Source organism: Amycolatopsis ruanii (genome assembly GCF_003385175.1).
GTDB classification, from domain to species: Bacteria; Actinomycetota; Actinomycetes; order Mycobacteriales; family Pseudonocardiaceae; genus Amycolatopsis_E; species Amycolatopsis_E thermalba.
The window spans coordinates 1-55,221 of sequence record NZ_PQHY01000035.1; the positions used below are offsets into that span (position 1 = coordinate 1).

Here is a 55,221-nt window from a genome sequence, read left to right on the forward strand (position 1 = left end):
ACCCCGGCCGCCCCCGCCCCGACCGCCCCGCCTGCTCCGCTGGCCGCGGAGGTCAAGGCGGCCCAGACGATCGTGTTCGAGGCGTGCGTCGTGGACGACGAGCCGGCCGAGCCGCTGATCGTGCCGGTCGACGAGGACGCCGACGCGCGGCCGGCGAAGGAGCGGCGGAACCGGCCGCTGATCCTGGCCACCGCGAGCGCCGGGCTGACCCTGGCCGGCGCGATGCTCGTCGGCGGCTGGATCGCCGGGCCGGGTGGCGAGCCCGAGCCGGTCAGCCTGTCCGGTGGGCACGCCGCGCCGCAGGAGCCGACCGTGGCCAACCAGGGCGAGCGCCCCGGCGCCGTCCCGCCGGAGGGCCGGTTCACCGGCATCCTGCCGGTCGCCGCGACGAAGCAGGCGGCGCCGAAGACGACCACGCCGAAGGCCGCCGCGCCGACCACGAAGAAGCCGACCCGGCAGGCGGCGCCGAAGCAGACCCAGCAGGCGCCGAAACCGCAGTTCTCCGTCCCGCAGTACCAGATCCCGCGTTTCGACCGGGACTGGAGCGAGTACGAGCGCGAGTTCGACTACGACTACGGGCACCACTACGACTACGACCGGGACCGCTACGACGACCGGCACGGCCACCGGCACCGCTGAGCTGTTGACGCCCCCACCGGCGGCGGCGGATCATCGCCGGTGATGAGCGTCTACGACGACAGGCTCTGGCTGGCGCGGTACGCGCCGGGGCAGCCCGCGGGGATCACCGTGGAGCACGACAGCGCGCTGGCGATGTTCCGCGCCGCGGTGGCCCGCGATCCCGGCGGCGACATCCTGCGGTACTTCGGCGGCCGGATCACCCTGCGCGAGCTGGACGAGCTGACCGACGCCTTCGCCGCGGGCATCACCGACGCCGGGTTCCGGCCCGGTGAGCGGGTCGCGATCTACGCGCAGAACGTGCCGCAGTTCGTGATCGCGCAGGTCGGCACGTGGAAGGCGGGCGGGATCGCGGTGCCGGTCAACCCGATGAACCGGGAACGCGAACTGGGCCAGCTGCTGGCCGACTCCGGCGCGACGGTGCTCGTGACGCTGCAGTCGCTGTGGCAGGAGGTGGCGGCGGAGGTCGTGCCCGGGACCGCGGTGCGGACAGTGCTGACGACGTCCGAACTGGAGTACCGGGCGGAGCCCGCCTCGCCGGTGGAGTGCCCGGGGACCGTGGACCTGGCGGACATGCTCGCGCGGTTTCGCGGGGTGGTGCCGCCGGAGGTGACGCTCGGGCCGGACGACATCGCGTTCCTGACCTACACGTCGGGCACGACGGGCCCGCCGAAGGGCGCGATGACGACACACCGGAACGTCGTCTTCAACGCCCAGACGTACCGGGACTGGGTGGGGTTGAGCGGCGACGACGTGATCCTCGGCGTGGCGCCGCTGTTCCACATCACCGGGCTGATCGGGCACATCGCGGTGGCGCTGCTGGTGGGCGCGCCGCTGGTGCTGATGGGCCGGTTCGATGCGGCGCGGACGATCGAGACGGTGCGTGCGGAGCGCGCGACGTTCACCGTCGGGTCGATCACGGTGTTCATCGCGTTGATGAACGCAGCCGGCGCCGACCGGGAGGCGCTGGCTTCGCTGACGAAGATCTATTCCGGCGGAGCGCCGATCCCGCCGAGCACGGTGAAGGCTTTTCAAGCGGCGTTCGGGGCCTATATCCACAATTGCTACGGCCTGACCGAGACGACATCGCCGTCGCACGCGGTCCCGTTCGGCGCGGAGGCACCGGTGGACCCGGCTTCGGGCGCGCTGTCGGTCGGGGTGCCGGTGTACGACACGGTGGTGCGCGTCGTCGACGAGGAGGGCCGCGAGGTACCGGTCGGCGAGGTGGGCGAACTGGTGACGTCCGGTCCGCAGGTGGTGGCCGGGTACTGGGAAAAGCCGGCGGAAACGGAGAAAGCGCTTCCCGGCGGGCAGTTGCACACGGGCGATGTGGGTTACATGGACGCCCAGGGCTGGTTCTACGTGGTGGACCGGAAGAAGGACCAGATCAACGCGGGCGGGTACAAGGTGTGGCCCCGCGAAGTCGAGGACGTGCTGTACGAACACGAAGCCGTCCGGGAAGCTGCGGTGGTCGGTGTCCCGGACGAGTACCGCGGGGAGACGGTGAAGGCGTTCGTCAGCCTGCGGCCGGGGTTTTCGGTCACGGCGGAGGAATTGATCGCTTTTTGCCGCGAGCGCATGGCGGCGTACAAATACCCGCGCCAGGTGGAATTCCGGGAGGAGCTACCGAAGACGGCGACGGGCAAGCTACTGCGCCGAGCGCTGCGCGGAGATTGATCTTTTCTGGCCTTCGGCCAAAGCGCCTCACGGCGCCGGAAGGTCGCCTTGGGTGCCGACCTCCCCCGCCCCCGATTCCGGATTCTGTGTACCTTGACACGCCTGGTCGGCGACCAAAGATCGGCTGTGGATCGGGGGCGGGGGAGGTCTGGGGCGTGGTCGGTCCGCTTGCGTTGCCGGCCGCCGGTTTGCCGGGCTGCCGCGCGGTCAGGCTGATTACCGGCCCGCTTGCGTTGCCGACCGCCGGTTGTGCTCCCGCCGCCCGGCCCTACTCCCGCTCGTCGGCGTTTGCTCGGCGCGCTGCTTCTCGCATCTCGAACAAATCCGTCAGCCAGTCGCCCGTCTCCCGGGCTATGTCCCGCACCGCGCCGGTGATGATCGTCGCTATGTTGCCGATGTGCGTGGCCGCGGATTCGGTGAGCACCTGGACCGTGTCCTTGCCGCTTTCGATCGGGTCGACCATCACACGTCCTTACGCCGCCGCGGAAACCCTGTCGGACGTCAGCTTATCCGGCGTCGGCTCCTCCCGCCGGGGGCGTGGCGGCAGCGCGAACTTCACGATCTTCTTCGCCACCGACCACAGCTGCTTGTGCAGCGGCCCGGTGTTGTAGGGCAGCCCGTACTTCTCACACACCGCCCGCACCTCCGCGGCGATCTCCGGGTACCGCCGCGCCGGGATGTCCGGGAACAGGTGGTGCTCGATCTGGTGCGACAGGTTCCCGCTCAGGATGTGGAACAGCGGGCCGCCCGTGATGTTCGCCGAGCCGAGGATCTGCCGAAGGTACCACTGGCCGCGCGTCTCGTTCTCGGTCTCCTCCTCGGTGAAGCTCTCCACGTCCGACGGGAAGTGGCCGCAGAAGATGATCGCGAACGCCCACAGGTTGCGGGTCAGGTTCGCCGTCGCGTTGCCGAGGAACGTCAGCGGCGCGAGCGGGCCGGTGAGCAGCGGGAACAGCACGTAGTCCTTGCCGACCTGCTTCACCGCCTTCTGCGCCATCCGCGCCCGCATCTCCTTGAGCTCGGGGTCCGACCACTTCCGCTCACCGCGCACGATCCGGTCGAACTCCAGGTCGTGCAGCATCACGCCCCACTGGAAGATGAACGCCAGCACCGTCGCGTACACCGGGTTGCCCAGGTAGTACGGGTGCCACTTCTGCGCCGGGTCGATGCGCAGGATGCCGTACCCGATGTCGCGGTCCTTGTCGAGCACGTTGGTGAACGTGTGGTGGATGTAGTTGTGCGAGTGCCGCCAGTTCTCGGCTGGCGCCATCGTGTCCCACTCGAACTTCTGCGAGCTCAGCTCGGGGATGCGCGTCCAGTCGTACTGGCCGTGCATCACGTTGTGGCCGATCTCCATGTTGTCCAGGATCTTCGCCAGCGACAGCGCGCCCACCCCGGCGAGCCAGGCCGGCGGGAAGAACCCGCCGAACAGCAGCGCCCGCCCGGCGACCTCCAGCCCGCGCTGGGTCCGGATGATCTTCATGATGTAGTCGACGTCGTCCTGGCCGAGGTCGGCGACGATCCGCTGCCGGATCGCGTCCATCTCGCGGCCGAACTCCTCGATCTGCTCCGGCGTGAGCCGGTCCTGCAAGCCGGTCATGGGAAGCTCCTCTACGCGTTGATCTCCACGTCCCCGGCGGGGACGGAGATGCACAGCTGGATCTCTTCGTTGTCTTCGCCGGACACCTCGCCCGACTTCGCGTTGCGCACCCGGCCGCGGGCCTTGACCTTCGTGCAGGAGAAGCAGATGCCCATGCGGCACCCGTGCTCCGGGCTGAGCCCGGCCTCCTCGGCCTGTTCCAGCAGCGGGCGGCCCGAGTTGGGGACCTCGACACCGCTGTGCGCGAACCGCACCGTCCCCTCGGCCGCCGACTCGTCGATCACCAGCTCCGGCGGCGTGAACTCTTCGGTGATCAGTTGTTCACCCAATTGTTCGCTGTCGTACACGGCGCGCACCGAGTCCATCAGCGGCGCCGGGCCGCACAGGTACGTCAGCGCGCCGGCGTACCAGGGCGCGGCCTCGACCAGGTGGTCCCGCGAGAAGAACCCGCTCAGCTCGCCGCCCTCGGCGTGCGTGCAGGCCAGCACGACCCGCACGTTCGGCGCCTGCCGCGCCAGTTCACCGGCGTAGAGCACGTCGCCGGGGGTGTTCGCGTAGTGCAGGAACACCACCTCGCCGGTGTGCCCCTCGTCGGCGAGGGTGCGCAGCATCGACATCAGCGGGGTGATCCCGCTGCCGCCGCTGATCAGCAGCAGCTTCTCCGGCCGCGGCTCGGGCAGGGTGAACGCGCCCTCGGCCTGGGACAGGCCCAGCACCCAGCCCGGCCGGGCCCGGTTGAGGTGCCGCGACACCAGGCCCTGCGCCTTGATCGTCAGCTCCAGCCGCCCGTCGCGGTGCTGCGAGCCGGCCGGTGAGTAGCAGCGGGTGCGCCGCACCCCGTCGATGTCCACCGAAACCCGCACGTACTGGCCGGCCCGGAAGCCGCGCCAGGCCGCGCTGGGCTTCAGGGTCAGCGTGACGGTGTCCGCGGTCTGGTGCTCGACCGCCGTGACCTCGCCGCGGATCTCGCGGCGCACCAGCATCGGGTCGATGAGCTCCAGGTAGCGGTCGATGCCGTGCGGGGTGAGCAGCGCCTCGGCGATCGCGGCGAGCCGCATGATTCCTCCCCGGGATCATTTTCGGAGAACACTTGTACACTCAATGGTGGCGTACCCGCCGGGGGCGCTGTCAACCGAGGGAGGTGCGGGCGTGACGCAGGTCGCACCCGGAGCCGGACGTAAGATCGGCGATGTGTCGGCCGAGTCCGTCAAGCCCGTGAGCCGGCAGGAACGCAAGCAGCGCACCCGCCAGGCGTTGCTGGACGCGGCGCTCGCCCAGCTCGCGGACCGCCCGTTCGCCGTGCTGAGCCTGCGCGAGGTGACCAAGCAGGCCGACATCGTGCCGACCGCCTTCTACCGGCACTTCACCTCGATGGACGAGCTGGGCCTGGTGCTGCTCGGCGAGTCGATGGACGTCCTGCACCGGATGCTCGACGCGGCGCGCGACACCGGCACCGACTTCGACCGGGTCGTCCACACCGTCGTGCGGACGCTGTACGAGTACACGCGTGCGCACGAGGCCCACATCCGCTTCCTGACCCGCGAGCGGCACGGCGGCGGGGGCGCGGTGCCGCAGGCCGCGCGCACCGAGCTGCGCATGTTCGCCGGCGACCTGGCCGTCGACCTCGCCCGGTTCGACTGCCTGCGTCGCTGGCGCACCGACGACCTGCGGATGCTCGCCGACATGATCGTCACCACGCTGTTGTCCACCGCGATGGAACTCATCGAAACCGTGCCGCGCACCGCGGAATCCGACGAACGCATTCTCGCCACCGCGGAGAACCGGCTGAAGCTGATCGCCCGCGGCGCCGCGCACTGGACGTGACCCTCATTCGAGGGACACCGGCGGTTTGCGCACTCCGACGGCGCTTGCGAACGTCGAATTCATGCGAACGATCGCCGCACTGACCGCAGCCGCGTTCCTGCTGACCACGACGCCCGCCGCCGCCGAGCCGGCGTTTCTCACGTCCTACTACGGAAACGGGTGGAGCCTGCAGGTCGCGGGCACCGTGACGAAGGACGGCGACCAGGCGTACTCGATCGAGCTGAGCGTGTCCGGCGCGTGCCCCGCGGCGCACCTGCTGAGCACGCCGAAAATGGGTGTGCGATACCGATCGCCGCGCGAGGACTGGCACACGGAAATGTTCCCGTGCGGCACGACTCCGCAACCCATCAAGGGATCCGGCTACCTCTTCCCCGGCGACAGCGTGTCGATCCAAGCCGTCGGCGAAGCCGGTTTCCCGCCCTCGCCCGGCTACGGTTTCGAGGTCCGGGTGCAGCCACGCGAACCTGAGACGGCTCCCACCCCGAGCTTGTGATCATCGAACACCTGTTCTAGCGTCGTGCACGGAGGGTGAGGAGTGCACGATGAACCGGCAGGACGAGGAAGACCGCCTGGAGCGGAAACGGATCGCCGAGCTGGCGGACCAGTGGCGCTCGCTCGCGGGTGCGCTGCCGTTCTGGACGGAGGCGCGCGAAGGCGAGGAAATCGTGCTGCGCAACCAGTTCGGCGACGAGCTGCTGGTGACCCTGCACGGCCGCTGGGCTCAGCATTTCGCGCAGTACCTGGGCTCGCTGCAGAAGACGGCGGGCTGCGCACTGGCCGAGTTGCTGTGGACCATCGGCGGTCACGGCGACTCGGTGCAGATCCGCCGACAGGCCCGCGAACTCCTGCGCGCCATGCTACTCGAGGAACCCCGGCCACCCGGCCGGCAACGGTGACGGTGCGTGACCGTCCACTCGCGACGATTCAGCGGCCGGGCAGGAAGCGCAGCGTCCGCTCGGTGACCTCGTCCGCCGGCATGGCGTGGGTGGCGTCCGGCCACAGCTCGGCCTCGCCGTGCCGGAGGAGTTCTCGGGCCCGGGCCACCGCGCGGCGCGGGTCGTGCACCACGCTGCGACCGCCGATGAGCGCCAGGACCGGCGCACCGATCCCGCGCAACTGCTCGCCGGGGAACGGGACGGGCCGGGGCAGCGCGATCCGGAAGTGCTGGAAACCGGCGCTGACCAGGCGCCCTTCGACGGCGTCCGCCGGGTCCGCGCCGGTGACCCAGGCCAGGAACCGCGGGCGGGCCCAGCTGGACACGTAGGGCAGGCCGACCGGGATGGCCCGCAGCACCAGTGCGGGCGGCAGCGGCGCGAACGTGGCGACCGGATCGACGAGCGTCGCCGACGCGACCCGCGCGGGCCGCCGGATCGCGAGGTTGGCGGCCAGCCAGCCACCGAAGGAGACGCCGAGCAGGTGCGCCTCGCCGAGGCCGAGCCCGGCCAGGGTCTCGTCGAGCCAGCGCGCCTGGTCCCCGGCGTCGCGGATGGGCGCGGTCTGCTCGCTGCGGCCCGGTTCGCCGAGCAGGTCGACGGTGTGGACGCGGTGCCGGCGGGCCAGCCGCGGGATGCTCGTGCGGAACATGACGCTCGTGCCGCAGCGCCCGGGCAGCAGGACGAGTGGGTCGCCGTCGGCGCCGAAGCGGTAGACGCGGACCGTGCCGAAGGCGGTCGGCACGTCGTGCCGCGCGGCCGGCTCGGGCAGGGCGCGCAGGCCTTCGTCGTAGACGGCGTCGTAGCGCGCCCGGCTGCCCGGCGACCGGAACCCGCCGATCCGTCTCATTCCCGCCTCGTCATCGTGAAGTTCCGCACCTGTAACGGAAGCCGTCGGTGACGCCGCGCTGACACCGCGTCCCGGCCGCGAGGAAACGGCCATGTCGATCGTCGCCGCCCCGGTCCACAAGGTCGAATCCGGGGGTTACCGTGGGAGGCATGTTCGGTTTGGCCGCGGTCTGGGCGGAACGGTCGTCCCGCCGGACGCTGAATCATCTGCACAGCCAGCTGGGTGCCGCGGGGCTCGTCGCCGCCGTGGCCACCGCGCCCGGCCTGGCCGCGGTGGTGGACCAGCACGCGGCCGCGGTGCGCGACATCCTGGCCGCGGGCGTCGAGGGTTCCGCGGCCGTCGCGGGTGTCGTGCTGCTCGCCGGCTACGCGCGCGGCCTGCTCGACCACGCCCGCGAAGCCGGGTGGCGGCTGAGCGTGCCGCACGGCCCCGAGTCCGGGCCGATGGACTGGCTCACCTTCCGCCTGCTCGCCGTCTGCGCGCTGGCGACCTCGATGGACGACCCCCGGTACCGGCAGGGTTTCGAGCTGGAACTGCGCTAGACGCACGAGAACGGCCGGTCCGTCGCCGGACCGGCCGTTGCTCCCCGCGTTACCGGAAGCTCTCCGGCGGCCGCGTGGTCGCGCCGCTGTCCGACGCGGTGGAACCGGTCGGCTGGCGCATCTCCTGCGTGGCCGCCTCCGCGGTCGGCGTGGTGGCGCGGGTGGCGTCCTCACGGCCCCGCTGGTAGGCCTCGGCGTGTGCCTTGGCGGCCGGGATCTGCTCCTCGGCGCGGCCCAGCCAGCGCTCCCAGCGCTGCTGCATCGGCTTCACCAGGCCACCACCGGCGCCGACGACGACCACACCGGCGACCGTCGCGAGCACGGTGATCAGCACCGGCGTGGTGACCGTGGTGGCCACGCCGATCTGGTTCAGCGCGGCGATGATGCCCAGCGCCCAGATGAACACCGCGGCGATCGTGCCCAGGGTCTTGCCGTAGGACAGGCCGCTGAGGGCGCTGCCGATCAGGTCCTTGACGGCACGGGCGATGGCGCCGGCGATGACCACGATGATGATCGCGACCGCGGCCTTCGGCAGCCACGCGACGATGCCCGCGAGCAGGCCGCTCACCGGGTTCGGGCCCCACACCCCGAAGGCGATCTGCAGGGCGATCAGCAGGACCGCGTAGTACACCAGCTTGGCGATGATGTCCGAGGCGTCGTACTTGCTCTTGGCGAGCATCTGTTTGATGCCGCCGCGCTCGACGACGCGGTCAAAACCGACCTTCTCGAGCACCTTGTTCACGATCTTGCCCAGCGCTTTCGCGACGAACCACCCGATCGCGAGGATCACCAGGAACGCGACGAACTTCGGCACGAAGGTCGCCACCGCGCTCCAGGCGTTGGACACACCCTGGCCGAAGTCGACGGCCGCCAGGTTGGACGTTGCCACTGGCCTCTCTCCCTTCCGTTGCAGGAGCAACCTGCGCCCCGTTTCTGAAGCGCTTCCGGTGGAGTGGCTACCCAGCCCCGGGAGGGCCACACCTGAGTGACCTGCGGTTATCCCCCACACGTGTGACGTAGGCCGCTCGGGAGGAGGGGGTGCGGGATGGTGCTCAACCGGCGGCTTCCGGCCACGTCGCGGGCCGCGATCAGCCCGCCACCGACTCCGGCCGCCGCGCCGGCACCGCGACCCGGCTGACGTCCGAGGCCACCACGACCTCCCCGCCGAAGAACTCCCCCGCCTCCGCGCGGAACGCCTCCGGGTCCGCGTACCGCTGCGAGAAGTGCGACAGCACCAGCTTCCGCACCCCGCACTCCGCCGCCACGCGCCCGGCCTGCGCGGCCGTCAGGTGGCCGTACTCGGCGGCCAGCGCGGCGTCCGCGGACAGGAACGTCGACTCGATCACCAGCAGGTCCGCCCGGTCGGCCAGCTCGAACACGCCGTCGCACAGCCGGGTGTCCATCACGAACGCGAACCGCTGGCCCCGGCGCGGCTCGCTCGCCTCCGCCAGCTCGACCCGCCGGCCGTCGACCTCGATCGAGCCCTCCCGTTGCAGCCGCCCGACCGCCGGGCCGCGCACGCCGAGCCCCGCCAGCCGCTCCGGCAGCATCCGGCGGCTGTCCGGCTCGACCAGCTGGTACCCGAACGACTCGACCGGGTGCGACAGCCGCCGCGCCACCAACCGGCCGAACGCCCCACGCGCGATCACGCCCGGCTCCGCCACCGGCGACTCCACCAGCTCCGCCGTCTCGTGGAAGACGCTCGCGTGCCGCAGCCGCGCGAAGTACTCCGCGCCGGACGCCGGGTAGTGCGCGACGACCGGGTGCCGCACCCCGTCCAGCGACAGCCGCTGCACGATGCCCGGCACGCCCAGGCAGTGGTCTCCGTGGAAGTGGCTCAGGCAGATCCGCGTGATCGAACTGGCCGCCACCCCGGCGAACAGCATTTGCCGCTGCGTGCCCTCGCCGGGGTCGAACAGCAGGCCCTCGCCGTCCCAGCGCAGCAGGTAGCCGTTGTGGTTGCGGGTGCGGGTCGGCACCTGGCTCCCGGTCCCCAGCACCACCAGTTCACGCACGGACACTCCCCGACCCTAGGCCGCGCAGCCGCAGCGCCATCCACAGCTCCGCCCGCACGTCGGGGTCGTCGAGGTCCCGGCCGGTCAGCTCGGCCACCTTGGCGATGCGGTTGCGCAAGGTGTGCCGGTGCACGCCGAGCCGCGCCGCCGCCGGGTCCCACTGCCCGTGCCGCCGCAGCCACTCCGCCAGCGACGCCACCAGATCACCCCGCCCGCCCTCGTCGTGGCGCACCAACGGCTCCAGCACCGCGGTGGCAAACGCTTGCGCCTCTTCCGCGGGAAGCAGCGAGACCAGGTCACCGCGGAACCGCACCAGCTCGGTCGCCGAGGCCACGCCCACCGCCCGCCGGTGCGCCGAAGCCAGCTCGGCGTACCCGGCCGCCGGTGCCACCCCACCCGTCAGCTCCGGGGCCGGCCAGCCCGGCGGCGCGATCGCCACGACGAATCCCTCCACCTCCGCGGGAAACACCGGGCTCCCCTCGAGCGCGTCGAGCACCCGTTCGGGTGGCCCGGTGAACGCGAAGACCTCGACCGGCTCCGGCGGCAGATCGACGATCCCCGCGACCAGCTCGTGCTGCCCGGCCAGCAGCAAAGACATACATGCGGTATGCATCTTGCGTCGCACCGTTTCCACGCCGTCCGCCCGCGTCAACGCCAGGGTGAGCAGCGAGGCGGCCGCGCTCAGCACGTGCCGGCTGGTGCGGTCGAACGGCTGCGGCCGTCCGGCGACGAGGAACCCGTGGTTGCGCAGCACCTGGACGACCACGTGCTGCCCGTCCACCTCGAAAGTCGCGCTCGCCGGACCACCGCGCAGCCGCGCCAGTTCGCCCGCGACGGAAGCCAGCCGTTCCGCGGCCGCCGCCGGCGCGGCGCGCACCAGCTCACCGCCGCGGCCGACCAGCAGCACGAACCCGTCGAGCAGCCGCGCCAGCCGCCGCACCGCCGCGTCCGGGCCGCGCAACGCCGCCCGCGTCAGCTCCTGCTGTGCCGCGTTGGTCGCGGTGACCTCGGCGTACGAGTCCGCCGCCAGCGCCGCCGACACGGCCTTGCTGATCGCGATGAACGGCGTCCGCCGCGGCACCTCGATCAGCGGCAGCCCGGCCGCGGCGGCGGCGCGCACCAGGCCGGCGGGCACTTCGTCGTGGCTGAGCCCGATGCCGAAGCCCAGCCCGGCCAGCCCGCGCGCGGTCAGCCGGTCCACGTACTCGGTCTCGCCCGACAGGCGCAATCCCGTGGTGAGCAGCAGCTCGCCGCCTTCGAGGAACGGCGTCGGGTCGTCCAGCTCGCTGACGTGCACCCAGCCCACCGGACGGTCCACATCGGACTCCCCGGCCAGCGCACGCAGACCGAGCGTCGGATCGGCGAGCAGCCGCCGCAGGGTCACCGGCATGTCCACCACTCTGCCACTTCGTCCAGTTTCCGGGTATCCAACTGGCCAGTCCGGCCATTTCCGTCCGGTCCGGGCGAGCCGATGCTGGACGCATGACCTTCCCCTACTGGGTCGCCGGCCGCCCGGCGTCGAGCGACGACCTCGTCGAAGTCCGCAGCCCCCGCGACGGCGCCCTCGCCGGGACCACCAGCAACGCGACCGCCGAGGACGTCGAAAACGCCGTCGCTGCCGCGCACGACGTACGGCACGAGGTCGCCCAGCTGCCCGCGTACGTGCGCGCGGACGCCCTCGACCACGTCTCGCGGCGGCTGGCCGAGCGCGCCGACGAGATCGCGAACCTGATCCACGCCGAGTCCGGCAAGCCGCTGAAGTGGGCGCGCGCCGAGGTCGGCCGTGGCGTGTCCACCTTCCGCTGGGCAGCCGAGGAGGCCCGCCGCTTCTCCGGTGAGCTGCAGCGGCTCGACACCGACGCCGCCTCGGCCGGGCGGCTGGCCCTGGTCCGCCGCGCGCCGCGCGGGCCGGTCCTGGGCATCACGCCGTTCAACTTCCCGCTCAACCTCGTCGCTCACAAGGTCGCCCCGGCGATCGCCGCCGGCTGCCCGATCGTGCTCAAGCCCGCGCCCGCGACGCCGCTGACCGCGCTGGTGCTCGGCGAACTCCTCGCCGAGACCAGCCTGCCCGCGGGCTCCTGGTCGGTGCTGCCGATGCCGAACGAGGCGGCGAGCGAACTCGTGGCCGATCCGCGGCTGCCGGTCGTGTCGTTCACCGGGTCCGGGCCGGTGGGCTGGTCGATCCAGGACCGGGTGCCGCGCAAGCACGTCACGCTGGAGCTGGGCGGGAACGCGGCGGCGATCGTCTGCCCGGACTGGACGGACCTGGAGTTCGCCGCGCAGCGGATCGCGACGTTCGGCACCTACCAGGGCGGCCAGTCGTGCATCTCGGTCCAGCGGGTCTACGCGCACCGCGACGTCTACGCCGAGCTGGCCGACCGGGTGGTCGCGCACGTGCGCAAGCTGGACGTGGACGGCGAGGTCGGCCCGCTGATCAACGAGGCGGCGGCGGTGCGGGTGCAGTCGTGGGTCGACGACGCGGTCGCCGCGGGTGCCGAGTTGCTGGCCGGCGGGACGCGGCAGGGCGCGACGGTGGCGCCGACCGTGCTCGCCGACGCGCCCGAGGACTGCGCGGTCAACGCCGAGGAGATCTTCGGCCCGGTGCTCTCGCTCGCGCCGGTCGACTCGGTCGACGAGGCCTTCGCCCGCGTCAACGCGTCGCGGTTCGGTCTGCAGGCCGGGGTGTTCACGCACGATCTGCGGATCGCGTTCGAGGCGTCGGCGCGGCTGGAGGTCGGCGGGGTGGTCGTCGGCGACGTGCCGAGCTACCGCGCGGACCAGATGCCCTACGGCGGGGTGAAGGAGTCCGGCACCGGCCGGGAGGGCCTCCGCGCGGCGATGGAAGACCTCACTGAGCAGCGGGTTCTCGTGCTGACCGGGGTCCGCTGAGATTTCCGAAAGAAAATTGTCCGGCCTTGTCGATTCGCCCGGTGCTCGATCGATGTCATCGTGACGGTCCCGCGGGGACACCACGAGAGCAGGGAGAAGACGATGAAGTTCATGGTCCTGGTCAAGGCCGACGAGAGCACCGAGGCCGGCGCGATGCCGACCGAGCAGGAGCTGGCCGAGATGGGCAAGTTCAACGAGGAGCTGGTCAAGGCGGGCGTGATGCTGGCCGGTGAGGGCCTGCACCCCAGCTCGAAGGGCGCGCGCGTGCGGTACTCCAGCGAGGGCACGACGGTGATCGACGGGCCGTTCGCCGAGTCGAAGGAGCTGATCGCGGGCTTCTGGATCCTCGACGTGAAGTCGAAGGAGGAGGCCGTCGAGTGGCTCAAGCGGGCGCCGTTCCAGAACACCGAGATCGAGATCCGGCAGGTGTTCGAGGCCGAGGACTTCGGTGAGGCGTACACGCCGGAGCTGCGTGAGGCCGAGGACCGGATGCGTCAGCGGATCGAGGAGCAGCACGGGCAGTAGGAGCTTGCCCTCGCCGCGGTGAGGTGGTGTGCTCGGTGACCGTGACGGTCACCGAGGCACACCGCACCATCGACGCTGTCTGGCGCATGGAGTCGGCGAAGCTGATCGCGGCGCTGACGCGCATGGTCCGTGATGTGGGGCTGGCCGAGGAGCTGGCGCAGGACGCGCTGGTCGCGGCGCTGGAGCAGTGGCCGTCGTCCGGAGTGCCGTCCAACCCGGGCGCGTGGCTGATGACGATCGCCAAGCGCCGCGCGATCGACCACTTCCGGCACCTGAAGATGGCCGAGCGCAAGCACGAGGAGATCGGGCTCGACCTGGAGACGACGCAGCAGGCGATCGCGGTCGAGCCGGACGAGGTGCCCGACGACCTGCTGCGGTTGATCTTCACGGCGTGCCACCCGGTGCTGAAGACGGAGGCGCGGGTGGCGCTGACGTTGCGGCTGCTGGGCGGGCTGACGACCGAGGAGATCGCGCGCGCGTTCCTGGTGCCGGAGGCGACGGTGGCGCAGCGGATCGTGCGGGCGAAGCGGACGCTGGCGCAGAAGAAGGTGCCGTTCGAGGTGCCGGCCGGGCCGGAGCTGGCGGAGCGGTTGGGGTCCGTGCTGGAGGTCGTGTACCTGATCTTCAACGAGGGCTACTCCGCGACGGCCGGTGACGACTGGATGAGGCCGCAGTTGTGCGCCGACGCGATGCGGCTGGGGCGGATCCTGGCCGGGCTGGCGCCGCAGGAGCCCGAGGTGTTCGGGTTGGTGGCGCTGATGGAGTTGCAGGCTTCGCGGTCCCGGGCGCGGGTGACGGCGGACGGTGAGCCGATCCTGTTGCTGGACCAGAACCGCGCGAGGTGGGACCGGTTGCTGATCGGGCACGGGTTGGCTGCCCTGGAGCGGGCCGAGAAGTTGTCGGAGGTGCGCGGGCCGTACGTGCTGCAGGCGGCGATCGCGGCGTGCCACGCCCGGGCGGGGACGCCGGAGGACACCGACTGGGCGCGGATCGCGGCGCTGTACGGGGAGCTGGCGGAGGTGGCGCCGTCGCCGGTGGTGGAGCTGAACCGGGCGGTGGCGGTGTCGATGGCGGCCGGCCCGGAGGCGGCGCTGCCGTTGGTGGACGCGCTGGCGGAGCTGCCGGCGATGGCGCGGTACCACCTGTTGCCGACGGTACGGGGCGACCTGCTCGCGAAGGTCGGTCGGCGGGAGGAGGCACGGGCGGAGTTCGAACGGGCGGCTGCGCTGACGCGCAACACCCGGGAGCGGGAGGTACTGCTGGCCCGGGCGGCGGAGGCTGCTGGGGGGTGAGTGGGGTTTGTTCGGCGCCCAGCTGGGCGTGAACGGACCATTCATCGCGATATGACTGGGACCTTCGTCGCGGCGTGAATGGACCGTTCATCGGAGGTCCGTTGACCCACTCGCGAATACACGAACGGTCCCTTCATCGCACCACCACTGGCCCACTCACGACCGCGCGAACAGGCCAATCACCAGGCCACGACCGGGCCCGCTCACCAAGGCATGAATGGACCGTTCATCGGGCCACCGTTGGCCCACTCACCGCCGCCCGAACAGTCCCCTTGCCTAGCCACCACCGGGCCACTCGCCAAGACATGAATGGACCCTTCATCGCGCCGCCATTGGCCCACCCGCTCACCCAACTCATGAACGGACCGTTCATCGATCCACTACTGGCCCAGTCATGAAGGCTGAAGGCATGAACGGACCGTTCATCGCCCCACGAGCGGTCCCACCACTCCCGTTATGAATGGGCCATTCACGGCGCCACCACTCGCCCCACTCGCGAACATATGAATGGGCCATTCACGGCGCCACCACTCGCCCCACTCGCGAACACATGAACGGACCATTCATCGCCCCGCCGCCGGCCCACTCGCCGCCTCATGAACGGGCCATTCATCGGGCCATCGTTGGCCCACTCGCTAACACACCAACGGGACGGTCACCAAGGCATTGCTGGGCCACTCGCCGCTTCATGAACGGACCGTTCATCGTCCCCTCACCGCTCACTCGCCGCCTCGTGAACGGACCGTTCATCGCCCCACCATCGGCCCACTCGCGCACACATGAACGGACCATTCATCGCCCCGCCGCCGGCCCACTCACCGCCTCATGAACGGACCATTCAGTCGCCCCGCCGGTACGCACAAGAACCTAAATCGACCCCAGGCCGGACTCCAGTAGGTCGAACATCCGCTCTCCGGCGCGCCCCACCGCCGCCGCGACCTCGGCCTCCGGCTCACCATCGGCGATACGCCGCAGGACCTCGTCGAAGAGTAGGCGCGCCACGCTCCCGATCTGGGCGGCGACCGCGCGCGCCGTATCGCTGTCCAGCTCGTCGAGGAGCGATGCGGCCAGCGCTTTCTCCCGCTCCTCGTGCAGCTCCCGCAGACGGGCGAGCAGCGTCGGGCTCTCGACGATCATCCGGGCGAACTCCGGCCCCGAAAAACCCAGCAGCGCATCCCGCCGCTCGAGGCCCGCTCGCCAGGCCCGCCGGAACGCGGCGACCAGCGGCCGGCCCCGGACCTCCGCCAGGCTCGCCACGAACGACTCGTGCACGTCGAAGACCAGGTCCTCCTTGCGCGGAAAGTGGTTGGTCACCGTCATCTTCGCCACCTGCGCCGCCTCCGCGACCTGCGCGATCGTCACCTCCTCGAAGCCCCGCGAGATGAACAACCGCGTGGCCACGTCCGAGATCGCCTGCCGCGTCCGCTGCTTCCTCAACCCGCGCTCCATGCACCCCACCCTAGCCAACTGATTAGGTTTGACCTAAAATTAGGTCGAACCTAACCAAAGCGCAGGAGGCACCGATGCGGCTGATGGCCGTCCACGCCCACCCCGACGACGAGTCCAGCAAGGGCGCCGCCACGCTGGCGCGCTACGCCGCGGAAGGAGCCGACGTCCTGGTCGTCACCTGCACCGGCGGCGAGCGCGGCGACGTCCTCAACCCGCGCCTGAACACCCCCGAGATCCGCGCCAACCTGCCCGAGATCCGCCGCCGGGAAATGGCCCGCGCGCGCGAGATCCTCGGTGTGCGGCAACGGTTCCTCGGCTTCCGCGACTCCGGCCTGACCGACGACCCGCCCGCGGACAGCTTCGCCCGGCAACCCCTCGGCACCGCCGTGCACAGGCTCGTCGAGGTCATCCGCGAGTTCCGCCCGGACGTGCTCGTCACCTACGACGAGACCGGCGGCTACCCGCACCCGGACCACATCCGCACCCACGAGGTCGCCGTCACCGCGTTCGACGCCGTCACCGGCACGCCCTGGCAGATCGCGAAGCTCTACTACCTCGCCACCCTGAGCCGCCAGTGGTTCCAGGCCATGCACGACGCGCTCACCGCACGCGGCCTCGACTCCGCCATGGGCGAGGTCCTGGCCGAACTGCCGGACACCGAAATCCCGATCACCACGCGAATCCACTGCGCGGACTACTTCGACGTCCGCGACCGCGCCCTGCTCGCCCACGAAACCCAGGTCGACCCCGCCCACGGCTTCCTGCGCCACCCGCGCGACGTCGAACGCGAGGTGTGGCCCACCGAGGACTACGTGCTGGCCCGCTCGCTGGTCCCGGCCGACCCGCCCGAGGACGACCTGTTCGCCGGGATCAGGGCTGTTTCGGCGGATCCAGCATGACCGTCGGGTCCGCCGGCGCGGGCTCGACCTGCTTGCGCCGCCGCTCCCGGAACACCCAGCCGCCGATCACGCCCGAACCGAACCCGAACAGGTGCCCCTGCCAGCTGATGCCCTCCTCGGCGGGCAGCAGCGCGGTGAACTGGTAGGCGAAGCACAACGCCATCACCAGCCCGATGACGAGGTCGATCGGCCGCCGGTCGAACAGTCCCCGCACGATGATGTAGCCGAAATATCCCAGCACGACACCGCTCGCGCCGGCGGTCACCCCGTTCGCCGGCGACACCAGCCACACGCCGAGCCCGCTGCCGATCACGATCAGCGCCGTGACACCGAAGAACTTCCGCACCCCGCGGTAGGCGGCGAGGAACCCGAAGATGAACAGCGGCCCGGAATTGCTCTCGATGTGTCCCCAGCTGAAGTGCAGGAACGGGGCCGTCAGCGCCTCGGGCAGCGAACTCAGCTCGCGGGCGCGGATGCCGAAGTCGAAGCTGAGCGCGTAGTCGGTGGCCCAGTTGACGATCTGCACGATCCAGATGACGGCGAGGAACCCGACCATGACCCACAGCGCCTTGCGCGCCTCGGCGATCATGGCCTGGGCTTCGGCGCCACTGGGCAGCGGGCGTTCCTTCATCCGGTCAGGGTAATGGAATTCGCGGCATTTTCCCGGCGAATCCGGAACGCCGAGGCGAGCAGGGTCACCACGAGCCCGGCGACGCCCCAGACCACCAGCACCACGATCGGCCCGCCGGTCGCGTTGCCGGCGAAGTAGACCTCGTCGCGGATCGCCTCGGTGCCGGCGCCGTTCGGCAACCAGTCGCCGATCGCGCGCCAGAACGGCGGCAGCAGTTCGGTCTGGTAGGCGCCGCCCGCGCTCGGGTTGCCGAGGATCACGAAGATCAGCACGGTGATGCCGACGCCGATGACGCCGAACAGCACCTGGAAGGCCATCGTCACGGTCGCCGCGGCGAAGGTGAGGGCCGCGCCGATCCACCACAGGGACAGGAAGTGCCCGGTCAGCGCGCCGAGGACCTGGTCGACGACCAGCGCGCCACCCAGGCCGGACACGATCGCGTAGGGCACCATCGCGGCGAGGCGGATCGCCGTGCGGCGCAGGGTCGCCGGCCGGGCGCCCTTCGCGATGCCGAGCGCGGCGGCGGCGAGGTAGCCGCCGACGAGCCAGCCGACGACGGCGTAGAACGCGGTCAGCCCACGCGCGTCGCCGGGCTGTGGTGGGACGAGGTCGGTGACGGTGAGGGTGCGGTTCTGCGCGGCGTCGAGCTGGGTGAAGACCTGCTCGACGGCGGTGGCGAGGGCGGGGCCCGCGGCGGTCGCGACCAGGAGGGTGTCGGTGGTGCCCGCGGTGTCGATGAGGTAAGCCGCCTCGACGTCGCGGTCGAGCACCCGTTGGCGCGCGTCGGCCGGGTCGGGGCTCGGCGACGCCTCGATCGGGGTGCCGTCGATGGCGTTGATCCGGTCGACCGTCTCTTGTGGACCGACGACGGCGACGGCGATCCGGTGCGGCGTGGGGCTGTGGAAGGCGCCGACGTAGGACAGGATGAAGCCGAGCTGCAGGAGCAGCACCCCGAGGACGAGCAGAACGGTCCGCGGGGCGATCGCGTCCCGCAGATCACCGGCGAGGCCGCGCGGGCCGCTGTGTTCGCTGGTCATGGCCCGAACCTAGGCTCGGCGGGGCCGTCCCGCGCGGCGAGAATTCACTCGATCCTGGTGCCCGCGGCAGGGAAGGCGATGACCGGCGGGGGCGGATGGCCGGACGAGGAGAGGTTGCCCCCGTGACCGCCTTGGCCCGGGGCGACCATCCCCTGAACCGGGGGTGAGCGGACACAGACGGCGGGTGGCTGGCCCCGGCGCTCCCCGCGGTGAGTGCGCGGCCAGCGCCCGGCGTCACTCGATTCCGCTGTCCTCCGGGCTGCTTCGCGCCAGTGCGGCCAGCGTGTCCAGCGCCCCGGCCAGCACGTCGAGCCTCGGGGAGGCCAGTGCGAGCCGCACGGCGGTGGGGGCTCGGCCGGGGGTTACGGCGAACGCCGCGGCCGGGGTGACCGCGATGCCGCGCCGCGCGGCTGCCGCCACGAAGGTTTCCGCCCGCCACGGCTCCGGTAGCTGCCACCAGCAGTGGTAGGCCCGCGGATCCGCCCGCACCGAGAAGCCCGCCAGCCGCGTGCGGACCAGCTCCTGCCGCGCCATCGCGTCGTCGCGCTTGGCGGCCTCGATCTTCGCCAGCGTGCCGTCCGCCATCAGGCGCGTCGCCACCGTCAGCGGGAACTGCGCGGCCGCCCAGCCGCCCGACCGCACCGCGGCAGCCAGCCGATCACGCAGAACCGGTGGCGCCACCGCGAAACCCAGCGTCATCCCGGGCGCGAGCCGCTTCGAGAGGCTGTCCAGCACGATCGTCCGCTCCGGCGCGAGCTCCGCCAGGGGCGCGACGTCCGGCCGCAGGAAGCCGTTGATGCCGTCGTCGATCACCGGCAGGTCCCGCTCCCGCACCGCCTCGGCCAGCTCGGCCCGCCGCGCCGCGGGCATCGTCACGCCCAGCGGGTTGTGCAGCACCGGCTGCAGGTAGACCGCCCGCAACCGCGGCGGCAGGTCCGGCACCACACCGGACGAGTCCATCTCCAGCGGCACCAGCGTGACCCCGAGCCGCGCCGCGATGCCCTTCACCACCGGGTACGTCAGTGCCTCGACCCCCAGCCGCTCGCCCGCCGGGACCAGCGCGGCCATCGCGGCGGCGATCGCCTGGCGGCCGTTGCCGGTGAACACCACATCCCCCGCGTCCGGCGCCCACTCGCCCCGTGCCAGCACCCGCGCGGCCTCCGCGCGCGCTTCGGCGGTCCCGGTCACGACGGACGGCCCCAGCCCCTGGACCAGCAGGTCCGGTCGCAGCACCGGGCCGAGGCTCGCGACGATCAACCCGGGTTGTTCCGGCAGGACCGGGAAGTTCAGCTCCAGGTCCACCGTCGCGCCCGCGGGTTCGGCCAGCGCGGACTCCGGCTTCGGCGCGGCGCGGATGTACGTGCCCCGCCCGGTCTCGCCGACCGCCAGCCCGCGCCGGACGAGCTCGCCGTACACCCGGGCCGCGGTGGAGACCGCGATCCCGCGCTGCCGGGCGAACCGGCGCTGCGGCGGCAGCTGGTCACCCGGGCGGAGCCGCCCGGCGGCGACGTCGGCGGCGACCGAGTCCGCGATCGTCCGGTAGTCCATCCACACCCCACATTGCACCGAGAGCAATATTGGTATTGCACCGAGCATATCACCGGATCTACGGTCGGGGCATGACGATCGACATCGCCTTCGACGACAAGGGCTCGGGCCCCGCGCTGGTCCTGGTCCACGGCCACCCGTTCGACCGCTCGATGTGGCGGCCGCAGCTGGACCACTTCAGCGAGCGCGGCTGGCGCGTCATCGTGCCCGACCTCCGCGGGTACGGCGAAACGACGGTGGTGCCCGGCAAGACGCCGCTCACGGTGTTCGCCCGCGACCTGGAAACGCTGCTGGACCGGCTGGACGTCGGCGAGTTCGTCCTCGGCGGGCTGTCGATGGGCGGGCAGATCGTGATGGAGTGCCACCGCCTCTTCCCGGAGCGGATCCGCGCACTGGTCCTCGCCGACACCTCGCCCCGCGCCGAGACCGAGGCGGGCAAGCGCAATCGCACCGAGATGGCCGAGCGATTGCTCCGAGAAGGGCTCCGCCCGTACGCCGACGAGGTCCTCACGAAGATGGTCGCGCCCGCCAACGTCGCCGCGATGCCGGACCTCGCCGAGCACGTCCACCGCATGATGCGCTCGACCTCGCCGGAGGGCGCGGCGGCGGCGCTGCGGGGCCGGGCCGAGCGCCCGGACTACGTGCCGACGCTGGCCGGGATCCGCGGGCCGACACTGGTCGTCGTCGGCGACCAGGACGAGTACACCCCGGTCGCCGAGGCCGAATTCCTGCACGCGCACGTCCCCGGCGCCGAACTGGCGGTCATCACGGGCGCGGCGCACATGCCCAACCTGGAACGCACCGTGGAGTTCAACTCCGTCCTCGCGGACTTCCTGGCGACGCTGCCTCAGGCGTCCTAGGAACCGAGCGCCGCGGCCAGCAGGACGAAGGCGGCGATGATGACGGCGACGCGGCCGTAGTGGAAGCGGTCCCACCGGTTCGCCTGCTGCTTCCAGTCCGCGGGCCGGTTCTCGGGGGTCCACGTCTTGCTGCGGTTGTTGATCGGGACGAGCAGCAGGACCGACATGAGCACGCTGACCATCAGCAGCGCGCCGGCGGTGACCACGAGACCGGTGCCGTGCTGCCACCCGGCGATCGCCCAGATCGCGACCAGGACGACCGAGGTGATGTACCAGACCGGCATCACGGCGCCGAGCATCCGGCCGCCGTAGGCGCGGCCGCGCAGGGCGCTGTCGTCCGGCAGGTGGTCGAGGATGCGGTTGATGACGAAGGCGACAGAGAACTCCACCCCCACCATCACGCCGACGACGACGGTCGTGAACACCTCGAGTGCGTTGAGCATGGGGATCTCTCTCCTGGAATGCTAGCGTTGATAGGCAACATGGCAACGCTAGCATTTCTACCGCTCGTTCGTCTAGCAGTGCTAGCACTGCGCCCGGGCGACGGCGGCGGGGAGAACGGAATTGGTGGTCAACCGCGGAACCACACCGGCGCCCCAATGGTCGCGCCACGGGCGCTGGCCTCCACTGCGGATTCGTCCTCGGCGGGCTGTCGATGGGCGGGCAGATCGTGATGGAGTGGCACCACCTCTTCCCGGAGCGGATCCGCGCACTGGTCCTCGCCTGGAACGCGCCGCCGAGTTCAACTCCGTCCTCGCGGACTTCCTGGCAAGGCCGCCTCAGCCGTCGTAGGCGGCGCGCGCCTGCTCGATCTCCTCGACCGTGGGATGCGCGTTGCGGCACCTCCGGTTCTGAACGACTGCAGGCGCCATCGATTCATTCCGGAGGAGACGAAGAATGCGTGCGGTGATCCGGGTGTCGGCGGCCGGGCTGTTCGCCCGGACGGGCGTGGCCGGCGTGGTCGACGAGGCCGGCGCCGGGGTGGCGTTCGCGCCCGGGGACGCGGTGATCGGGCTGCGGACCAGGCCGGCCGGCCCGCTCGGCGCGTGGGCGGAGCACATCGTCCTCGACGCGGACGCCGTCGCACCGGCACCGGACGGGGCGGACCCTCCTGGTGACCGGCGCGGCCGGCGGGTTCGCGGTCGAACTCGCCGCGCTACGCGGGCTCCGGGTGGTCGCGGCCGCGAGCGCGCGCGACGAGGAGAGAACCTCGCCGAGGGGGTGCGCAAGCGGGTGCCGGGCGGGGTCGACGGCGCGATCGACGCGGCCGTGCTGGGCTATCCGGCGCTGGACGCGGTCAAGGACGGCGGCGCGTTCGTGGCGGTGATCGGCAACGGGCCGGACAACTACCGGGGCATCCGGATCCGCCCGGTGCGGATCAAGGCCGACGGTGTGGCCCTCACCGGGCTGTCCCGGCTGGCCGCGGCCGGGCACCTGACGTGGCGGTGGCCGGCACCCTCCCCCTGGCCGACGCGGCGAAAGCGGCGGCGCGGCTGCGGGACGGCGGGCTGCGGGGGCGTCTGGTCCTGGTGCCCTAATCCCCGCGGCCGAGGTGGTGCTGGAACAGCTTCCGGCTGATCCGGCCCAGCTCGGCGAACTCGTCGTCGCTCAGGGGGGCCACCACGGAATCGTGCACGGCCTGGCGGTATCCGGGCGTCACGCGGTGGAGGAAATCGGCTCCCTCCGCGGTCAGCACGGCGTACAGGCCGCGGCGGTCCGTCGGGTGTTGTTCGCGGCGGACCCAGCCGAGGCCGGCCAGCCGGGTGATCCGGTAGTTCAGCCTGCTGCCCGGCGAGAACAGCACGGCGGCCAGCTCGCCCATGCGCATCCGGCGGTCCGGCGCGCCGTCCAGCCTGGTGAGGATTTCGTACTCCGCATGGGAAATGCCCGCTGCCTCGTGCAGGTGCCGTTCGAGCGCGCGTTGCACGAGGGTCTGCGCGCCCAGGTACTGCACCCAGGCCCGGAGCTGGTCATCGGACAGCCGGTGGCTCTCCCGCATGGACCCTCCCAGTTGGTCGGCAGAGGCTGGAATATAGCCGATCGGCAGGGAACAGCCGGGTCAATTCAGGCACCGCTGCACGTGGCCCGGCACCAGAACGGCCTTGCGGCGGAGGATTTCGGTGAACGCCGCGGAAACGGGATCGCCACCCGGGCGCGTGTACGCCGCCAATCGGCGTCGCACCGGCGGGTCCGGGCGCAGCAGGTGCCCGGCGAACCGGGGCGGCAGCACGTTCGCCGGCACCAGCGCCGGACCCAGACCGGCCGCGGCCAGCGACGGCGCCGCGGCCGTCTGTTCGGTCCGCACCGCGGCGCGCGGCTGGGACCACGCCGTCGCGCAGGCCTGGTCCAGCAGATCGGCGAGCCCGTTGCCGGGCGCGTAGTGCACCCATTCCCGCTCGGCGAGGTCCGCGAGGCGCACCCGCGTGCCGTCCGCGGCCGGATCGTCCGGCGGCACCACGACGACGAACTCCTCCTCGCCCAGCGGGTGCACCGGACCGTCCCAATCGGACGGTGGCGGCCCGACGGCGAGATCCGCCTGCCCCTGGGCCATGGCGGCGGCCAGTTCGTCGGCGTGCCGGTGCTCGAACAGCCGCACGTGCACCTCCGGATGGGCCCGCCGCCACGCCTTGAGCACCGGGGGCAGCACGCCCAGGCTCACCGAGTACACCGTCGCGACCATGATCTCGCCGCACTGCAGCCCGGCCGCCTGCCGCGCGGCGGCCACCGACTTCCGCGCCGCCGCCAGCGTGGCCCGCGCGTGCGGCAGCATCGCCCGGCCCATCGGCGTCAGCCGCACCGACCGCGGCAGCCGTTCCAGCAGCGGTCCGCCGGTCGCCCGCTCCAGCGCCCGCACCTGGTGCGACAACGCGGGCTGCGTCACGTGCAGCAGCTCGGCCGCCCGCGTGAACGAGCCCGCGTCGACGATGGTCACCAGGTACTCCAGCTGGCGCAGGGTCATGAACGAAGCTTATGCCGCGACCGGAACCGCGCGGACCCGCTCATGCTGCTGCGCTCGCCACAGCCACCACGCGGCACCCAGCGCGATCACCGAAGCGCCGGTCAGCCACCAGAACGCGACCTGGAAGGCGTGCTCGGCGCCGGTGGGCAGCAACCGGGACAGCACGATCGCGGACATCGCGCCGCCGACCGCGCCGCCGACCCGCATCAGGATGTTCAGCATCGTCGTCGCGTCCGGCAGCTGCTCGCGCCGCACCGCGGTGAACGCGGCGGTCCCGGCCGGCGACGCCGACAGCGCCAGCGCCATCCCGCGCAGGAACAGCAGCACCTGCAGCAGCACCGGGTCCGCGTCCGCGCCGAGGACGGCGAACGGCGCCGTGGTGAGCACGGTGAACACCCCGCCGGCGAGCGCGACGATCCCGCCGCCGTACCGGTCGGTCAGCCACCCGGCCAGCGGCAGCACCACCATCGTGCCCAGGCCGAGCGACAACAGCGACAGCCCGGTCGTCACCACGTCGGCGCCGCGCAGGATCTGGAAGTACAGCGGGAACAGCAGCATCGCCCCGAACATCGCGGCGCCGATGAACAGGCTGGACACCGTGCCCGCCGCGAACACCGGGTTGCCGAACAGCCGCAGGTCCAGCAGCGGCCGCTCCCGCCGCCACGACCGCAGCGCGAACACCACCAGCCCGGCCGCGCCGAGCGCCAGCGCCACCAGCACCGACGGGCCGATCCCGCCGCCGCCCTCACCGACCGCGGTGAGCGCGTAGACGAACAGCGGCAACCCGAGCCCGACCAGCGCGAACCCGGTCCAGTCCAGCCGTCCGGCGCCACCCGGCTCACCGCGCGGCACGTACTTCAGCCCGAGCGCCACCCCGATCGCGCCGATCGGCAGGTTGATCAGGAACAGCCACTCCCAGGACAGCGAGTCCAGCAGCACCCCGCCGACGGTCGGTCCGATCGCGGGCGCGCTGCTCACCGCGATGCCGAGGATGCTCATCACGCGCCCGAGCCGCGCGGGGCCGACCGCCTGGCCGAGGATCGTCTGCCCGGCCGGGGTCAGCAGCCCGGCGGCCAGGCCCTGCACGACGCGCAGCGCGACGAGCCACCCGATGTCGCCGGCCAGCGCGCACAGCCCGGACGCGACGGTGAACGCCGCGAAAGCGCCCAGCCACAGCCGCCCGACACCGATGCGGCGGCCGAGCCACCCGCACAGCGGCAGCGACACGGCGAGCGCGATCAGGTAGGCGGTCGTCACCCACTGCACCTCGCCGAGCGAGGCGCCCAGGTCCGTGCCGATGCGGTCGAGACCGACGTTGACCAGTGACGAGTCCAGCATGCCGACGAAGGCGCCGAAGACGATCACCAGGGAGATCCGCCACACGGGCCAGGGAATCCGTTCCATGATCCCGAAGCTAGAACCTCTAGTAATGTCGAGGTCAATGCTCGCTGAGCAGCACCGTAGGATGGGCGCGGCGAAATCCGGCGACACGGGACGGGACGATGAAGCACATCTACGCGGGCAAGGTCCGGGAGCTGTACTCCGACGGGGACGACATCCTGCTCGTCGCATCCGACCGCATCTCGCTCTACGACGTGGTGATGCCCACTCCGATCCCGGACAAGGGCAAGCTGCTCACCCAGCTGTCGCTGTGGTGGTTCGAGCACCTCGCGGAGATCGTGCCGAACCACGTCGTGTCCACCGACGTGCCCGAGGAGTTCGCCGCCCGCGCGATCCGCGTCAAGCCGCTGAAGATGGTGCAGGTCGAGTGCATCGCGCGCGGCTACCTGACCGGCCTCGGCCTGAAGGAGTACCAGAAGCAGGGCACCGTGTCCGGCGTCGCACTGCCGCCGGGCCTGGTCGAGGGCAGCAAGCTGCCGGAGCCGATCTTCACGCCGACCACCAAGGCGACCGAGGGCCACGACGAGTTCATCACCTTCGACGACGTGATCGCGCAGGAGGGCCGCGAGACCGCGGAGCGCCTGCGGGAGCTGACCCTGGCGATCTACCGCGCGGGCGCCGAGCGGGCCGCCGCGAACGGGATCATCGTCGCGGACACCAAGGTCGAGTTCGGCTGGGACGCCGACGGCGTGCTGACCCTCGGCGACGAGGTCCTGACGTCCGACTCGTCGCGGTTCTGGCCGGCCGACCGGTGGCAGCCGGGCCGCCCGCAGTTCTCGTTCGACAAGCAGTACGTGCGTGACTGGGTCAGCGGCACCGGCTGGGACAAGACGCCGCCCGCGCCGGAGATCCCGGCCGACGTGGTGGCCACCACCCGCGCCCGCTACATCGAGGTCTACGAGCGGATCACCGGACGCACCTGGGGCGCATAAAGAGCGTTCATGGGTCCCGGTACCAACGGGACTTGGACTTATCGCTCGCGGCGGCGGAACCTGGGCTCATGAGCACGGAACGCAAAGTCGCCCTGGTCGCCGGGGCGAACGGGGTCATCGGCCGCAACCTCGTCGACCACCTGGTCTCGCTCGGGGACTGGGAGGTGATCGGGCTGTCCCGGCGCGGCGGGACGGGCCGCGGGCGCGTCCGCCACGTCGCGGTCGACCTGCTGGACCCGGCCGACGCCCGGGACAAGCTCGGCGGGCTGACCGATGTGACGCACGTCTTCTACGCGGCCTACCAGGACAAGCCGACGTGGGCCGAGCTGGTCGGGCCGAACGTCGGGATGCTGGTCAACCTCGTGGACGCGATCGAGCCGGTCGCCCGCGGGTTGCGGCACATCAGCCTCATGCAGGGCTACAAGGTCTACGGCGCGCACCTCGGCCCGTTCAAGACGCCGGCCCGCGAGGACGACGCCGGGCACCTGCCGCCGGAGTTCAATGTGGACCAGCAGAACTTCCTGGAGCAGCGGCAACGGGGCAAGGCGTGGACGTGGTCGGCGCTGCGGCCGTCGGTGGTGTGCGGGTTCGCGCTCGGCAACCCGATGAACCTGGCGACCGTGATCGCGGTGTACGCCTCGATCTCGAAGGAACTCGGCGTACCGCTGCGGTTCCCGGGCAAGCCCGGTGCGTACACGTCGCTGCTGGAGATGACCGACGCCGGGCTGCTCGCGAAGGCGACCGTGTGGGCGGCGACCGACGAGCGCTGCGGCAACCAGGCGTTCAACATCAACAACGGCGACCTGTTCCGGTGGCACGAGCTGTGGCCGAAGCTGGCCCGGTGGTTCGACCTGGAAGTGGCGCCGCCGCTGCAGATGTCGCTGGAGACGGTCATGGCGGACAAGGAGCCGCTGTGGAACGCGATGCGTGAGCGGTACGGGCTGGAGCCGTCGTTCGGCGAGGTGTCCTCGTGGCGCTTCGGCGACTTCGTCTTCGGCTGGGACTACGACGTGATCGCGGACGGGTCGAAGGCTCGCCGGTTCGGGTTCCACGAGTTCGTCGACACCGAGGAGATGTTCCTGTCGATCTTCGACGAGCTGCGCAAGCGTAAAGTCATCCCGTGATGGCTAACCTGAACGCATGAGCACTCCCGTGGAGTTCTACTGGCGCCCCGGCTGCGGCTTCTGCATGGCGTTGCGGGCCGGCCTGGAGCGGGCCGGCCTGCCGTTCACCGAGGTGAACATCTGGGAGGAGCCGGGAGCGGCCGAACGGGTCCGCGAGGCCGCGAACGGCAACGAGACGGTGCCCACGGTCTTCGTCGGCCCGACGGCCATGGTGAACCCCAGCGTGGACGAGGTGCTGGCGGCGGTGCGCGAGCACGCTCCCGAGCTGCTCTGACGCGATCTACCGGTAGGTACAGTGGAGCCGTGGACACCTCGGAGCGGCTGATCCGCAGCACGCAGGAGCTGCTGCGGGACCGCGGCTACGTCGGCACCAGCCCGAAGGCCATCCAGCAGCGCGCGCAGGCCGGCCAGGGCAGCATGTACCACCACTTCAGCGGCAAACCGGCCCTCGCGCTCGCCGCCATCCGCCGCACCGCCGAGGAGTTGCGTGCCGAGACCGAGGCCCTGCTCGCCGGTGGTGGCACCGCGCTCGACCGGATCGAGAAGTACCTCCTGCGTGAGCGGGACGTCCTGCGCGGGTGCCCGGTCGGGCGGCTGGCCCAGGACCCGGACATCGTCGCCAGCGAGGACCTGCGGCAGCCGGTGCACGAGACCTTCGACTGGCTCCGGCGCCGGCTCGCCGAGGTCCTCGCCGACGGCGTCGCACGCAACGAACTGCCCGCCGATCTGGATCCGGACGCCACCGCGGTTACCCTCGCCGCGGTCGTCCAGGGCGGCTACGTGCTCGCTCGGGCGGCCAGTTCCGCGGAACCCTTCGAACGTGCGATTGATGGGGTACGGAAGTTGCTTGGAGCGATTTCCCAACACTGACCGTAATTTGGACGCCGTTTTCCCGCCCCGCGTGTATCGGCATCACCCGGTTGCGGTACAAATGCGCGCAACTGTCGGTATGCCTTCGCGTCTCGAAAGGTGGGTCCGGTGAACGACGAAGTGTCGGTGGCCGAACTGCTCGAGCGCGAGGGCTGGACGGAACAGCCGCGCGCGCCGAGATCCCGGTTCCAGGTGGTGGCCGTGATGCTGGCCGTCGTCCTGGGGTGCGGGCTCGCCGCGATCCTGGTCAAGGTCGGCGCGGACACCCAGCCCACCGACGACGCCGCGTTGTTCAGCCTCCCGTCCGGGCCGACCGGTGGCCTCGCCGGCGGTGGCGTCCCGGAGAACCCGCACACCACCGAGCGCACCAACAGCTCGTCCCGCGTCGTGGTCACCAACCAGGCCACCGACGCCGACGCACCCGGCAACGGCATCCCGTGGTCCACGAAACCGCGCACCAGCACCTCCACCGAAACGGTGACGGTGACCGACTCCAACCAGCCGCCGGCCTCGAGCACCGATCCGGGGTCGCCGCCCGGGCAGACCGGCCCGAGCCAGACCGGCACCGCGCCCGGCGGTGACACCACGACCACCACCACCCCGTCGCGCACGCCCCCGAGCTGCATCCTGATCATCCTCTGCCGCCCGTAAGCTCGGCCGGGTGGAGATCTTTCACCTGCGCTACTTCGTCGTGGTGGCCGAGGAGCTGAACTTCTCGCAGGCCGCCCGCAAGCTCCACATGGCCGCGTCCCCGCTGAGCCAGCGCATCAAGGACCTCGAACACGAGCTCGGGCACCAGCTGTTCCGGCGCAGCACGCACAGCGTCGAGCTGACCGACGCCGGCGCCGCGCTCCTCCCGCTGGCACGCGAAGCCCTGGAACACTTCAACGCGATTCCGTGGCGCCTGCGCGAGGCCATCGGGCCCCGGCACCGGATGGCGCTCATCGGGGTGCCCGCCGGGCTGCACCCCGATCTGCGGGCCCGCGTGCAGGAGCTGGAGGAACGCTGCCGCGACCGGTTCGACCTCAAACGCTGGCCCGGCCGCACCAGCGATCTGATCGAGGCGGTGCACGACGGCCGGCTGAGCCTCGCGCTGGTCCGGCTGCCGGTGAGCGACCCCGCGCTGGAGGTCGTGCGGGTGCTGTCGGAACCGCTGGGCGCCGTCGTGCCCGACCACCGGTTCGCCGGCCGCGACTCGCTGAGCCTCACCGACCTCGCGGACCTGCCGTACGTGCCGGTGCCACCGGAAGCGCAACCGTTGTATTTCGAACAACTGGACCAGGAATTGCGCGCGGCAGGTGTGAAGAAACGCCTCAAACCGCCGCAGACGGACTATTCCGGGGTCGCCGAGATCGTCGCGAGCGGGCTCGGGTTCACCGTCTCGATGCTCGACCCGCGCAGCCCGATGCGCAACTACAGCGTCGAGAACGTGGCCGTGCTCCCGATCACGGATTTCCACCCCGAGCTGCGGACCGGCCTGATCTGGCGGCGTGACCGGGCGTGCGACGGCGCCGAGCTGACCGGGCTCGTCGCGGACGCCAGGGAGGTTTTCCGGCAATTGGTATGACCGCTGTGGTCATACCAATGTTCGCGCATTGATCATTCCCTTTCCGCGTTTTCCGGCCTACCGTCGAATTGTCAGGTGAGGACGAGAACGAGGAGCAGGAATGAGTGGTCCACTCGACGGGATCCGGGTCATCGACCTCTCCACGGTGGTGATGGGCCCCTACGCCGCGCAGATCCTCGGCGACCTGGGCGCGGATGTCATCCGGATCGAGGCGCCCGGCGACTCGGCCCGCAACGGGCACTACCGCACCACGCCGGGCATGACCGCGCTGGCGATGGCCGTGAACCGCAACAAGCGCAGCGTGGCCCTCGACCTCAAGGACGACGAGCAGCGGGCGCGGGCGCTCGCGCTGATCGACACCGCGGACGCCCTGATCACCAACATGCGGCCCGGCGCGCTCGGCAGGCTGGGCCTGACCTACGACGAGCTGTCCCGCCGCAACCCGAAGCTGGTCTACGCGCACGCGCAGGGTTTCCGCGGCGACTCCGACCGCGCCGGCCACGCCGCCTACGACGAGACCGTGCAGGCCGCGTCCGGGCTGGTCGACATCGCCAACCGGGCGCTGGGCAAGCCGGTGTACCTGCCGACGATCCTCGGTGACAAGGTGTCCGCGCTGACCATCGCCTACTCGGTGCTCGCCGCGCTGCTGCACCAGCGCAGGACCGGGCGGGGCCAGCGCATCGAGGTCCCGATGACGGACACGCTGATCGCGTTCAACCTGGTCGAGCACCTCGCCGGGCACACGTTCGAGCCGCCGTCGGCGCCCACCGGGTTCCCGCTGTCGATGGGGCAGGGTCACCGCGCGGTGCGCACCAAGGACGGCCTGGCGTGCGTGATCCCGTACAACCCGCGGAACTTCCGCGACTTCTTCGCCGCGGCCGGGCGGCCCGAGCTGGCCGAGGACCCGCGCGTGAACGGCGACTACGTGGACGCGGCGGACAAGGACGCGCTGGCCGCCCTGATCGAGGAGTGCGCTCCGGCGCTGACCACCGCGGAGTGGGCGGAGGTGTGCGCGAAGCACAGCATCCCGATGGCGCCGGTGCTGGAACTCGACCGGGCCGAGGAGGACCCCTACGTCCGCGACGGCGGGTTGATCCAGCTGGTCGAGCACCCGACCGAGGGCGCGATCCGCACGGCCGGCATCCCGGTGCGGTTCTCGGAGACGCCGGCCGAAATCCGCCGCCTGCCGTCGGTCCCGGGCGCGGACACCGAGGAGGTCCTGCGCGAGGTGAGCGGACGATGAAGGCCACCGCGGTCGCGCAACACCTCACCACGCCCCTGACCAGCCCGGCCTACGCGCCGACCGTGCCGCGGTTCACCGATCGCGAGTACCTCAACATCGTCTACCGCACCGATCGGGACGCGCTACGAGCCGTCGTTCCGGAACCGCTGGAGGTCGACGAGCCCCTGGTGCGCTTCGAGGTGATGCGGATGGGCGACGTGAGCGGGTACGGCCCGTACACCGAGGCCGGGCAGGCGATCCCGGTGCGGCTCGGCGACGAGCGCGGCGAGTACCTGCACGCGATGTACCTGGACAACTTCCCGGCCACAGCGTCCGGCCGCGAGGTCAGCGCCTACCCGAAAACCGTTGGCGCGCCACGGTTGTGCGTCGACCACGGCGCACTGGTGGGCACGCTGGACTACGGCACGCTGCGGGTCGCGACCGCGACCATGGGCTACAAGCACCACCGCCTGGACCCCGGCGAGGCCCGCGAGCAGATCGCCGTGCCGACGTTCATGCTCAAGATCGTCCCCGGCTACGACGGCCGTCCACGCGTCGCCGAGCTGGTCCGCACCCGGATCACCGACGTGACGGTCAAGGAGGCGTGGACCGGGCCCGCGCGGCTGCAGCTGTTCGAGCACGTCCTGGCCCCGCTGGCCGATCTGCCCGTGCGGGAGGTCGTCTCGGCGAGCCACGTGCTGACCGATCTCACCCTGGCGCCGGTCACCCCGGTGCACGACTACCTGGAGGCGTCATGAAGATCGCGGTGATCGGCGCCGGCACGATCGGCCTGTCCTGGGCCGCGCTGTTCGCCGGGCACGGGCACGAAGTGCGGGTCAGCGACCCGCGCCCGGACCTCGTGGAAGCGGTGGGCGACCTCGACGTTCACATCGCGGCCTCGGTCAGCGAAGCCGTGCGCGACGCGGACGTGGTGCAGGAGAACGGACCCGAGCGCCTGGACTTCAAACGGGAGCTGTTCGCCAAGCTCGTCGCCGAGGCGCCCGCGCACGCGCTGCTGCTCAGCTCGTCCTCGGCGATCCCGTCGAGCGAGTTCACCGCGGGGATCGACGGCTCGCGTGTCCTGATTGGACACCCGTTCAACCCACCGCACGTCATGCCGCTGGTGGAGGTGGTCCCCAACCCGCGCACGACCGAGGAAACCGTGCGGAAAGCCGTGGAGTTCTACCGCTCCCTGGGCCGCGTCCCGGTCGTCGAGCACCGGGAAGTTCCCGGTTTCGTGGGCAACCGGCTGCAGAACGCCCTGCAGCGCGAGGCGATCCACCTGGTGCAGGAGGGTGTGGTCGATCCGGCCGGGCTGGACGAGGTCGTGGTCAACTCGCTCGGTCTGCGCTGGGCGGCGGTCGGGCCGTTCCTCGGCTCGCACCTCGGCGGCGGGCCGGGCGGCTACCGGCACCTGGCCACGCACATCGGATCGTCGATGCGGCGCCTGACGCTCGGGCAGCCGGACGACAGCCCCGAGGCGACCGAGCGCGTCATCGAAGCCGTGGAAAAGGCCTACGGCGACCGGGAATACACCGAACTCGCGGCGGAGCGCGACCGCAAGCAGCTCGCGATCCTCGCCGCCCGCGGACAAGGAGACACGAAATGAGCGCCGATTTCTACGGCTACGAGGACCTGCTGTCCGAAGAGGAGCGCAAGACGCTGCTCAAGGCCCGCGACTTCCTGCGCGCCGAGGTCAAGCCTCTGGTCAACGAGTACTGGGCGCGCGGCGAGTTCCCCCGCGAGCTGATCGGCAAGTTCCGGGAGCTGGGCCTGGCCGGCGTGGCGTACGAGGGCTACGGCGATCCGCTGCCGCGCGGCAGCCACCTGCTGACCGGGATGCTCGCCGCGGAGTACTCGCGCGTCGACGCGTCCGTGGCGACCTTCTTCGGTGTCCACAACGGACTCGCGATGTACAGCGTGTACGCCGGCGGCGACCAGGAACAGCGCGACCGCTGGCTGCCTGCCATGGCCGCGATGGACAAGATCGGCGCGTTCGCGATGACCGAACCGCTCGGCGGGTCGGACGTGGCCGGCGGCATGCGCACCACCGCCAAGCGCGAGGGCGACACCTGGGTGCTCAATGGGGCCAAGCGCTGGATCGGCAACGCCACCTTCGCCGACCTGGTCGTCGTGTGGGCCCGCGACGTCGACGACAACCGCGTCAAGGGGTTCGTCGTGGAGACCCCGGCCGAGGGGTTCGCACCGGTCAAGATCGAGAACAAGGTCGCGTTCCGGATCGTGGAGAACGCCGAGATCACCCTCACCGGCGTGCGCGTGCCGGAGGCGAACCGGCTGCAGAACATCCGCTCGTTCCGGGACGTCGCCGAGATCCTGCGCGCCACCCGCGGCGGCGTTGCCTGGCAGGCGCTGGGCGTGATGATCGGCGCGTACGAGGCCGCACTCGCGTACGCGAAGGAGCGCGAGCAGTTCGGCAAGCCGATCGCCGGCTTCCAGCTCGTGCAGGACCTGCTGGTCAAGAGCCTGGGCAACATCACCGCCTCGTGGGGCATGCTGGTCCAGCTCGCCCGGCTGCAGGACGCCGGGATCTTCCGCGACGAGCAGTCCTCGCTGGCCAAGGCGTTCGTCACCGCGCGCATGCGCGAGGTGGTGGCCTGGTGCCGTGAGCTGCTCGGCGGCAACGGGATCGTGCTGGACTACGACGTGGCGCGGTTCTTCGCCGACGCGGAGGCCATCTACTCCTTCGAGGGCACCCGCGAGATGAACACCCTGATCGTCGGCAAGGCGATCACCGGCCAGAGCGCGTTCGTGTAGCCGATCTCGCATTACAGATCGGTAACTGTCAGCAACGAATTCCCCCTTTCAGGCGAAGAGAAGTCGTACGCCTGGAAGGGGGATACATGCACTCTCGGTGGTTAGCCAGACGCTTACTCGCGTTCATCGGGACGGGACTGATCACGTTGGGCCTGGTCACGGCGATCTCGGCCCCGCAGGCCGCCGCCGCGCCACCGCCCGGCTTCGTGCTGCTCGACCAGCCGACCGGTCAGAACGCGTTCGACCTCACCGACTTCGCCTACCTGCCGGACGGCAGCTACCTGACCACCGGCAAGGGCGGCAAGCTCAACTGGACCTCCACCGACGGCAAGACCACGCGGACCCTGCGCACCCTGAGCGTACGCAACCAGGGTGACCTGGGCCTCGTCAGCGTGGCCGTGGCGCCCGACTACGCCACGTCGAAGGCCATCTACCTGATCCGCTCGGTGCCCGGCGCGACGTCGTTCACGCTGCGCCTGGCGAAGTGGACGGTCACCGGTTCCCCCGAGCCGACCGGCATCACCGGTGAGCAGACGCTGCTCGAGATGCCCGGCGGGTCCGATGTGCACGGGATGACCGGTCTCATCGCGGCCGACGACGGCACGCTGTGGGTGTCCACCGGTGACAACGCCGACTACACCCGCGTCGACGAGAACGCGCTGAAGACGCTGGACGTCAACAGCCCCCAGGGCAAGGTCCTGCACATCAACGCCAACGGCAGCGGCGTGTCGACCAACCCGTACTACGACGCGGCCAACCCCACCGCCACCCGCAGCAAGGTGTTCGCGAGCGGTTTCCGCAGCCCCTTCCGGTTCACGCTCGACCCCAGCAGCGGCCTGCCCGTCGTCGGTGACGTCGGCTGGAACGAGTGGGAGGAGCTCGACCTGGTGCAGCCGGGCCGCAACTACGCCTGGCCGTGCTGGGAAGGCAACCACCGCACCCCCGGCTACGCGGACCTGCCCGGGTGCGCGTCGGTGACGAACAGCGCGCCGCTGTGGGAGTACCACCACGGTGACGCCTCCAACCAGGGCAACAGCATCACCGCCGGCATCGTCTACACCGGATCCAGCTACCCCGCCGACTACCAGGGTGCGTTCTTCTTCGGCGACTACGTCGGCAAGAAGCTGTGGACCGCGCGCTGGAACACCGCGGGCACGCTGACCCAGGCGCCGCAGGATCCTCCGCTGGCGACCGACATCGGCGGCCCGGTCAAGTTCGCCGCGGCCCCCAACGGCGACATCGTCTACGCCGACATCTACACCGGCAACCTGCGCCGCCTGAGCTACGTCACGGGCAACTCGGCCCCGGTGGCGAAGGCGACCACCACCTCCGACCCGGCGACCCGCACCGTCACGTTCGACGCGTCCGAGTCGACCGACTACGACGGTGACGCGCTGACCTACACGTGGAACTTCGGCGACGGCACGACCGGCACCGGCGTGACCACCACGCACACCTACACCGCCGACGGCCCGTTCACCGCGACGCTGACCGTGCGCGACCCGCTCAACAAGACCGGGACCACCTCGTTCACCGTCGCACCGGCCAACCACACGCCGGTGATCACGCTGACCGAGCCGGCCGCGAAGAACTTCGCGATCGGTGAGTCCGTGTCGCTGTCGGCGACCGCGACCGACGCCGAGGACGGCGCGCTGCAGGTCAACTGGACCAGCATCGTGCTGCACTGCCCGGAGGAGGAGACCTGCCACTCGCACCCCGGCGTGGGGGCCAGCGGCTCGACCTTCAGCGTCCCGTTCACCGACCACCCGGACTCCCGGATGATCCTGACGGCGACGACCACCGACAGCGCGGGCGTGTCCACGAGCACCAGCTACACGGCCTGGCCGCGTCAGCACCGGCTCACGCTGACCTCGAACGTGCCCGCGTCGCTGCAGATCCCGTCCGAGGGCGGCGTGAACAGCGCGCTGGTGACCGAGGGCGTCACGCTCGACGTGGTGGCCGCGGAGACCGCGTCCGACGGCGCGTCCAAGTTCTCCGCCTGGGAGAACGGGGCGACCAGCCGGACGCGCACGTTGACGGTCACCTCGGATCTGACGCTGACCGCGACCTACGCGACGGCCATCGACCAGCGCTACAACAGCGACCCCGCGGTGCGGGCGCTGCTGGGCGCCCCGACCGCGCCCGAGGTGCAGGACGGCAACGTCAACTACCGGGTCTACGCCAACGGCCGGATGTACTGGTCGGCGCAGACCGGCGTGCACGAGATCCACGGCGCGATCCTGGGCAAGTTCCTGGAGCTGGGCGGTCACACCCGCTTCGGCGCGCCGACGACCGATGAGCTGACCACGCCGGACGGGGTGGGCAAGTACAACCACTACATCGGCACGCCCGGCACGCTGACGGCGTCGATCTACTTCTCGCCGAACACCGGAACCCACGCGATCTGGGGTGCGATCCGGGAGAAGTGGGCGGAGAAGGGCTGGGAGGCCGGCCCGCTCGGCTACCCGACGACCGATGAGCTGGTGACGCCGGACGGGATCGGCCGGTACAACCACTTCAGCAAGGACGGGTCGATCTACTGGACGCCGGCGAACGGGGCCCACTCGATCTGGGGCCTGATCCGGCAGGTGTGGCAGCAGACCGGCTGGGAGGCCGGGCCGATGGGCTACCCGGTGACCGACGAGCTGATCACGCCGGACGGGATCGGCCGGTACAACCACTTCAGCAAGGACGGGTCGATCTACTTCTCGCCGTCGACGGGCGCGCACGAGATCTACGGCGCGATCCGGGCCCGGTGGGCGGCCCTGGGCTGGGAGAAGTCGTACCTCGGCTACCCGACGACGGGCGAGTTCGCCTCGGCGGGTGGACGGCGGAACAACTTCCAGTGGGGCTACATCCAGTGGTACCCGAACGGAACGGTCGTCGACCGGCGGTACTGAGTTCCGCTGAGAAAGCCGCCCTCCTCGCCACGCGCGGGGAGGGCGGTTTTTCGTTGTCAGTAGTAGAAGTGCAGCGTGTCGAGCAGCCGGTGGTCCGGCTTCGGGTCGCCGAGCTCGATCGCGACCTCGGTGATCAGGGCCTGCGTCAGCGCGGTCAGCGCGGTCAGCGACCGCCGGTGCGAAACCCCACTGGTCTCCGCGAACAGCCCCACCTCCGCGAACTCCACCAACGGCGACGCGGCGTTGTCGGTCAGCGCCACCACCGGCAACCCGGTTTCCTTGGCATACCCCGCCACCCGCACGGTGTCCGCGGCATAGCGGCGCACCGAGAACACCACCAGCAGCTCGTCCTCGCGCAGTTCCTTCAGCTCGTCGGGCAGCGAACCGCCGCCCAGCTGGTGCACCGCGGGCAGGATCTCACCCAGCCGCTGCGCCGCCAGATCCGCCACCGGCCGGCACTCCCGCAGGCCCATCACATGCACGCGCGGCGCCCGCGCGACCAGCTCCACCGCCCGCAACCACGACGCCCGCTCCAGGTGACCGAACGTGCGCGCCAGGTTGGTCTGTTCCTGTTCCAGCGTCGCGGAGAGCAGGCCGCCCGGTTCCGCCTCACCGGCGTGCTCGGCGCGCCGCGCCACCTGCGCCTGTTCGGCCACCCACGCGCGGCACAGCTCCATGATGTCGGGATATCCGGGCAGCCCCAGCGAGTTCGCGAACCGCGTCACCGACGACTCGCGCACCTCCAGCAGCCGCGCGGCCTCGGTGATGCCGCGGTAGGCCGTGCCCTCCGGGTCGGCGAGCAGCAGGTGCGCGATGCGCAGCTGCCCGGAGACCAGTTTCGGCAACCGGCTCCGGAGCAGCTCCGCCAGCTCCTGGTAGCTCCCCGGGGCCTTCACACGCGCAACTCCACGACGGTGACGCCGGCGCCGCCGACCGGATCGTCCATCGCCATCAGCGCGGCCGGTGCTTCGTCCAGCGTGATCCGCCGGCCGATCAGCGCATCGAGGTCCATTGTGGATCGTTCGATCACGGCGAGCATCTCCGGGTACTCGTGGGCCTGGATGCCGTGGCTGCCGAGGATTTCCAGTTCGTCGGCGATCACCCGGTGCATCGGGATCGGCGGCACGCCCCGCCCCGGCGGCATCAGCCCGACCTGGACGTGCCGGCCACGCGGGCGCAGGCTCGCCACGGAAGCCGCGCAGGTCTGCGGCAGGCCGACGCAGTCCAGCGACACGTGGGCGCCGCCGCCGGTGATGTCACGGATGGCGGCGGCGGTGTCCTGCGCAGCGTCGACCGTGGCTTCCGCGCCGAGTTTCGTGGCCAGCGCGAGGGCTTCCGGCGAGAGGTCGACGGCCACGACCCGCGCGCCCGCGGCGACGGCGAGCATGACCGCGGAGATGCCCGCGCCGCCGCAGCCGTGCACGGCGACCCACTGCCCGGCGGTGGCCCGCCCCTGCCGCAGGACGGCGCGGAAGGCGGTGCCGAAGCGGCAGCCGAGGGCGGCGGCCGTGGTGGATCCGAGGCTGTCGGGGAGGCGGACGAGGTTGACGTCAGCGTGGTCGAGGGCGACCAGCTCGGCGAAGGATCCCCAGTGCGTGAACCCGGGCTGGGTCTGGTTCGCGCAGATCTGCTGGTTGCCGGTGACGCACTGCTCGCACGCGCCGCAGGCGCACACGAACGGGACGGTGACACGGTCACCAGGTGACCAGCGGCGCACCCGGTCGCCGGTCGCGACGATCCGGCCGGCGAGTTCGTGACCGGGCACGTGCGGGAGGGTGATGTCGCTGTCGTGGCCGCGCCAGCCGTGCCAGTCGCTGCGGCACACGCCGGTCGCCTCGACCGCGACGACCACGCCGTGTGGGGCGGGTGACGGGTCGGGCAGGTCGCGGACCTGCGGTGTTGCCCCGAACTCGGTGAAGACGACTGCGCGCACCCCGACACCCTACGTGGCTTCAGCGGCCGAAGCGCAGCGTCAGAAGACGGCCACGCTCAAGGCCTGCGCGATCTCCTTGCCCAGAGCGTGCGTCGCCGCCCCGGCGCCCGACCCCACCTTCACCACCAGTGAACCGCCGAACGGCTGCCGCTCGACGACCTCGATCCGCTCCCCCAGCGCGATCGCGTGGTCGGCGAGGTAGCGCAGCATGTCGGGATCGGTGTCCCACACCCGCACGATCTGCCCGACCGCGCCCGGTTCCAGCTCGTCGAGCAGGCGGGTCGGCACCTCCTCGACGCTGCCGTCGGCCGCGGGGATGGGGTCGCCGTGCGGGTCGCGGACCGGGTTGCCGAGCTTGGCCGCGATGCGCTCGATGAGCCGGTCGGAGACCGCGTGCTCGAGCGCGTCGGCCTCGCCGTGGACCTCGTCCCAGGTGTAGCCCAGTTCCTGGACCAGGTAGGTCTCGATGAGCCGGTGCCGCCGCAGCACGCCCCGCGCGAGCCGGCGGCCCTCGGGGGTCAGCTCGATGCCGCGGTAGGGGACGTGCTCGACGAGGCCCTGCTGGGCGAGTTTGGTGACCATGCCGGACGCCGACGAGGGGCTCACCTCGAGGCGGCCGGCCAGGGTCGTGTTGGTGACGGCCTCACCGCGCTCGACCAGGCCGTAGATGACCCGGATGTAGTCCTCGATCGACGAGGAGGGCGAGCGGTGCGGACTGTCAGGCATGCTAATAACTCTACGTGCGGTCCCGGCGGGAGTCAGCCTTGCCTAACTTCCCGGTGACCAGCGGTAGCGGATCCAGCCGGGGACCGGTTGCGCGCCGAGCTGGGCGTAGAAGGCCGCTGCCCGCTCGTTGCCCTCCTGCATGTCCCACTCGACGCGCCCGTCGGTGCGCGCCCGCAGGGCGGTGAGCAGTTCGTTGCCGAGCCCGTGGCGCCGGTGTTCGGGGCGGATGTAGAGGTCGTCCAGCCAGATGCCCGGGCGGCCCTCCCAGGTGGAGAAGTTCCAGGAGCAGAAGGCCATCCCCGCGACGACGTGGTCACCCGGCGGCTCCGCGATGAGGACCCAGGCCTTGGGCTCCGGACCGAACAGGTGCTTGGTCATCTCGGCGCGGTCCAGGGCGAGGGAGTCGTTGCCCTCGTAGCGGGCGTGCTCCTCGATGAGCGCGCAGATCTCCTCGACGTCGCCGACCTCGGCTTCTCGTACGGCCATGTGACCCATGCTATGCGGGGATTACGCCCAACCGGAGGCGGTGCCTGATCCGGTCACGCTAGTCTCTGCTTGAACTGCGTTCCACACAGGGGGTAGGGGACAGATGACCGAGGGCAACGGGCAGGCCCCGATCGGGCCGACGGTGGGCGCGGGCCTGAGCGCCGCGGGAGGCGCCGGGTACCGCTTCGACCCCGACCAGATCGCCGCGCTGATCCCGAAGTGGGAGGAGTTCCGCGACGACATCTACCGTGACTACGTTCGGTTACAGACGGCCTGGTCCGACGCGACTGCACCCTCACCTGATCAGCCAGCGGTTCGCAATGCGACGCAGACACAGTCATCCATAAAAGCGGCTATGGACCACAACAGGGCGATGCTCACGTACGCCCAGACGTGGATCGATCACCTCAGGAAGGCGAACGGAACCTACGTCGAACAGGACCAGGAGGCCGGACGGGGTCTGTATGGTGACTCCAGCAACACTGATGGTCACGGTCTGTACTGAGAGGGAGAGCGCATCATGAGGCAACCGATCCGGACCGTGACAGCGGCTCTGGTCGCGCTGCTAGCTGCGGCGGCGTGCTCGCCATCCGGGGGAACCCCACAGAGCACGACGAATGGACCAGCGACCGGCGCGCCCACTCCATCTCAGGCCAATGGACGTGATGTGGCCCCTGCTGTCAATGCCCCACTTGATGCAACGGCCTTCGCTTCGAACGCATGCAAGAGCCTGACAAAACCGCAGACGGAGGAGCTGGGGATCTCCTCCCAGGGCGAGCAGATCGAGCCCAGGGACTGCAGCTGGAAGTTTGGCGCCACTCTCGACTGGGTGGTGCAACTCTTCTACACCACCGTCGAAGGCGGTTTGCAAAATGACTACAACAAGCACGCCGCTGGCGCCTACGACAACGGCGGGTATTTCGAGCCGACGACCATCACCGGCTACCCCGCTGTCTTCAGCAATCTCTCCGACTTCCGCGCCAGCGGAACCTGCGATTTGAATGTCGGGATCGGAGGCGACACCATCTTCCACGTGACCGTCACCGGCCCGGCTGGTAAAGACAATTGCAAAGCCGCCTCCACGGTGGCCGCGAACGTCATCGAGACCATCAAGACCGGGGGAGAATGATGACCGGAGCTGTCCTCGGGTCGGCCGCCTCTCTGGAGTCGATGAGCGGCCAACAGATTTACGACAACTTTCACAACGCTCCTGGTCCGGTCGGCCTGCAGAACGCCCAGCACAACGTTGGTGCTGTTATGAAGCAGTACGAGGTTCGCAGCAGGCAGATCACCTCGCTCATCGGTCTGATGGAAGAAGGCTGGACCGGCAACGGCGCTGATGCGGCAAAGCACAGTGTCTCCGCGTTGGCTACTGCTCATTCGGGTGCTGCTGCGGCCATGAAGACGGCCAATGACCTCATCGAAAGCCAGAGTCAGGCATTCTTCGACACCAAGAACAAGGTCGTCCCCGTTCCCGAGGTTCCGGAGGCTCCTCCGGCGCTCAAGGAGATCATCGGCGACACGAGCAGCGGCTGGAGCCAGATGGCGAAGGTCGCGGCGGCCAATGCGGCTGCCAAGCAGAACGTCGAGGCCATGCAGGTCTGGTCGACGACCTCCGGTGACAACGGTGCCCGGATGCCGACCACCTACGGCACCCTCGACGCCGGCGTGCTCGGCGTCTCCCAGGGCGCCCAGCCCGGCGGCAGCGTCGACATCCAGAACAAGCCGACCAGTGACGGGCCGAGCTTCGGGGGCGCTGGGGGTGCCTCCCGAGGCGGCGGTGGCGTCACCGGCGGCACCTCGTCCCTGTCGGGGCCCTACCAGGCCCCCACCGGGCAAATCCCCGCCGACGGGCGCACCGTCGCCTCCGACGCGGCTTACGCGCCGCCCGCCGCGGCGTCCTACAACCCGCCCCAACAAGGCGGGTACGGCAGCAACAGTTACGGCACGCCCGGCGGCGGCGCGTACGGCGTGCCCGGCTACGGCAGCACCACCGGATACCGCGGCGCCAACCCGGCCGGCGGGCGGTTCGGGACGGGCACCGGCGCCGGGGCGGGCCGTGGCGGCGGCGTCGGCTCCGGCCGGGGCTTCGGTGCGGGTGGAGCGGGCCGTGGCGCGGGCTTCGGTCCCGGCAGCGGGAGCAACCCGCTCAGCGAGGGCAAGCGCTTCGGCGCCGGGAACCCCGCCGCGGCGGGCGAGTCGTTCGCTCGCGGGGGCGGTGGCGCGTCGGGGCGGGCCGGCGCTGCCGGGAGTCCGGGTGCGATGGGCGCCGGCGCGGGCAACCGGGGCAGGGGCGAGGACGACGACGAGCACCAGCGGAAGTACATCGTGGACGAGGACGAGCACTTCCAGCTCACCGCGGAGGGCGAGAAGGCCGTCGACCCGATCACGGGCATGACCGTCTCCCCGCCGGTCCTCGGCCAGTAGCGCCATGTGGTTCGCCGAACCGGAACGGTTCCCGGTCGACCTCCTCGCGGCCATGGTCGCCAAGGTCACCGGCGCCGAACTGCACCTCGCGCTCGCACCGCAGGCCGTGTGGCGCCCCGACGACGCCCGGCTCGCCTTCGACCGCACCGTCGAGGCCGCCCTCGCGCGCTACCACGTGCCCACCCGCGACGAGCCGACGTTCGCCGACCTCGCACGCCTGCTCACCACCCCCGCGGAGGCCCGGTTCGGGTGGCTGTCGGACACGACGACCGGGGTGAACGTCTCCACGCTCGTCGCCGCCGACCAGCGGTTCGGGGTTGTCGCCGTGCGGGAGGGACAGGAGATTTCGGTCCGGACCTTCCAGCGCGACCGGCTCAGCAAGGTGCTCGCCGACGTCCTCCCGCAGGGCGTACGCAAGTCCCCGGAGCCGTCGCTGACCGTGCTGCGCAGCGAAGTCCGGGGCGCGCGACAGGCGGAGATGAACGGCACGCGCCCCAGCCGCGCGGTGATGCGCGCGGACTACCTGGCGTCTCTCGAGCCGTACTTCATCGCCGAGCTGCACGCCGAGGTCCGCGACCACAGCGGCCAGCCGCGGCACCCGCGCTTCCCGCTGCGGGTGTACGACAACGCCGAGGGCCGCTGGACCGTCCTCACCAAGCCGCACTACGACGACCAGCTGCTCCACTTCGCGCCCGCCACGGCCGCCGACGTGGCCGACCGGCTGGACGACCTGCGCCGCGAGCTGACCTGACGGGACGCCCCTCGGCACTCGCGATCGCGCGAGTGGCGCTTTCGTGACGCCGCGAGAGGCACAGTCGCGTAGGACCGAGCCCGAGTGGGGCGGTGCGGCGGTCGTACCGGGTCGCGGCGGCGCGAGTGGTGCTTTTCGTAGCGCCACGAGAGGCACAGTCGCGTAGGACCGAGCCCGAGTGGGGCGGTGCGGCGTGCGGCGGTGCGGCGGTCGTACCGGGTCGCGGTGGCGCGAGTAGCGCTTTTCGTGGCAGCGCGAGAGGCACAGTCACGCAAGTGCCCGGACCGAGGTGGGGATCGAGGCTGCCGTGATGGCAGTCGCAACGGCACGAGGGGCACTCTCGTGCCGTTGCGAGAAGCACACTCGCGCAGTGTCGGCTCCCAGGGGTGTTTGAGGCAGCCGTTGCGACAGTCGCCATGGCGCGAGTGGCACGTTCGTGCCGGGCGAGAGGCACAGTCGCGCAAGCCCCGGGCCCACGCGGAGGCCGAGGCGGTAGATGCACCAGTCGCAGCGGCACGAGAGACACTCTCGCGCCATGCGAGAGGCACTGTCGCGCAGGCGGCGGTGACCGGGGGGCGGTCGTGCAGCAGCCGCAGCGGCACGAGTGGCACGTTCGTGCGGAGCGAGAGGCACACCCGCGCCGGTGCCGTCTCCCAGAGGGGATCGAGGCGGCCGCTGCGCCAGTCGCCATGGCGCGAGTGGCCCTTTCGTGCCGCGTGAGAGGCACCGTCGCGCAGGTGACGGGCCAGGCGGGGACCCGGAGGGGCCTGCAGCAGTCGCAGCCGCATGAGGGGCGCCTGCGGCAGTCGCAGCCGCATAAGGGGCGATCTCGCGCGGTACGAGCGGCACCCTCGTCGAGGGCCAGGCCCGGGTGGAGATCGAGCCGGTAGACGCGGCAGTCCTAGCCGATCGATCGATCGGTCGGCTACTCTCCTTCCATGACCTCGGTGGACCTCGAGATCGACGACGGTGTCGCGCGCATTTGGCTCAATCGGCCGGAGCGTCTCAACGCCGTCGCGCCCGTGCTTGTCGACGACCTGCTCTCCGCGCTGGATCGGGTGGGCGATGCGAAAGCCGTCATCCTCGCCGGGCGGGGGCGGGCCTTCTGCGCGGGCCACGACCTGAAGGAAACGCCCGCCGGGGACTCCCGTGCGCGCATCGAACGCCTGCAGGACGTCACGCGCCGCCTGCGGAGCATTCCCCAACCGGTCATCGCGGCCGTGCACGGGTACGCCATCGGCGCTGGGGCGGAGTTCGCGCTCGGGTGTGATCTCGTTCTCGCCGCTGAGGACGCCGTCTTCGCGTTTCCCGAGGCCGGCCTCGGGCTCAGCGTCACCGGCGCCGCGTCCCGCCTGCTGCCCCTCATCGTCGGGCCGCTCAAGGCGAAGGAACTCCTCCTCCTCGGCGAGCGCGTCGACGCCCGCACCGCCCACGCGCTCGGCCTCGTCAACGCCGTCGTCCCCGACGTGCACGCCACCGCGCTCGACTGGGCCCGCCGCATCCCCGCCCACCCGGCCACCACCCTCGCCAAGCGCGCCCTCGACGCGGGCATCGACAGCGCCCTCGAACAGGCCCTCGAACTCGAGGTCAGCCACGCCCTGATCACCGAGCACCTCCCCGAGAACGCCCTCGGCAGCCGCGCATGATTCCGGATGACCTTGTGGCCCTCACCCGTCGTGCGGCGCGGTTGTGGCCCGGCCGCACCGCGTGGCTCTTCGACGAAACCGCCACCAGCCTCACCTTCGCCGACATCGACCGTGAGACCGACCGTCTCGCCGGAAGTCTCCACGCTCTCGGCATCGAACCGGGCGACCGAGTCGCCGTCATGCTGCGCAACGAGCCTGCCTTTCCCCTGCTCTGGCTCGCGCTCGCCAAGTGCGGGGCGGTCCTCGTCCCCGTCAACACCAACTACCGCAAGCTCGACGGCGCCCACGTCATCCGCCACTCCGGCGCCCGCCTCGCCATCGCCGCGCCCGAATTCACCGACCTGCTCACCCGCATCGGCATCCCCACCCGGACCCCGGACGACCTGCCCGCCGGCCCACCACCCGAACACCACCCGGCCGCCGAAGCACCCACCAACATCCAGTACACCTCCGGCACCACCGGCGCCCCCAAGGGCTGCGTCCTGCCCCACCGCTACTGGACCACCCTCGCCCGCAGCCTCGTCGACGACTTCCCCCACCTCACCGGCCAGGACACGATCCTCACCGCCCAGCCGTTCCACTACATCGATCCACAGTGGAACGTCGCGGCCGGGCTCGCCGCGGGCGCGAAGCTCGTCGTGCTCGACCGCTTCCACCCCACGACCTTCTGGCCCAAGGTCCGCGAGCACGGCGTCACCTGGTTCTACTGCCTCGGCCTCATGCCGACGCTCCTGCTCCGCCAGCCCCCACACCCCGACGACACCCGACACGCCGTCCGCTCGGTCATGGCCTCCGCCATCCCCCGCGACCTGCACGCCGACCTGGAGGCCAGGTGGGGCGTCCCCTGGTACGAGGCGTTCGGCATGACCGAAACGGGCGGCGACATCCGCGACCGCCCGGAGGACCACCGGCCCGGCAGCGGCTGCATCGGCCGCCCCATCCGGGAACGCGAGGCGATGATCGCCGACGAGGACGGCAACCCGGTGCCCCGCGGCGGCACCGGTGAACTGCTCATCCGCGGCGTCGGCCTCATGCACGGCTACCACGACGACCCCGAAGCGACCGCGCGGGCGTTCCGGGGCGGCTGGTTCCACACCGGCGACCTGGCCACAATGGACACCGAGGGCCGCATCCACTACGTCGGCCGCACGAAGGACATGATCCGCCGCAGCGGCGAGAACATCTCGGCCGACGAGGTCGAACGCGCCCTCCGGCAGCACCCCGCCGTCGAGCTGGCGGCCGTCATCGCCGTGCCCGACGACCTGCGCGGGGAAGAGGTCAAAGCCTTCATCGTGCCGGCCGCGGACACCACCCCGGACGAGCTGGCCGAGTTCTGCGCCACCCAGCTCGCCTACTTCAAGGTCCCGCGCTACTGGTCCCTCACCACCGACCTGCCGCGCACCCCGTCGGAGCGCATCGCGAAGGGCAAGCTCGCCGCCCTGGACACCCCGACCTACGACCGGGTGGCGCAGACGTGGCTCTGACCACCGAGCAACGCGTCCACCGCGCCGCGGTCAAGCTGTTCGCCGCCAAGGGGTTCCACGGCACCGGCATCCGCGACCTGGCCCAGGCCGCGGGGATCTCCAGCGCCAGCCTCTACCACTACATGGGCACCAAGGAGGACCTGCTCGTCGGCATCATGCGGGAGTGCCTCGACCGGCTCCTGCTGGCCGCGCGTCAGACGCTGGACACCATGGACGAGCCAGCCGACCCCGCCGACGCGCTGTCCGCCCTGGTCACGCTGCACGTCATGGCCCACGCCGCCCAGCCCGACGAGACCCGGGTGGTGGACAACGAGGTCAGCGCCCTGTCCCGGCCCGCGCGGCGGTGGATCGTCGGCCTGCGGGACGAGTACGAGGACATCTGGGCCACCACCATCGCCAAGGGCGTCGCGGCCGGCGTGTTCGACGCCCCGGAACCGGCCGTGACCAGGCTCGCCCTGCTGGAGATGTGCACCGGAGTCGCCCGCTGGTACTCACCGCGTGGTCCACTGCCGCTGGACCGCCTCGCCGCCCGATACGCCCAGCTCGCGCTGCGCATGCTGGGCAGCCCGTCACCCCCGGGTGGGAAGGCCGCCGAACGGGCCCGCGAGGTCGCCGCCCAGGTGTGGCGCATACGGCCCTAGCTGGGGTCTTGCCGACTCGGCCGGGCTGAGGGACCCTCGAAGGGTGACTGAGCGAACGATCCAACTGGAATTGGATGAGCAGGGTCTCGCACTGGGCCTCCCTGCCCCGTCCCACCCTCAGGATCATGTACACGATGTGCCCTACCGCCCCGTCCAGTTCCGTGACGACGACCTGCCCACCGCGCTCGAGCGCTGTGCGCACTGGCTCAGGTCGGCACAGGAGTGGCTGGGCGAGCCGGTGGATGTGGTCTCCATCCACCTCGACTACGACGACCGCGAAGGCGCGCCGTACTACGACCTGAAACTCCTCTGCAACGAGGAGGACCTGGCCGGGGCGCCGCGCGCACTGCGGGACGCCGCCAACGAATCCTGAGGTAGTTGTCAGATCCCTCGGGGCCGCCTCCGGACAAGTTCCGGGGGCGGTCCTGAGGGTTGTTCTCAGCCCAGCGCGCCGCTGATCTTGACGTGGCCCTTCAACAGGTTGCGGGCGATGGTGCGGCGCTGGATCTCGTCGGTGCCCTCGTAGATGCGCAGCAGCCGCAGCTCGCGGTACCACCGCTCGATCGGCAGCTCTCGCGTGTAACCCATGCCACCGTGGATCTGCAGGACGCGGTCCACGATCTCGTTGGCCTTGATGCCGCCGTACAGCTTCGCGATCGACTGCGCGTGGCGGGAGTCCATTCCGGAATCGACCTGCCAGGCCGCGTGCAGCACCAGCCAGCGCAGCGCTTCCAGCTCCACGCCGGAGTCGGCGATCATCCACTGGATCGCCTGCCGGGTCGCGATCGGCGCCCCGAACGTCTCGCGCGTGTTGGCGTGCTCGATCGCCATCGAGATCAGCCGCTCGCAGGACCCGATCGCGCGGGCCGGCAGCAGGTAGCGGCCGCGGCCGATCCACTGCATCGCCAGCGCGAAGCCCTGGCCCACCTCGCCGAGGATCTGGCTCTCCGGCACCCGCACGTCGTCGAACACCAGCGACGCCGGGCCCCACTCGCCCATGGTGTCGATCGGCTCGGACTTCCAGCCCATGTCGCGGTCGACCAGGAAGCAGGTGACGCCGCCGTTGGCGCCCTTCTCCGGGTCGGTGACCGCGAACACCATCACGAAGTCGGCCTCGTTGCCGCCGGTGATGAACGTCTTCTCGCCGTTGATGATCCAGTCCGCGCCGTCCTTGCGGGCCGAGGTGCGGATGTTCTTCGCGTCCGACCCGGCGCCCGGTTCGGTGATCGCGAAGCACGACTTGCGGTCGCCGGCGATCGTCGGGAGCAGGTAGCGCTCCTTCTGCTCGTCGTTGGCGTGGAACAGGATGTTGTCCGCCGCGCCGCCGAAGCGGAAGGGCACGAAGGTGCGGCCCAGTTCGGCCTCCAGGAGCGCGGTCATCACGGCCGACAGGCCCATGCCGCCGTACTCCTCGGGGGTCTGCACGCCCCAGAAGCCGGACTCCTTCGCCTTGAGCTGAAGCGCGGTCAGCTCGTCCGAGGTGAGGCCGGGTTCGCCACGGCGTTCGCGGCGCAGCACCTCCTGTTCGAGCGGCATCAGCTCACGCTGCACGAACGTGCGCACCCAGTCGCGCACTTCCCGCTCTTCGGTGCTCAAGCTGAAGTCCATCGTCGGCCCTCCTACTAAGCGCTTGCTTACCTGTCAGGCTAGCGCACGCCGCTCGTCACCGGAATGGAGTTCGGTGAGGAACCCTCGCAGCACGGCGGTGACCTTGGCCGGTCGTTCGACCGGCGGGAGGTGACCGGCGTCCGGCAGGTCGAGCCGCCGTGCCCCGGTGATACCCGCGCTGAGCAGGGCAGATACCTCCTGGATCTCCGGCACGTCGAGGAGACCGTTGACCACCAGCGTGGGTGCCACCACCTCACCCAGCCGGCCGGTGGGGCCCGGTTCCAAATGACGTTCGGTCCGCTGCGGCCCGGTCCAGGTCCGCCGGAAGACGCCGCGGAGCATGTCGAGGACGAGTTCGGACGGTTCCGGCACCAGGAACCGCGCCTGGGCCACCGCCATCGCCTCGACGTCGGCCGGGTCGGGCTCCCGGGTCCGCGCCGCGTAGGCGCGCAGCCGCTCGGCCGGGACCGCGCTGTGCACCTCGCGCGCCGCGCGGGCGCGCATCGACTCCGGCCACTCGCGCCCGGACAGGCCCGAGCAGATCAGCACCAGCCCGCTGACCCGGCCCGGGGCCGCGAGTGCGGCTTCGAGCGCGTACGACCCGCCCATCGAACAACCGACCAGGGTCGCCCGGTCGATGTCGAGCGCGTCCATCAGCCCGAGGAGGTCCGCGTAGTGGCGGTACTCGCCGGCCGCGTCCCCGGACCCGCCGAAGCCGCGCTGGTCGTAGCGGATCACGCGGTACTGGCCGGCGAGCCCGTCGAACTGGTCGTCCCACATGCGCCGGTCGCCCGCGCCCGCGTGCACGAAGATCACGGCCGGGCCGACGCCGGCCTCGTCGTAGGCCAGGTCGGCCCCGTTGACGTGAACCAGGTTCATGACGGCCAACGTAGGCGGATCATCCGCTGCTCGCGCCCGTGTTCGCGCACCGCGTAGGTTGGGGGCGTGATCGAGTGTGCGGTGTGGTGGGCGGTTCCGCTGCCGAACGACCCCGGGTACCTCGGCCTGCTGGACGACGTGGAACGCGGCCGCCACCGCGCCTACCGGCAGGAGATCGACCAGCGGCGGTTCCTCACCGGGCGGGCGCTGGCCAAGACCGTCGCCGCGGAGCTGCTCGGCCGCGCCCCCGCCGAGGTGACGTTCGACGCCACCTGCGACGACTGCGGCAAGCCCCACGGCAGGCCGCGCGTGCCCGGCGCCGGGTTCGACCTGTCCATCTCGCACTCCGGCGAGCGGATCGGGGTCGCGGTGACCAGCGGTGTACCGGTCGGCCTCGACGTCGAGACCGCGACTCGCCGGGCGGACGACTCGCTGATCGCCTACGCGCTGAACGAGACCGAGCAGGCGGCACTGGACGGCCTGACCGACGCGGAGCGGGTGGCCGCGTTCTTCCGGTACTGGACCGGCAAGGAGGCGCTGATGAAGGCCACCGGGCGGGGGCTGCGGATCCCGTTGCGGAGCATCACGCTGGCCGGCCCGGACGAGCCGCCCCGCCTGGTCGCCTCGGCCGACCCCGCGCTGGATCCGGTGCGCACGCGTCTGCACGACCTGGACCCCGGCGAGGGCTACCGCGCGGCGATCGCCGTGCTGGCGGACGAGGACCTGAAGGTCACCGAGCGCTGGTGGGCGCCTACCTAGAGGACTGACCGCCGGCCGGCAACGGCAGGCAACCCGCCTCCCGAGCCACCCCTCTCCCGCAACCCGATCCCCAGCCAAATCGGTTGCTGAGCCACCGGGTCAAGGCACGCTTTCCCGCCTTGACGCGGTGTCTCGGCAACCGAACACTGAGAGATCGGGTTCGGGAGGTCACAGCTCCAACCCCATAGCCCGCAGCAGCGTCTGGAACTTCGCGGACGTCTCGTCCAGCTCGGCCTTCGGATCGGAGGCCGGCACGATTCCCCCGCCCGCGTACAACCGCAGGCGCGACGCGGACACCTCGGCACACCGGATGGACACCGCCCACTCGCCGTCACCCCGGGCGTCCATCCACCCGATGGTCCCGGCGTAGTACCCGCGGTCGAACGGCTCCAGCACGATCCCCAGCTGCCGCGCGTCCTCGGTGGGCGAGCCGCAGATCGCCGGTGTCGGGTGCAGCGCGCCGGCCAGGTGCAGCGCCGTGACGTCCGGGTCGGCCAGCTCCCCGGTCACCATCGTGCTCAGGTGCCACATCGTCGGCGTGGACACCAGCGACGGCGTCCGCGGCACGTGCAGGTCGCGGCAGAACGGCCGCAGCGTCTCGACGATCGCCTCGGTGAGGACCTCGTGCTCGATATGGTCCTTGCGCGAGGACGCCAGCCGTTCGGCGTTGTCCCGGTCGGTGACCGGGTCGGCCGAACGCGGCGCGGAACCGGCGTGCGGGTGCGACACGACCCGCCGTCCGCTGCGGGACAGCAGCAGCTCCGGCGTCGCGCCGATGAGCGACCGCGACCCGGGCAGGGCCGCGGCGAACGTGTAGCCGTGCGGGTTGTCCTTGACCAGGTTGTGCAGCACGGCCTTGACCGGCACCTCGCCCGGGAACTCCAGGTCGAGGGCACGCGCGAGCACGACCTTGCGCATGCCGCGCTCGGCCAGCACCCGCACGGCCCGCGCGACCGCCTCCGCGTGGGCGACCGGTTCGGGCACGGCGTGGATGGCGTCCGGACCGTCGACGGTCAGGCGGGGCAGGCCGGCGGCGGCGGGGTGCGCGGGAGCGGCCACGTAGGCCGTTTCCGGCACGACGAGGTGCCCGGGCGTCGCGGTGGTGTCGAAGGGCAGGACACCGACCGCGAGCGCCCCCGGGGTCCCGGCCAGGGCGGCCGGGACCGCGTCACCGAGTGCCGACACGTCGGTGTCGGTGAAGGTCAGCCGAGAGCCGGACCCGAAGATCGTGTGCCGTGAGGTGGCGAAGAAGAAGTCGCCTGGCGTGTATTCCTCGAGCGTCTCTGCGGCATCCACACCCCCATTGTGCTCCCGCTCCGGCGGCGGCGAGCGAAACTGTCACGGGCGCAACAGTTCGCCGCCGACCTGCGGAAACGCGTTACTTGAGGGCGTCGATCAGTGCCGCGCGCTGGCGCTCGCCGAGGCCGCCGGCCCGCCGGTCCGGGTCGATCCCGGCCTTCTCCAGCAGCGCGGCCACCTTGACGGCACCGAGCCCGGGAACCGCCTTCAGCAGCTGGGTGACCTTGGTCTTGCCGATCGTCTTGTCGTCCTTGGCCTTCGACAGCACCGTGTCGATGGACTGCTGACCGGACTTGATCGACGCGAGCAGCTCGGAGCGAGCCTTCCGGGCCTCGGCCGCCTTGGCCAGGGCCTCCGCACGCTGCTCCGGGGTCAACGTGGGCAGAGCCAACGTAGTAGTCCTTCCGTGTGTCGGATATCCGCTCTCGCGGCGACGGCTGGCACCCAGCGAGGTGCTTGCTCACGCAAGCGCTGGCCAGGCCGTCTGGTCCACGCGCCCAGTAAACGCCACCTGGGCCGATGCCGCGACACCGACACGCGAGGAAACCCCCGGTCGGGGCGGGGGCGGCCGGTTCTGGCGACGGGCGGTGTCTTCCACTTAGAGTGACCGCAGACACGTTCATCGCCGAACTTCACCGCGCGGGAGTGCCCATGCTGAGCACGATGCAGGACGGACAGCTTTCCCTTGCCAACCTGCTGGAACACGGAAGCCGGGTGCACGCCACCAGTCAGGTGACGACCTGGACCGACCAGGGTCCCCGCCGCGAGACGTACGCGGATCTGGGCCGTAACGCGGCGCGACTGGCGAACGCGCTCCGTAGTCTGGGGATCACCGGCGACCAGCGCGTCGGCACGTTCATGTGGAACAACGCCGAGCACCTGGCGGCCTACTTCGCGATCCCCGCGATGGGCGCGGTGCTGCACACCCTCAACATCCGGCTGTTCCCCGAGCAGCTGACGTTCGTCGCCAACCACGCCGAGGACCAGGTCGTGCTGGTCGACGGCTCGCTGGTGCCGCTGCTGGCCAAGCAGCTGCCGGAGCTGAAGACGGTCCGGCACGTCATCGTGGCCAACGGCGACCCGGCGACGCTCCAGGCGCCGTCCGGGGTCGAGGTGCACTCCTACGACGCGCTGCTGGCCGCCCAGCCGGACACCTTCGACTGGCCGGAGATCGACGAGCGCTCGGCGGCCGCGATGTGCTACACGTCGGGCACGACCGGTGAGCCCAAGGGCGTCGTCTACTCGCACCGCTCGATCTGGCTGCACTCGATGCAGGTCTGCATGACCGACAGCATGCAGCTCTCGCCCGCCGACCGGGCCCTGGTCATCGTGCCGATGTTCCACGCCATGTCCTGGGGCATGCCGTACGCGGCGATGATGGTCGGCGCGTCGCTGATCATGCCGGACCGCTTCCTGCAGCCGAAGCCGCTCGCGCAGATCCTGGCCTCGGAGAAGCCGACGTTCGCCGGTGCGGTCCCGACGATCTGGCAGGGCCTGCTGCAGCAGCTCGAAGCCGAGCCGCAGGACATCTCGCACCTGCGCGAGGTGGTGGTCGGCGACTCGGCCTGCCCGCCGGCGCTGATGCACACCTTCGAGGAGCGCTACGGCGTGCCGATCCTGCACGCGTGGGGCATGACCGAGACGTCCCCGCTGGGCAGCGTGGCCCGCCCGCCCGCCGGCGCGACCGGTGAGCAGGCGTGGCAGTACCGGTACACGCAGGGCCGGTTCCCGGCGTCGGTGCGCGCCCGGCTCATCGACGACGACGGCAACGTGCTGCCGTGGGACAACGAGTCCGTCGGTGAGCTGGAGGTCGCCGGCCCGTGGATCGCGGGCGCCTACCACGGCGGCGCGGACCCGGAGAAGTTCCACGACGGCTGGCTGCGCACCGGTGACGTGGGCAAGATCAGCCCGGACGGCTACCTGACGCTGACCGACCGCGCGAAGGACGTCATCAAGTCCGGCGGCGAGTGGATCTCCTCGGTCGACCTGGAGAACACCGTGATGAGCCACCCGGCGGTCGCCGAGGCCGCGGTGATCGGCGTGCCGGACGAGAAGTGGGACGAGCGGCCGCTGGTGGCGGTCGTGGTCCGGGAGGGCCAGAGCGTGACCGCGGAGGAGCTGCGCGAGTTCCTGTCCGACAAGGTCGCGAAGTGGCAGCTGCCGGAGCACTGGACGTTCATCGACGAGGTGCCCAAGACCAGCGTCGGCAAGTTCGACAAGAAACGGCTGCGCGCCTTCCACTCGCAAGGCAAACTCGACGTGACGCACTTCTGATGTTCGCCCGGAGGCCATCCGCGTCGGCTTCGATGCGGATGGCCTTCGCACACCTGGGGGATGCATGGGAATCAGCAGGCGGCAGATGCTGGCGGCCACGGGCGCGCCGGGGCTCGGGCTGGTCGTCGCGGCACCGTCGGCGCAGGCGCTCGACCGGGCGCTGCGGGAGAGCACCCGGCGCGCGATCGGCACGGCGGGCACCACGCTGGACAGCGTCGCGACCCCGGTCGACGGCGCCGCTGCCTACACGCGGCTGACCGGCGGGCCGGGCTGGCCGCTGGTCGTGCGCGAGGACCTGGTGGCCGGGACGGCGGGCCGCGACGACCGGCGCGTCGCGCTCACCTCGTTCGTCCAGTTCACCGATCTGCACATCACCGACTCCGAGTCGCCGGCGCGGTTCGAGTACCTGCACCCGCTGATCGGCTCGGCCCACCGTCCACAGGAGACACTGGGCTCCGTGGCCACCGCGGCCTTGGTGGACCGGGTGAACAGCCTGCGGCGCGGCCCGTTCACCGGGCGGCCGTTCGACTTCGTGATGACCACCGGCGACAACACCGACAACCACGAGCACCTGGAGCTGGACTGGTTCCTCGGCGTGCTCAACGGTGGCGAGGTCACCCCGAACTCCGGCGACCCGGAGCGGTACGAGGGCGTGCAGGCCTCCGGGGACCCGCTGTACTGGAACCCGGACCGTCGGCTCGACGGCGACTGGTCGGCGTTCCCGGTGCTCCCCGGCGTCCTCACCGCCGGCACCCGCACGTTCACCTCCGCCGGCCTGGACGTGCCGTGGTACTGCACGTTCGGCAACCACGACGACAGCATCGTGGGCAGCCTGCCGGACCTGCCCGGGATGGCGCACTGGTACACCGGCCGCTACAAGGTCGTCGGCAAGGACTCGGGCACCGCGCAGAAGCTGGCGCGGGCCATCCGCACGCCGGGCGCGAGCGTGCCGGTCACCGAGCTGTTCGGCGGCAGCGGCACGATCCGCGAGATCACGCCCGACGAGCGCCGCAGGCCGTTCACCACGGCCGAGTTCGTGCAGGCGCACCTCGATCCGGCCCACACCGGTCCCGGCCCGGAGGGCCACGGCTTCACCGGCGGCAACGCCGACGGCATCGACGTCTACTACACGTTCCGCATCGCGCCGGGGATCACCGGCATCAGCCTGGACACCACCACGCTCGCCGGGTTCGCCGACGGCTCGATCGGGCTCGGGCAGTACCGGTGGGTCGAGCAGACGCTCAAGCGGGGCAGCTCGGTGTACTACGACGTCTGGGGCAACCGGGTCACCCGCTCGGTCACCGACGAGCTGTTCATCCTGTTCAGCCACCACACGTCGGACACGATGGGCA

56 protein-coding genes and 1 pseudogene (1 of these 57 only partly in view) are annotated in these 55,221 nt (G+C 71.1%); 34 read left to right on the top strand and 23 right to left on the bottom strand.

All coding sequences use genetic code 11. From position 1 onward, the window contains the following. A pseudogene (locus tag D0D28_RS19510) lies at positions 1-639 on the top strand (hypothetical protein); the annotation flags it as partial. 42 nt (positions 640-681) lie between these two features. Next, the gene (locus tag D0D28_RS19515) at positions 682-2,313 is read left to right on the top strand and encodes a class I adenylate-forming enzyme family protein (protein WP_116111537.1); all 1,632 of its coding nucleotides are present in this window, start codon (positions 682-684) and stop codon (positions 2,311-2,313) included. 268 nt (positions 2,314-2,581) lie between these two features. Here the strand turns inward: D0D28_RS19515 and D0D28_RS19520 are convergent, their stop codons facing one another. From D0D28_RS19520 to D0D28_RS19530, 3 genes are read right to left on the bottom strand one after another with little or no spacing between them, the layout of a single operon-like run. After that, positions 2,582-2,776, bottom strand: a complete 195-nt coding sequence (locus D0D28_RS19520; RefSeq protein ID WP_094004476.1) for a hypothetical protein — start codon at positions 2,774-2,776, stop codon at positions 2,582-2,584. 9 nt (positions 2,777-2,785) lie between these two features. After that, entirely contained in the window at positions 2,786-3,913 is a 1,128-nt protein-coding gene (locus tag D0D28_RS19525) for a fatty acid desaturase family protein (RefSeq protein WP_094004475.1), read from the bottom strand. A gap of 11 nt (positions 3,914-3,924) precedes the next feature. After that, on the bottom strand, positions 3,925-4,971 hold the full coding sequence (locus D0D28_RS19530; protein WP_094004474.1) for a ferredoxin reductase: 1,047 nt from the start codon (positions 4,969-4,971) through the stop codon (positions 3,925-3,927). Between the two features lie 91 nt (positions 4,972-5,062). Between D0D28_RS19530 and D0D28_RS19535 the strand changes: the two genes are divergently transcribed. From D0D28_RS19535 to D0D28_RS19545, 3 genes are all read left to right on the top strand, one after another. Then, entirely contained in the window at positions 5,063-5,737 is a 675-nt protein-coding gene (locus D0D28_RS19535) for a TetR family transcriptional regulator (RefSeq protein WP_116111538.1), read from the top strand. Between the two features lie 61 nt (positions 5,738-5,798). Then, positions 5,799-6,230, top strand: coding sequence for a hypothetical protein (locus D0D28_RS19540; protein ID WP_240323268.1), 432 nt, complete (start codon positions 5,799-5,801; stop codon positions 6,228-6,230). Positions 6,231-6,279: 49 nt separating this feature from the next. After that, positions 6,280-6,633, top strand: a complete 354-nt coding sequence (locus D0D28_RS19545; RefSeq protein ID WP_094004471.1) for a hypothetical protein — start codon at positions 6,280-6,282, stop codon at positions 6,631-6,633. 28 nt (positions 6,634-6,661) lie between these two features. On the opposite strand, the gene D0D28_RS19550 is transcribed toward D0D28_RS19545, so the two are convergent. Further along, positions 6,662-7,519, bottom strand: coding sequence for an alpha/beta fold hydrolase (locus D0D28_RS19550; RefSeq protein WP_116111540.1), 858 nt, complete (start codon positions 7,517-7,519; stop codon positions 6,662-6,664). Positions 7,520-7,668: 149 nt separating this feature from the next. Between D0D28_RS19550 and D0D28_RS19555 the strand changes: the two genes are divergently transcribed. Continuing rightward, a complete protein-coding gene (locus D0D28_RS19555) occupies positions 7,669-8,061 on the top strand; it encodes a DUF6401 family natural product biosynthesis protein (RefSeq protein WP_205413307.1) in 393 nt (130 codons plus the stop codon). 49 nt (positions 8,062-8,110) lie between these two features. Here D0D28_RS19555 and D0D28_RS19560 read toward each other — a convergent pair whose 3' ends face one another. The 3 genes from D0D28_RS19560 to D0D28_RS19570 all read right to left on the bottom strand — a co-directional run bounded on the left by D0D28_RS19560 (position 8,111) and on the right by D0D28_RS19570 (position 11,475). Beyond that, positions 8,111-8,950, bottom strand: a complete 840-nt coding sequence (locus tag D0D28_RS19560; protein ID WP_094004469.1) for a mechanosensitive ion channel family protein — start codon at positions 8,948-8,950, stop codon at positions 8,111-8,113. A 199-nt stretch (positions 8,951-9,149) separates the two neighbouring features. After that, positions 9,150-10,082: a ribonuclease Z gene (locus D0D28_RS19565; protein ID WP_094004468.1), complete on the bottom strand. Its 933-nt coding sequence runs from the start codon at positions 10,080-10,082 to the stop codon at positions 9,150-9,152. After that, a complete protein-coding gene (locus tag D0D28_RS19570) occupies positions 10,069-11,475 on the bottom strand; it encodes a PucR family transcriptional regulator (RefSeq protein WP_116111541.1) in 1,407 nt (468 codons plus the stop codon). Before D0D28_RS19570 ends, D0D28_RS19565 begins: the two co-directional genes overlap by 14 nt. Positions 11,476-11,558: 83 nt before the next feature. Between D0D28_RS19570 and D0D28_RS19575 the strand changes: the two genes are divergently transcribed. From D0D28_RS19575 to D0D28_RS19585, 3 genes are all read left to right on the top strand, one after another. Continuing rightward, positions 11,559-12,965: an aldehyde dehydrogenase family protein gene (locus tag D0D28_RS19575; protein ID WP_116111542.1), complete on the top strand. Its 1,407-nt coding sequence runs from the start codon at positions 11,559-11,561 to the stop codon at positions 12,963-12,965. 102 nt (positions 12,966-13,067) lie between these two features. Further along, positions 13,068-13,490: a YciI family protein gene (locus D0D28_RS19580; RefSeq protein WP_094004465.1), complete on the top strand. Its 423-nt coding sequence runs from the start codon at positions 13,068-13,070 to the stop codon at positions 13,488-13,490. 86 nt (positions 13,491-13,576) lie between these two features. Then, the gene (locus D0D28_RS19585; protein WP_094004536.1) at positions 13,577-14,782 is read left to right on the top strand and encodes an RNA polymerase sigma factor; all 1,206 of its coding nucleotides are present in this window, start codon (positions 13,577-13,579) and stop codon (positions 14,780-14,782) included. Between the two features lie 867 nt (positions 14,783-15,649). Here D0D28_RS19585 and D0D28_RS19590 read toward each other — a convergent pair. After that, positions 15,650-16,231 (bottom strand): TetR/AcrR family transcriptional regulator, encoded by a 582-nt coding sequence (locus D0D28_RS19590; RefSeq protein WP_162830569.1) that lies wholly within the window; start codon positions 16,229-16,231, stop codon positions 15,650-15,652. 74 nt (positions 16,232-16,305) lie between these two features. On the opposite strand from D0D28_RS19590, the gene mca reads away from it, so the two are divergent. After that, positions 16,306-17,130 (top strand): mycothiol conjugate amidase Mca, encoded by an 825-nt coding sequence (gene mca / locus D0D28_RS19595; protein ID WP_094004464.1) that lies wholly within the window; start codon positions 16,306-16,308, stop codon positions 17,128-17,130. Here the strand turns inward: mca and D0D28_RS19600 are convergent. The 3 genes from D0D28_RS19600 to D0D28_RS19610 all read right to left on the bottom strand — a co-directional run bounded on the left by D0D28_RS19600 (position 17,102) and on the right by D0D28_RS19610 (position 20,346). Next, positions 17,102-17,761 (bottom strand): rhomboid family intramembrane serine protease, encoded by a 660-nt coding sequence (locus tag D0D28_RS19600; protein ID WP_094004463.1) that lies wholly within the window; start codon positions 17,759-17,761, stop codon positions 17,102-17,104. The two genes, mca and D0D28_RS19600, sit on opposite strands and share 29 nt — an antisense overlap. Continuing rightward, on the bottom strand, positions 17,758-18,798 hold the full coding sequence (locus D0D28_RS19605) for an ABC transporter permease (protein WP_094004462.1): 1,041 nt from the start codon (positions 18,796-18,798) through the stop codon (positions 17,758-17,760). Before D0D28_RS19605 ends, D0D28_RS19600 begins: the two co-directional genes overlap by 4 nt. A gap of 234 nt (positions 18,799-19,032) precedes the next feature. Next, on the bottom strand, positions 19,033-20,346 hold the full coding sequence (locus tag D0D28_RS19610; protein WP_094004461.1) for a PLP-dependent aminotransferase family protein: 1,314 nt from the start codon (positions 20,344-20,346) through the stop codon (positions 19,033-19,035). A gap of 71 nt (positions 20,347-20,417) precedes the next feature. Between D0D28_RS19610 and D0D28_RS19615 the strand changes: the two genes are divergently transcribed. Continuing rightward, complete coding sequence (locus D0D28_RS19615) at positions 20,418-21,206, top strand: alpha/beta fold hydrolase (RefSeq protein ID WP_116111543.1); 789 nt, start codon at positions 20,418-20,420, stop codon at positions 21,204-21,206. On the opposite strand, the gene D0D28_RS19620 is transcribed toward D0D28_RS19615, so the two are convergent. Further along, positions 21,203-21,649 (bottom strand): DUF1772 domain-containing protein, encoded by a 447-nt coding sequence (locus D0D28_RS19620; RefSeq protein WP_116111544.1) that lies wholly within the window; start codon positions 21,647-21,649, stop codon positions 21,203-21,205. The two genes, D0D28_RS19615 and D0D28_RS19620, sit on opposite strands and share 4 nt — an antisense overlap. A 454-nt stretch (positions 21,650-22,103) precedes the next feature. On the opposite strand from D0D28_RS19620, the gene D0D28_RS19630 reads away from it, so the two are divergent. Next, on the top strand, positions 22,104-22,784 hold the full coding sequence (locus tag D0D28_RS19630; RefSeq protein WP_116111545.1) for a hypothetical protein: 681 nt from the start codon (positions 22,104-22,106) through the stop codon (positions 22,782-22,784). Here D0D28_RS19630 and D0D28_RS19635 read toward each other — a convergent pair. From D0D28_RS19635 to D0D28_RS19645, 3 genes are read right to left on the bottom strand one after another with little or no spacing between them, the layout of a single operon-like run. Further along, the gene (locus D0D28_RS19635; protein ID WP_116111546.1) at positions 22,741-23,205 is read right to left on the bottom strand and encodes a MarR family winged helix-turn-helix transcriptional regulator; all 465 of its coding nucleotides are present in this window, start codon (positions 23,203-23,205) and stop codon (positions 22,741-22,743) included. The two genes, D0D28_RS19630 and D0D28_RS19635, sit on opposite strands and share 44 nt — an antisense overlap. Positions 23,206-23,265: 60 nt before the next feature. Continuing rightward, the gene (locus tag D0D28_RS19640; RefSeq protein ID WP_116111547.1) at positions 23,266-24,165 is read right to left on the bottom strand and encodes a LysR family transcriptional regulator; all 900 of its coding nucleotides are present in this window, start codon (positions 24,163-24,165) and stop codon (positions 23,266-23,268) included. 9 nt (positions 24,166-24,174) lie between these two features. Further along, positions 24,175-25,569, bottom strand: a complete 1,395-nt coding sequence (locus tag D0D28_RS19645) for an MDR family MFS transporter (RefSeq protein ID WP_233157144.1) — start codon at positions 25,567-25,569, stop codon at positions 24,175-24,177. Positions 25,570-25,667: 98 nt separating this feature from the next. Between D0D28_RS19645 and D0D28_RS19650 the strand changes: the two genes are divergently transcribed. The 11 genes from D0D28_RS19650 (at position 25,668) to D0D28_RS19700 (ending at position 36,956) form a co-directional block, all read left to right on the top strand. After that, positions 25,668-26,498, top strand: a complete 831-nt coding sequence (locus D0D28_RS19650; RefSeq protein ID WP_094004453.1) for a phosphoribosylaminoimidazolesuccinocarboxamide synthase — start codon at positions 25,668-25,670, stop codon at positions 26,496-26,498. Positions 26,499-26,566: 68 nt separating this feature from the next. Beyond that, the gene (locus D0D28_RS19655) at positions 26,567-27,622 is read left to right on the top strand and encodes an SDR family oxidoreductase (protein ID WP_116111548.1); all 1,056 of its coding nucleotides are present in this window, start codon (positions 26,567-26,569) and stop codon (positions 27,620-27,622) included. 16 nt (positions 27,623-27,638) lie between these two features. Beyond that, complete coding sequence (locus D0D28_RS19660) at positions 27,639-27,896, top strand: glutaredoxin family protein (protein WP_094004451.1); 258 nt, start codon at positions 27,639-27,641, stop codon at positions 27,894-27,896. A gap of 29 nt (positions 27,897-27,925) precedes the next feature. Continuing rightward, positions 27,926-28,492: a TetR/AcrR family transcriptional regulator gene (locus D0D28_RS19665; protein ID WP_116111549.1), complete on the top strand. Its 567-nt coding sequence runs from the start codon at positions 27,926-27,928 to the stop codon at positions 28,490-28,492. 108 nt (positions 28,493-28,600) lie between these two features. Beyond that, positions 28,601-29,143: a hypothetical protein gene (locus D0D28_RS19670; RefSeq protein WP_116111550.1), complete on the top strand. Its 543-nt coding sequence runs from the start codon at positions 28,601-28,603 to the stop codon at positions 29,141-29,143. A gap of 10 nt (positions 29,144-29,153) precedes the next feature. Continuing rightward, complete coding sequence (locus D0D28_RS19675; protein WP_116111551.1) at positions 29,154-30,059, top strand: LysR family transcriptional regulator; 906 nt, start codon at positions 29,154-29,156, stop codon at positions 30,057-30,059. Between the two features lie 100 nt (positions 30,060-30,159). Further along, positions 30,160-31,302, top strand: coding sequence for a CaiB/BaiF CoA transferase family protein (locus D0D28_RS19680; RefSeq protein ID WP_116111552.1), 1,143 nt, complete (start codon positions 30,160-30,162; stop codon positions 31,300-31,302). Next, positions 31,299-32,039, top strand: coding sequence for an acetoacetate decarboxylase (locus tag D0D28_RS19685; RefSeq protein WP_116111553.1), 741 nt, complete (start codon positions 31,299-31,301; stop codon positions 32,037-32,039). The genes D0D28_RS19680 and D0D28_RS19685 overlap by 4 nt, the downstream gene beginning before the upstream one ends. Further along, positions 32,036-32,890 carry a 3-hydroxyacyl-CoA dehydrogenase NAD-binding domain-containing protein gene (locus D0D28_RS19690; RefSeq protein WP_116111554.1) on the top strand — a complete coding sequence of 285 codons (855 nt, stop codon included), beginning with the start codon at positions 32,036-32,038 and terminating at the stop codon, positions 32,888-32,890. Before D0D28_RS19685 ends, D0D28_RS19690 begins: the two co-directional genes overlap by 4 nt. Further along, positions 32,887-34,056 carry an acyl-CoA dehydrogenase family protein gene (locus tag D0D28_RS19695; RefSeq protein WP_116111555.1) on the top strand — a complete coding sequence of 390 codons (1,170 nt, stop codon included), beginning with the start codon at positions 32,887-32,889 and terminating at the stop codon, positions 34,054-34,056. Before D0D28_RS19690 ends, D0D28_RS19695 begins: the two co-directional genes overlap by 4 nt. A 146-nt stretch (positions 34,057-34,202) precedes the next feature. Further along, a complete protein-coding gene (locus tag D0D28_RS19700; protein ID WP_116111556.1) occupies positions 34,203-36,956 on the top strand; it encodes a PQQ-dependent sugar dehydrogenase in 2,754 nt (917 codons plus the stop codon). A 56-nt stretch (positions 36,957-37,012) separates the two neighbouring features. On the opposite strand, the gene D0D28_RS19705 is transcribed toward D0D28_RS19700, so the two are convergent. From D0D28_RS19705 to D0D28_RS19720, 4 genes are read right to left on the bottom strand one after another with little or no spacing between them, the layout of a single operon-like run. Further along, positions 37,013-37,852, bottom strand: a complete 840-nt coding sequence (locus D0D28_RS19705; RefSeq protein WP_116111557.1) for a MurR/RpiR family transcriptional regulator — start codon at positions 37,850-37,852, stop codon at positions 37,013-37,015. Continuing rightward, positions 37,849-38,889 (bottom strand): zinc-dependent alcohol dehydrogenase family protein, encoded by a 1,041-nt coding sequence (locus D0D28_RS19710; protein ID WP_116111558.1) that lies wholly within the window; start codon positions 38,887-38,889, stop codon positions 37,849-37,851. Before D0D28_RS19710 ends, D0D28_RS19705 begins: the two co-directional genes overlap by 4 nt. 39 nt (positions 38,890-38,928) lie before the next feature. After that, positions 38,929-39,615, bottom strand: a complete 687-nt coding sequence (locus tag D0D28_RS19715; protein WP_094004440.1) for a metal-dependent transcriptional regulator — start codon at positions 39,613-39,615, stop codon at positions 38,929-38,931. A 42-nt stretch (positions 39,616-39,657) separates the two neighbouring features. Beyond that, a complete protein-coding gene (locus D0D28_RS19720) occupies positions 39,658-40,101 on the bottom strand; it encodes a GNAT family N-acetyltransferase (protein WP_094004439.1) in 444 nt (147 codons plus the stop codon). A 103-nt stretch (positions 40,102-40,204) separates the two neighbouring features. On the opposite strand from D0D28_RS19720, the gene D0D28_RS19725 reads away from it, so the two are divergent. The 8 genes from D0D28_RS19725 to D0D28_RS19760 all read left to right on the top strand — a co-directional run bounded on the left by D0D28_RS19725 (position 40,205) and on the right by D0D28_RS19760 (position 47,423). Next, positions 40,205-40,606 (top strand): hypothetical protein, encoded by a 402-nt coding sequence (locus tag D0D28_RS19725; RefSeq protein ID WP_116111559.1) that lies wholly within the window; start codon positions 40,205-40,207, stop codon positions 40,604-40,606. A 15-nt stretch (positions 40,607-40,621) separates the two neighbouring features. Continuing rightward, positions 40,622-41,230, top strand: a complete 609-nt coding sequence (locus D0D28_RS19730; protein WP_116111560.1) for a DUF3558 family protein — start codon at positions 40,622-40,624, stop codon at positions 41,228-41,230. A gap of 128 nt (positions 41,231-41,358) precedes the next feature. Further along, a complete protein-coding gene (locus D0D28_RS19735) occupies positions 41,359-42,528 on the top strand; it encodes a hypothetical protein (RefSeq protein ID WP_240323272.1) in 1,170 nt (389 codons plus the stop codon). 4 nt (positions 42,529-42,532) lie between these two features. Further along, the gene (locus D0D28_RS19740) at positions 42,533-43,279 is read left to right on the top strand and encodes an ESX secretion-associated protein EspG (protein ID WP_094004436.1); all 747 of its coding nucleotides are present in this window, start codon (positions 42,533-42,535) and stop codon (positions 43,277-43,279) included. A gap of 938 nt (positions 43,280-44,217) precedes the next feature. Continuing rightward, a complete protein-coding gene (locus D0D28_RS19745; protein WP_116111562.1) occupies positions 44,218-44,925 on the top strand; it encodes an enoyl-CoA hydratase/isomerase family protein in 708 nt (235 codons plus the stop codon). Then, positions 44,922-46,409: an AMP-binding protein gene (locus D0D28_RS19750; protein ID WP_116111563.1), complete on the top strand. Its 1,488-nt coding sequence runs from the start codon at positions 44,922-44,924 to the stop codon at positions 46,407-46,409. Before D0D28_RS19745 ends, D0D28_RS19750 begins: the two co-directional genes overlap by 4 nt. After that, on the top strand, positions 46,400-47,050 hold the full coding sequence (locus D0D28_RS19755; RefSeq protein ID WP_116111564.1) for a TetR/AcrR family transcriptional regulator: 651 nt from the start codon (positions 46,400-46,402) through the stop codon (positions 47,048-47,050). The genes D0D28_RS19750 and D0D28_RS19755 overlap by 10 nt, the downstream gene beginning before the upstream one ends. 43 nt (positions 47,051-47,093) lie before the next feature. Beyond that, a complete protein-coding gene (locus D0D28_RS19760; RefSeq protein ID WP_026153533.1) occupies positions 47,094-47,423 on the top strand; it encodes a hypothetical protein in 330 nt (109 codons plus the stop codon). Positions 47,424-47,488: 65 nt separating this feature from the next. Here the strand turns inward: D0D28_RS19760 and D0D28_RS19765 are convergent, their stop codons facing one another. Beyond that, positions 47,489-48,658, bottom strand: coding sequence for an acyl-CoA dehydrogenase family protein (locus D0D28_RS19765; protein ID WP_094004432.1), 1,170 nt, complete (start codon positions 48,656-48,658; stop codon positions 47,489-47,491). 33 nt (positions 48,659-48,691) lie between these two features. Next, positions 48,692-49,537, bottom strand: a complete 846-nt coding sequence (locus tag D0D28_RS19770) for an alpha/beta fold hydrolase (RefSeq protein ID WP_116111565.1) — start codon at positions 49,535-49,537, stop codon at positions 48,692-48,694. A 66-nt stretch (positions 49,538-49,603) separates the two neighbouring features. On the opposite strand from D0D28_RS19770, the gene D0D28_RS19775 reads away from it, so the two are divergent. After that, positions 49,604-50,296, top strand: coding sequence for a 4'-phosphopantetheinyl transferase family protein (locus D0D28_RS19775; RefSeq protein WP_094004430.1), 693 nt, complete (start codon positions 49,604-49,606; stop codon positions 50,294-50,296). Positions 50,297-50,464: 168 nt separating this feature from the next. Here D0D28_RS19775 and D0D28_RS19780 read toward each other — a convergent pair whose 3' ends face one another. Together D0D28_RS19780 and mihF are read right to left on the bottom strand one after the other, a co-directional pair. Beyond that, a complete protein-coding gene (locus D0D28_RS19780; RefSeq protein ID WP_116111566.1) occupies positions 50,465-51,592 on the bottom strand; it encodes an isochorismate synthase in 1,128 nt (375 codons plus the stop codon). An 82-nt stretch (positions 51,593-51,674) separates the two neighbouring features. Next, positions 51,675-51,986, bottom strand: a complete 312-nt coding sequence (gene mihF / locus D0D28_RS19785) for an integration host factor, actinobacterial type (RefSeq protein WP_026153534.1) — start codon at positions 51,984-51,986, stop codon at positions 51,675-51,677. 260 nt (positions 51,987-52,246) lie between these two features. Here mihF and D0D28_RS19790 point away from each other — a divergent pair, with 260 nt between their 5' ends. After that, positions 52,247-53,869, top strand: coding sequence for a long-chain fatty acid--CoA ligase (locus tag D0D28_RS19790; protein WP_116111567.1), 1,623 nt, complete (start codon positions 52,247-52,249; stop codon positions 53,867-53,869). Positions 53,870-53,954: 85 nt separating this feature from the next. Further along, a protein-coding gene (locus D0D28_RS19795; RefSeq protein WP_116111568.1) for a TIGR03767 family metallophosphoesterase crosses the window boundary here: on the top strand, positions 53,955-55,221 show its 5' portion. Its footprint extends 431 nt past the window's final position; the window shows 1,267 of its 1,698 coding nt (coding positions 1-1,267); it begins with the start codon at positions 53,955-53,957; its stop codon lies beyond the right edge, outside the window.

Coding starts and splice junctions, on each gene's coding strand:
- D0D28_RS19725 (WP_116111559.1), top strand. CDS start 40,205: ATGACCGAGGGCAACGGGCAGGCCCCGATCGGGCCGACGGTGGGCGCG.
- D0D28_RS19605 (WP_094004462.1), bottom strand. CDS start 18,798: ATGACCAGCGAACACAGCGGCCCGCGCGGCCTCGCCGGTGATCTGCGG.
- D0D28_RS19750 (WP_116111563.1), top strand. CDS start 44,922: ATGATTCCGGATGACCTTGTGGCCCTCACCCGTCGTGCGGCGCGGTTG.
- D0D28_RS19620 (WP_116111544.1), bottom strand. CDS start 21,649: ATGCTCAACGCACTCGAGGTGTTCACGACCGTCGTCGTCGGCGTGATG.
- D0D28_RS19600 (WP_094004463.1), bottom strand. CDS start 17,761: ATGAAGGAACGCCCGCTGCCCAGTGGCGCCGAAGCCCAGGCCATGATC.
- D0D28_RS19745 (WP_116111562.1), top strand. CDS start 44,218: ATGACCTCGGTGGACCTCGAGATCGACGACGGTGTCGCGCGCATTTGG.
- D0D28_RS19520 (WP_094004476.1), bottom strand. CDS start 2,776: ATGGTCGACCCGATCGAAAGCGGCAAGGACACGGTCCAGGTGCTCACC.
- D0D28_RS19655 (WP_116111548.1), top strand. CDS start 26,567: ATGAGCACGGAACGCAAAGTCGCCCTGGTCGCCGGGGCGAACGGGGTC.
- D0D28_RS19695 (WP_116111555.1), top strand. CDS start 32,887: ATGAGCGCCGATTTCTACGGCTACGAGGACCTGCTGTCCGAAGAGGAG.
- D0D28_RS19640 (WP_116111547.1), bottom strand. CDS start 24,165: ATGACCCTGCGCCAGCTGGAGTACCTGGTGACCATCGTCGACGCGGGC.
- D0D28_RS19730 (WP_116111560.1), top strand. CDS start 40,622: ATGAGGCAACCGATCCGGACCGTGACAGCGGCTCTGGTCGCGCTGCTA.
- D0D28_RS19575 (WP_116111542.1), top strand. CDS start 11,559: ATGACCTTCCCCTACTGGGTCGCCGGCCGCCCGGCGTCGAGCGACGAC.
- D0D28_RS19515 (WP_116111537.1), top strand. CDS start 682: ATGAGCGTCTACGACGACAGGCTCTGGCTGGCGCGGTACGCGCCGGGG.
- D0D28_RS19740 (WP_094004436.1), top strand. CDS start 42,533: ATGTGGTTCGCCGAACCGGAACGGTTCCCGGTCGACCTCCTCGCGGCC.
- D0D28_RS19610 (WP_094004461.1), bottom strand. CDS start 20,346: ATGGACTACCGGACGATCGCGGACTCGGTCGCCGCCGACGTCGCCGCC.
- D0D28_RS19770 (WP_116111565.1), bottom strand. CDS start 49,537: ATGAACCTGGTTCACGTCAACGGGGCCGACCTGGCCTACGACGAGGCC.
- D0D28_RS19580 (WP_094004465.1), top strand. CDS start 13,068: ATGAAGTTCATGGTCCTGGTCAAGGCCGACGAGAGCACCGAGGCCGGC.
- D0D28_RS19685 (WP_116111553.1), top strand. CDS start 31,299: ATGAAGGCCACCGCGGTCGCGCAACACCTCACCACGCCCCTGACCAGC.
- D0D28_RS19660 (WP_094004451.1), top strand. CDS start 27,639: ATGAGCACTCCCGTGGAGTTCTACTGGCGCCCCGGCTGCGGCTTCTGC.
- D0D28_RS19690 (WP_116111554.1), top strand. CDS start 32,036: ATGAAGATCGCGGTGATCGGCGCCGGCACGATCGGCCTGTCCTGGGCC.
- D0D28_RS19530 (WP_094004474.1), bottom strand. CDS start 4,971: ATGCGGCTCGCCGCGATCGCCGAGGCGCTGCTCACCCCGCACGGCATC.
- D0D28_RS19790 (WP_116111567.1), top strand. CDS start 52,247: ATGCTGAGCACGATGCAGGACGGACAGCTTTCCCTTGCCAACCTGCTG.
- D0D28_RS19650 (WP_094004453.1), top strand. CDS start 25,668: ATGAAGCACATCTACGCGGGCAAGGTCCGGGAGCTGTACTCCGACGGG.
- D0D28_RS19540 (WP_240323268.1), top strand. CDS start 5,799: ATGCGAACGATCGCCGCACTGACCGCAGCCGCGTTCCTGCTGACCACG.
- D0D28_RS19735 (WP_240323272.1), top strand. CDS start 41,359: ATGAAGCAGTACGAGGTTCGCAGCAGGCAGATCACCTCGCTCATCGGT.
- D0D28_RS19615 (WP_116111543.1), top strand. CDS start 20,418: ATGACGATCGACATCGCCTTCGACGACAAGGGCTCGGGCCCCGCGCTG.
- D0D28_RS19585 (WP_094004536.1), top strand. CDS start 13,577: ATGGAGTCGGCGAAGCTGATCGCGGCGCTGACGCGCATGGTCCGTGAT.
- D0D28_RS19630 (WP_116111545.1), top strand. CDS start 22,104: ATGCGTGCGGTGATCCGGGTGTCGGCGGCCGGGCTGTTCGCCCGGACG.
- D0D28_RS19720 (WP_094004439.1), bottom strand. CDS start 40,101: ATGGCCGTACGAGAAGCCGAGGTCGGCGACGTCGAGGAGATCTGCGCG.
- D0D28_RS19555 (WP_205413307.1), top strand. CDS start 7,669: ATGTTCGGTTTGGCCGCGGTCTGGGCGGAACGGTCGTCCCGCCGGACG.
- D0D28_RS19550 (WP_116111540.1), bottom strand. CDS start 7,519: ATGAGACGGATCGGCGGGTTCCGGTCGCCGGGCAGCCGGGCGCGCTAC.
- D0D28_RS19645 (WP_233157144.1), bottom strand. CDS start 25,569: ATGGAACGGATTCCCTGGCCCGTGTGGCGGATCTCCCTGGTGATCGTC.
- D0D28_RS19765 (WP_094004432.1), bottom strand. CDS start 48,658: ATGGACTTCAGCTTGAGCACCGAAGAGCGGGAAGTGCGCGACTGGGTG.
- D0D28_RS19590 (WP_162830569.1), bottom strand. CDS start 16,231: ATGGAGCGCGGGTTGAGGAAGCAGCGGACGCGGCAGGCGATCTCGGAC.
- D0D28_RS19525 (WP_094004475.1), bottom strand. CDS start 3,913: ATGACCGGCTTGCAGGACCGGCTCACGCCGGAGCAGATCGAGGAGTTC.
- mca (WP_094004464.1), top strand. CDS start 16,306: ATGCGGCTGATGGCCGTCCACGCCCACCCCGACGACGAGTCCAGCAAG.
- D0D28_RS19680 (WP_116111552.1), top strand. CDS start 30,160: ATGAGTGGTCCACTCGACGGGATCCGGGTCATCGACCTCTCCACGGTG.
- D0D28_RS19715 (WP_094004440.1), bottom strand. CDS start 39,615: ATGCCTGACAGTCCGCACCGCTCGCCCTCCTCGTCGATCGAGGACTAC.
- D0D28_RS19545 (WP_094004471.1), top strand. CDS start 6,280: ATGAACCGGCAGGACGAGGAAGACCGCCTGGAGCGGAAACGGATCGCC.
- D0D28_RS19635 (WP_116111546.1), bottom strand. CDS start 23,205: ATGCGGGAGAGCCACCGGCTGTCCGATGACCAGCTCCGGGCCTGGGTG.